Source organism: Bacillus sp. FJAT-29814 (assembly GCF_001510715.1).
Classification (GTDB): domain Bacteria; phylum Bacillota; class Bacilli; order Bacillales; family Cytobacillaceae; genus Neobacillus.
Window position 1 is genome coordinate 112,972 of sequence record NZ_LMTJ01000003.1, and the last position, 57,671, is coordinate 170,642.

53 protein-coding genes and 2 pseudogenes (1 of these 55 running past the window's edge) are annotated in these 57,671 nt (G+C 42.4%); 40 read left to right on the forward strand and 15 right to left on the reverse strand.

Going from position 1 to position 57,671, the window contains the following annotated elements:
- Positions 1-197: 197 nt before the first annotated feature.
- The 3 genes from AR334_RS08385 to AR334_RS08395 are packed head-to-tail and all read left to right on the forward strand — an operon-like array spanning position 198 to position 5,692.
- Positions 198-2,156, forward strand: a complete 1,959-nt coding sequence (locus tag AR334_RS08385) for a putative thiazole-containing bacteriocin maturation protein (protein WP_066308052.1) — start codon at positions 198-200, stop codon at positions 2,154-2,156.
- A complete protein-coding gene (locus AR334_RS08390; protein ID WP_066308054.1) occupies positions 2,153-4,093 on the forward strand; it encodes a TOMM precursor leader peptide-binding protein in 1,941 nt (646 codons plus the stop codon). The genes AR334_RS08385 and AR334_RS08390 overlap by 4 nt, the downstream gene beginning before the upstream one ends.
- A gap of 21 nt (positions 4,094-4,114) precedes the next feature.
- Positions 4,115-5,692 carry a SagB family peptide dehydrogenase gene (locus AR334_RS08395; protein WP_066308057.1) on the forward strand — a complete coding sequence of 526 codons (1,578 nt, stop codon included), beginning with the start codon at positions 4,115-4,117 and terminating at the stop codon, positions 5,690-5,692.
- 89 nt (positions 5,693-5,781) lie between these two features.
- On the opposite strand, the gene AR334_RS08400 is transcribed toward AR334_RS08395, so the two are convergent.
- The gene (locus AR334_RS08400) at positions 5,782-6,069 is read right to left on the reverse strand and encodes a DUF4257 domain-containing protein (protein WP_066308060.1); all 288 of its coding nucleotides are present in this window, start codon (positions 6,067-6,069) and stop codon (positions 5,782-5,784) included.
- A gap of 295 nt (positions 6,070-6,364) precedes the next feature.
- On the opposite strand from AR334_RS08400, the gene AR334_RS30600 reads away from it, so the two are divergent.
- The 5 genes from AR334_RS30600 (at position 6,365) to AR334_RS08425 (ending at position 10,249) form a co-directional block, all read left to right on the forward strand.
- Positions 6,365-7,132, forward strand: a complete 768-nt coding sequence (locus AR334_RS30600) for a L,D-transpeptidase family protein (RefSeq protein WP_066308063.1) — start codon at positions 6,365-6,367, stop codon at positions 7,130-7,132.
- Positions 7,133-7,281: 149 nt separating this feature from the next.
- Complete coding sequence (locus AR334_RS08410) at positions 7,282-8,376, forward strand: AI-2E family transporter (RefSeq protein WP_066308067.1); 1,095 nt, start codon at positions 7,282-7,284, stop codon at positions 8,374-8,376.
- Between the two features lie 90 nt (positions 8,377-8,466).
- Positions 8,467-8,844 (forward strand): RidA family protein, encoded by a 378-nt coding sequence (locus AR334_RS08415; protein ID WP_066308070.1) that lies wholly within the window; start codon positions 8,467-8,469, stop codon positions 8,842-8,844.
- A 42-nt stretch (positions 8,845-8,886) separates the two neighbouring features.
- Positions 8,887-9,321 (forward strand): NUDIX hydrolase, encoded by a 435-nt coding sequence (locus tag AR334_RS08420; RefSeq protein ID WP_066308074.1) that lies wholly within the window; start codon positions 8,887-8,889, stop codon positions 9,319-9,321.
- 13 nt (positions 9,322-9,334) lie between these two features.
- Positions 9,335-10,249, forward strand: a complete 915-nt coding sequence (locus AR334_RS08425) for a VOC family protein (RefSeq protein ID WP_066308075.1) — start codon at positions 9,335-9,337, stop codon at positions 10,247-10,249.
- A 163-nt stretch (positions 10,250-10,412) separates the two neighbouring features.
- On the opposite strand, the pseudogene AR334_RS30750 reads toward AR334_RS08425, so the two are convergent.
- A pseudogene (locus AR334_RS30750) lies at positions 10,413-10,547 on the reverse strand (hypothetical protein); the annotation flags it as partial.
- Positions 10,548-10,715: 168 nt separating this feature from the next.
- Here AR334_RS30750 and AR334_RS08430 point away from each other — a divergent pair.
- Entirely contained in the window at positions 10,716-12,359 is a 1,644-nt protein-coding gene (locus AR334_RS08430; protein WP_066308078.1) for a M1 family metallopeptidase, read from the forward strand.
- 96 nt (positions 12,360-12,455) lie between these two features.
- On the opposite strand, the gene AR334_RS08435 is transcribed toward AR334_RS08430, so the two are convergent.
- Complete coding sequence (locus AR334_RS08435; RefSeq protein ID WP_066308081.1) at positions 12,456-13,202, reverse strand: hypothetical protein; 747 nt, start codon at positions 13,200-13,202, stop codon at positions 12,456-12,458.
- 187 nt (positions 13,203-13,389) lie between these two features.
- Here AR334_RS08435 and AR334_RS08440 point away from each other — a divergent pair, with 187 nt between their 5' ends.
- The gene (locus tag AR334_RS08440) at positions 13,390-14,187 is read left to right on the forward strand and encodes a DUF2935 domain-containing protein (RefSeq protein ID WP_066308084.1); all 798 of its coding nucleotides are present in this window, start codon (positions 13,390-13,392) and stop codon (positions 14,185-14,187) included.
- A 175-nt stretch (positions 14,188-14,362) separates the two neighbouring features.
- On the opposite strand, the gene AR334_RS08445 is transcribed toward AR334_RS08440, so the two are convergent.
- Positions 14,363-15,757 (reverse strand): glycoside hydrolase family 27 protein, encoded by a 1,395-nt coding sequence (locus tag AR334_RS08445; RefSeq protein WP_066308087.1) that lies wholly within the window; start codon positions 15,755-15,757, stop codon positions 14,363-14,365.
- Between the two features lie 162 nt (positions 15,758-15,919).
- Between AR334_RS08445 and AR334_RS08450 the strand changes: the two genes are divergently transcribed.
- From AR334_RS08450 to AR334_RS28800, 5 genes are all read left to right on the forward strand, one after another.
- Positions 15,920-16,636, forward strand: a complete 717-nt coding sequence (locus AR334_RS08450; RefSeq protein ID WP_066308090.1) for a metallophosphoesterase — start codon at positions 15,920-15,922, stop codon at positions 16,634-16,636.
- A 17-nt stretch (positions 16,637-16,653) separates the two neighbouring features.
- On the forward strand, positions 16,654-17,616 hold the full coding sequence (locus AR334_RS08455; protein WP_066308093.1) for a nitronate monooxygenase family protein: 963 nt from the start codon (positions 16,654-16,656) through the stop codon (positions 17,614-17,616).
- Between the two features lie 109 nt (positions 17,617-17,725).
- Positions 17,726-18,091: a hypothetical protein gene (locus tag AR334_RS08460; RefSeq protein ID WP_066308095.1), complete on the forward strand. Its 366-nt coding sequence runs from the start codon at positions 17,726-17,728 to the stop codon at positions 18,089-18,091.
- Positions 18,092-18,137: 46 nt separating this feature from the next.
- Positions 18,138-19,022 (forward strand): ROK family protein, encoded by an 885-nt coding sequence (locus tag AR334_RS08465; RefSeq protein WP_066308098.1) that lies wholly within the window; start codon positions 18,138-18,140, stop codon positions 19,020-19,022.
- A gap of 95 nt (positions 19,023-19,117) precedes the next feature.
- Entirely contained in the window at positions 19,118-19,366 is a 249-nt protein-coding gene (locus tag AR334_RS28800; RefSeq protein ID WP_253701227.1) for a hypothetical protein, read from the forward strand.
- 82 nt (positions 19,367-19,448) lie between these two features.
- Here the strand turns inward: AR334_RS28800 and AR334_RS08470 are convergent.
- Positions 19,449-19,985, reverse strand: a pseudogene (locus AR334_RS08470) (erythromycin esterase family protein); the annotation flags it as partial.
- 233 nt (positions 19,986-20,218) lie between these two features.
- Between AR334_RS08470 and AR334_RS08475 the strand changes: the two are divergent.
- Genes AR334_RS08475 through AR334_RS08490 form a run of 4 tightly spaced genes read left to right on the forward strand, consistent with a single transcriptional unit; the run spans position 20,219 to position 23,932 of the window.
- A complete protein-coding gene (locus AR334_RS08475; protein WP_066308102.1) occupies positions 20,219-20,473 on the forward strand; it encodes a transcriptional regulator SplA domain-containing protein in 255 nt (84 codons plus the stop codon).
- Positions 20,466-21,494, forward strand: coding sequence for a spore photoproduct lyase (gene splB / locus AR334_RS08480; RefSeq protein WP_066308104.1), 1,029 nt, complete (start codon positions 20,466-20,468; stop codon positions 21,492-21,494). Before AR334_RS08475 ends, splB begins: the two co-directional genes overlap by 8 nt.
- Before the next feature lie 12 nt (positions 21,495-21,506).
- On the forward strand, positions 21,507-22,460 hold the full coding sequence (gene uvsE, locus AR334_RS08485; protein ID WP_066308107.1) for a UV DNA damage repair endonuclease UvsE: 954 nt from the start codon (positions 21,507-21,509) through the stop codon (positions 22,458-22,460).
- Between the two features lie 41 nt (positions 22,461-22,501).
- Entirely contained in the window at positions 22,502-23,932 is a 1,431-nt protein-coding gene (locus AR334_RS08490) for a 6-phospho-beta-glucosidase (RefSeq protein ID WP_066308111.1), read from the forward strand.
- Between the two features lie 66 nt (positions 23,933-23,998).
- On the opposite strand, the gene AR334_RS08495 is transcribed toward AR334_RS08490, so the two are convergent.
- Positions 23,999-26,803 carry a M14 family zinc carboxypeptidase gene (locus tag AR334_RS08495; protein WP_082692856.1) on the reverse strand — a complete coding sequence of 935 codons (2,805 nt, stop codon included), beginning with the start codon at positions 26,801-26,803 and terminating at the stop codon, positions 23,999-24,001.
- Between the two features lie 196 nt (positions 26,804-26,999).
- Positions 27,000-27,836 (reverse strand): chemotaxis protein, encoded by an 837-nt coding sequence (locus tag AR334_RS08500; protein ID WP_066308113.1) that lies wholly within the window; start codon positions 27,834-27,836, stop codon positions 27,000-27,002.
- Positions 27,837-28,145: 309 nt separating this feature from the next.
- Between AR334_RS08500 and AR334_RS08505 the strand changes: the two genes are divergently transcribed.
- The 5 genes from AR334_RS08505 to AR334_RS08525 all read left to right on the forward strand — a co-directional run bounded on the left by AR334_RS08505 (position 28,146) and on the right by AR334_RS08525 (position 33,627).
- Entirely contained in the window at positions 28,146-29,192 is a 1,047-nt protein-coding gene (locus tag AR334_RS08505; protein WP_066308114.1) for a tripartite tricarboxylate transporter substrate binding protein, read from the forward strand.
- A 59-nt stretch (positions 29,193-29,251) separates the two neighbouring features.
- On the forward strand, positions 29,252-29,704 hold the full coding sequence (locus AR334_RS08510; protein WP_066308118.1) for a tripartite tricarboxylate transporter TctB family protein: 453 nt from the start codon (positions 29,252-29,254) through the stop codon (positions 29,702-29,704).
- Between the two features lie 27 nt (positions 29,705-29,731).
- Positions 29,732-31,258 (forward strand): tripartite tricarboxylate transporter permease, encoded by a 1,527-nt coding sequence (locus AR334_RS08515; protein ID WP_066308121.1) that lies wholly within the window; start codon positions 29,732-29,734, stop codon positions 31,256-31,258.
- 72 nt (positions 31,259-31,330) lie between these two features.
- Entirely contained in the window at positions 31,331-32,923 is a 1,593-nt protein-coding gene (locus AR334_RS08520) for a sensor histidine kinase (protein ID WP_066308124.1), read from the forward strand.
- Positions 32,920-33,627 carry a response regulator gene (locus tag AR334_RS08525; RefSeq protein WP_066308126.1) on the forward strand — a complete coding sequence of 236 codons (708 nt, stop codon included), beginning with the start codon at positions 32,920-32,922 and terminating at the stop codon, positions 33,625-33,627. The genes AR334_RS08520 and AR334_RS08525 overlap by 4 nt, the downstream gene beginning before the upstream one ends.
- Positions 33,628-33,750: 123 nt before the next feature.
- Here AR334_RS08525 and AR334_RS08530 read toward each other — a convergent pair whose 3' ends face one another.
- Positions 33,751-34,263, reverse strand: a complete 513-nt coding sequence (locus AR334_RS08530; protein ID WP_066309322.1) for a DUF3231 family protein — start codon at positions 34,261-34,263, stop codon at positions 33,751-33,753.
- Positions 34,264-34,482: 219 nt separating this feature from the next.
- Here AR334_RS08530 and AR334_RS08535 point away from each other — a divergent pair, with 219 nt between their 5' ends.
- The 4 genes from AR334_RS08535 to AR334_RS08550 all read left to right on the forward strand — a co-directional run bounded on the left by AR334_RS08535 (position 34,483) and on the right by AR334_RS08550 (position 38,769).
- A complete protein-coding gene (locus AR334_RS08535; protein WP_066308128.1) occupies positions 34,483-35,199 on the forward strand; it encodes a (Fe-S)-binding protein in 717 nt (238 codons plus the stop codon).
- Between the two features lie 35 nt (positions 35,200-35,234).
- Complete coding sequence (locus tag AR334_RS08540) at positions 35,235-36,659, forward strand: LutB/LldF family L-lactate oxidation iron-sulfur protein (RefSeq protein WP_066308137.1); 1,425 nt, start codon at positions 35,235-35,237, stop codon at positions 36,657-36,659.
- Position 36,660: 1 nt separating this feature from the next.
- Positions 36,661-37,380 (forward strand): lactate utilization protein C, encoded by a 720-nt coding sequence (locus AR334_RS08545; RefSeq protein WP_066308140.1) that lies wholly within the window; start codon positions 36,661-36,663, stop codon positions 37,378-37,380.
- 180 nt (positions 37,381-37,560) lie between these two features.
- Entirely contained in the window at positions 37,561-38,769 is a 1,209-nt protein-coding gene (locus AR334_RS08550) for an MFS transporter (RefSeq protein WP_066308146.1), read from the forward strand.
- Positions 38,770-38,960: 191 nt separating this feature from the next.
- Here the strand turns inward: AR334_RS08550 and AR334_RS08555 are convergent, their stop codons facing one another.
- Together AR334_RS08555 and AR334_RS08560 are read right to left on the reverse strand one after the other, a co-directional pair.
- Entirely contained in the window at positions 38,961-39,632 is a 672-nt protein-coding gene (locus tag AR334_RS08555) for a DUF2642 domain-containing protein (RefSeq protein ID WP_253701228.1), read from the reverse strand.
- Between the two features lie 30 nt (positions 39,633-39,662).
- Positions 39,663-41,027, reverse strand: coding sequence for an arsenic transporter (locus AR334_RS08560; RefSeq protein ID WP_066308151.1), 1,365 nt, complete (start codon positions 41,025-41,027; stop codon positions 39,663-39,665).
- Between the two features lie 296 nt (positions 41,028-41,323).
- On the opposite strand from AR334_RS08560, the gene AR334_RS08565 reads away from it, so the two are divergent.
- Positions 41,324-41,800 carry a hypothetical protein gene (locus AR334_RS08565; RefSeq protein WP_066308153.1) on the forward strand — a complete coding sequence of 159 codons (477 nt, stop codon included), beginning with the start codon at positions 41,324-41,326 and terminating at the stop codon, positions 41,798-41,800.
- A gap of 67 nt (positions 41,801-41,867) precedes the next feature.
- On the opposite strand, the gene AR334_RS08570 is transcribed toward AR334_RS08565, so the two are convergent.
- Entirely contained in the window at positions 41,868-42,143 is a 276-nt protein-coding gene (locus tag AR334_RS08570; RefSeq protein ID WP_066308156.1) for a YqhV family protein, read from the reverse strand.
- A 378-nt stretch (positions 42,144-42,521) separates the two neighbouring features.
- Between AR334_RS08570 and AR334_RS08575 the strand changes: the two genes are divergently transcribed.
- The 4 genes from AR334_RS08575 to AR334_RS08590 are packed head-to-tail and all read left to right on the forward strand — an operon-like array spanning position 42,522 to position 46,561.
- Positions 42,522-44,081, forward strand: coding sequence for a spore germination protein (locus AR334_RS08575; RefSeq protein ID WP_066308159.1), 1,560 nt, complete (start codon positions 42,522-42,524; stop codon positions 44,079-44,081).
- The gene (locus AR334_RS08580; RefSeq protein WP_066308165.1) at positions 44,078-45,235 is read left to right on the forward strand and encodes a Ger(x)C family spore germination protein; all 1,158 of its coding nucleotides are present in this window, start codon (positions 44,078-44,080) and stop codon (positions 45,233-45,235) included. Before AR334_RS08575 ends, AR334_RS08580 begins: the two co-directional genes overlap by 4 nt.
- Positions 45,236-45,239: 4 nt before the next feature.
- Positions 45,240-45,464 (forward strand): hypothetical protein, encoded by a 225-nt coding sequence (locus tag AR334_RS29880; protein ID WP_066308168.1) that lies wholly within the window; start codon positions 45,240-45,242, stop codon positions 45,462-45,464.
- Entirely contained in the window at positions 45,461-46,561 is a 1,101-nt protein-coding gene (locus tag AR334_RS08590; RefSeq protein WP_066308171.1) for an endospore germination permease, read from the forward strand. Before AR334_RS29880 ends, AR334_RS08590 begins: the two co-directional genes overlap by 4 nt.
- Positions 46,562-47,475: 914 nt before the next feature.
- Here the strand turns inward: AR334_RS08590 and AR334_RS08595 are convergent.
- The 3 genes from AR334_RS08595 to AR334_RS08605 form a co-directional block, all read right to left on the reverse strand.
- Positions 47,476-48,240 carry a sulfite exporter TauE/SafE family protein gene (locus tag AR334_RS08595; protein WP_066308173.1) on the reverse strand — a complete coding sequence of 255 codons (765 nt, stop codon included), beginning with the start codon at positions 48,238-48,240 and terminating at the stop codon, positions 47,476-47,478.
- 116 nt (positions 48,241-48,356) lie between these two features.
- The gene (locus tag AR334_RS08600; protein WP_066308181.1) at positions 48,357-48,641 is read right to left on the reverse strand and encodes a hypothetical protein; all 285 of its coding nucleotides are present in this window, start codon (positions 48,639-48,641) and stop codon (positions 48,357-48,359) included.
- A gap of 14 nt (positions 48,642-48,655) precedes the next feature.
- Complete coding sequence (locus tag AR334_RS08605; RefSeq protein WP_253701261.1) at positions 48,656-49,909, reverse strand: MFS transporter; 1,254 nt, start codon at positions 49,907-49,909, stop codon at positions 48,656-48,658.
- 161 nt (positions 49,910-50,070) lie between these two features.
- On the opposite strand from AR334_RS08605, the gene AR334_RS08610 reads away from it, so the two are divergent.
- Genes AR334_RS08610 through cysC form a run of 5 tightly spaced genes read left to right on the forward strand, consistent with a single transcriptional unit; the run spans position 50,071 to position 53,856 of the window.
- Positions 50,071-50,838 (forward strand): phosphosulfolactate synthase, encoded by a 768-nt coding sequence (locus AR334_RS08610; protein ID WP_066308186.1) that lies wholly within the window; start codon positions 50,071-50,073, stop codon positions 50,836-50,838.
- The gene (locus AR334_RS08615; protein ID WP_066308188.1) at positions 50,823-51,356 is read left to right on the forward strand and encodes a histidine phosphatase family protein; all 534 of its coding nucleotides are present in this window, start codon (positions 50,823-50,825) and stop codon (positions 51,354-51,356) included. Before AR334_RS08610 ends, AR334_RS08615 begins: the two co-directional genes overlap by 16 nt.
- 2 nt (positions 51,357-51,358) lie before the next feature.
- On the forward strand, positions 51,359-52,069 hold the full coding sequence (locus AR334_RS08620) for a phosphoadenylyl-sulfate reductase (RefSeq protein ID WP_066308191.1): 711 nt from the start codon (positions 51,359-51,361) through the stop codon (positions 52,067-52,069).
- A 31-nt stretch (positions 52,070-52,100) separates the two neighbouring features.
- The gene (gene sat, locus AR334_RS08625; protein WP_066308193.1) at positions 52,101-53,270 is read left to right on the forward strand and encodes a sulfate adenylyltransferase; all 1,170 of its coding nucleotides are present in this window, start codon (positions 52,101-52,103) and stop codon (positions 53,268-53,270) included.
- The gene (cysC, locus tag AR334_RS08630) at positions 53,257-53,856 is read left to right on the forward strand and encodes an adenylyl-sulfate kinase (RefSeq protein WP_066308194.1); all 600 of its coding nucleotides are present in this window, start codon (positions 53,257-53,259) and stop codon (positions 53,854-53,856) included. Before sat ends, cysC begins: the two co-directional genes overlap by 14 nt.
- Before the next feature lie 15 nt (positions 53,857-53,871).
- Here cysC and AR334_RS08635 read toward each other — a convergent pair whose 3' ends face one another.
- Positions 53,872-54,489, reverse strand: coding sequence for a YitT family protein (locus tag AR334_RS08635; RefSeq protein WP_066309325.1), 618 nt, complete (start codon positions 54,487-54,489; stop codon positions 53,872-53,874).
- Between the two features lie 383 nt (positions 54,490-54,872).
- Here AR334_RS08635 and AR334_RS08640 point away from each other — a divergent pair, with 383 nt between their 5' ends.
- Together AR334_RS08640 and htpG are read left to right on the forward strand one after the other, a co-directional pair.
- A complete protein-coding gene (locus tag AR334_RS08640) occupies positions 54,873-56,345 on the forward strand; it encodes a PAS domain S-box protein (RefSeq protein ID WP_066308200.1) in 1,473 nt (490 codons plus the stop codon).
- 161 nt (positions 56,346-56,506) lie between these two features.
- A protein-coding gene (htpG, locus tag AR334_RS08645) for a molecular chaperone HtpG (RefSeq protein WP_066308206.1) crosses the window boundary here: on the forward strand, positions 56,507-57,671 show its 5' portion. 716 nt of this gene lie beyond the right edge of the window; the window shows 1,165 of its 1,881 coding nt (coding positions 1-1,165); it begins with the start codon at positions 56,507-56,509; the stop codon falls past the right edge of the window.

Genomic DNA, 57,671 nt, shown 5'->3' on the forward strand with positions numbered 1-57,671 from the left:
CTGTGCTGGCATCGGTGTTGGTTTTATTTAATTGGTTTGGCTTTTGGGTCCTTACCGAAAATACTTGAAACAAACTGCCCCTGCTCGGACATGTGCCTCAGGGGCACTTCTTTACCATGTTAATCATATTGGACAAAAAATCCTACATAAACTGATAGTGCACAAGTAGTAACGAATAGGAATAAGGAGGAGCTAAAATGACAGAACTTAACTCGTCCTCGTGTCTAAAGGTCAAAAGGGATACCTTTTTTATCCCGGACCAAAAGGGAGGTGTCTATTTTAGAAATAACACGAGTTCATTCCGAATGGAAGGGAAAACCATCTATCAGTGGATTGAAAAATTGCTGCCGATGTTCAATGGGGAACAAACCCTGGGTGCTTTGACTCAAGGGCTAACGCCACCTTACCGTGACAGGGTATACGAAATCGGCGAAACGTTATGTAAAAATGGGTTTGTTCGAGATGTCAGTAAAGATATTCCCCATCAATTAAGTCGTCCAGTTCTTGAAAAATATGCCTCGCAAATTGAATTCATCGAGAATTTTGTCGAATCAGCTGCATACAAATTTCAAGAATACCGCCAGGCTAATGTTTTGACGATTGGCTCTGGACCTTTCGTGATATCTTTGGTTTCTGCTTTACTCGAATCAGGACTACCTAAAATAAATGTCATGATTACAGATGGGGTTCCAACCAATAAGCAGCGGCTCCATGAGTTAGTGCAAAATGTAAGGAAAATCGATTCCGATGTGGAAATGGTGGAAGTGCCCTATCATAAAGGAGCAGGAGTAAATTTTTGGAAAGACGCTGTTCGGAATTATGATTGGATTCTGTATGTTTCTCAGGATGGAAATGTAAATGAATTAAGAAATCTAAATCAAGTTTGTAAAGAAGAAAAAAAGGCATTTCACCCAGCCATCTATCTAGATAAAGTTGGGCTTTCTGGTCCGTTAACTCATCCAGATTCAGAAGGTTGCTTCGAGTCTGCATGGCGCAGAATACATCAATCAACACTTAAAGTCGATGAGAAGCCACAGGTCTTCTCTTCCACTTCAGGAGGACTTTTGGCAAATGTTTCTGTATTCGAATTGTTCAAGAAGGCGACAGGAATTGCAGGTTCCGATCAAAGTAATCAAATATACCTGCTTGATCTTGACACGATGGAAGGAGACTGGCTTTATTTCATTACACATCCATTAGTAACATCGGAAAGTGATAAACCTGAACTGATAGAAGATCTGGAAGCAAGACTTCAACAGGAAATGAACAGGGATGAACAAGAGTGGTGGCTTTTGGAGCATTTTAGTCGATTAACTTCAAAAGAAATCGGTATTTTTCATACCTGGGAGGAACGAAATTTGCCACAGCTTCCTCTTTCCCAGTGCTTGGTTCAGCCTGTTGACCCAGTCTCAGCGGGACCGGCCGAACTGATGCCGGAGGTTGTTTGTTCGGGTATGACACATGAAGAAGCAAAACGAAATGCCGGCCTGAAGGGGATTGAAATGTATGTTTCCAAACTGATAGATTCACATGTATATGGCTTCGAACATCTGACCGATCAGGTAGGTGCGACGCTTCCAAAGGGATTTATTGGCATCGGTGCAGGGGAAACAGTCGCAGAGGCTGTGTGTCGGGGGCTTCAAGCCTATCTGGATGAAGAATTGAAAAATAGAAAAGGGGATCATGCTGTTTTCCGTATGCCAATGGGAGCTATCGAGGATAAAAGTTGCCGATATTATTTAAATGCCCTGACTACCCTTAACGGTTCAACTGGCATTGGTTTAAAAGAGGATGTATTGGGCTTCCCAGTTGTATGGGTAAGGTCAAAAGGCCGTTTGTATACAGGAGCAGGTCTAAATACGACATTGGCATTACGAAATGCATTGCAGCAAGCTATTTTGGATGCTCAAAACAAGATAACTTCCGTAAAGAGACAAGTGGCGGAGCCTGTGTTATATCTGGAAAAAAACGAAACCACATTTGAAATCCCTTCAGGTGAAGAAATGACCCAATCGGAGCTATTACAATCCTCCATTCAGGTGTTGAATAGAAACAATAAACAATTACTCGTTTATGATCTATCGATTGAGCCCTTTTTAAAACAAGGGCTGGCAGGGGTATATGGTGTGCAGATCCGAGAGGGGGGACCCCGATGACTGCATGTATCCTGATTGTCGGTGACGGTATATTAGCAGATTTTGTCTGCGATCAATTGTCCACCAACTATCTCGTAAGGCGTCAAAGCATGTTGGAAGAGATTCCAAATGATGCAAAATTAGCGCTTGTGCTTGACGATGCATGGAATCCATCTAACCATCATAAGGCGGAAGCGCAATTTAGGACTGCTGGTATTCCTTGGCTTCGAGGTTTCGTTTCATTTGGGGAGGGAATCATTGGTCCATTGGTAGGGTACGAGACGACCGGATGCTATCTCTGTGCGGATAAACGACGCTTGTTTGCTGGGTCCGATCGTTTAGAAATGTGGACCCTCCAAGCGAGAATGGGAACTGAAGCCAGTGTCCCGCGTGATGCATGGGCTTCCCGAACGGGGTTATCGCAAATGGCGATGTTGATTAGTAACGGAGTGCAAAAGGTTCTACAGGGAGAACCATCCACGCTAGAAGAAAGGATATCGATTACCAATCTGAGAACGCTAACAACCTCCAGCCACTTTTTCTTACCCGATCCATTATGCCCGATTTGCAGCACAATACCAGAAGATACACCAGAGTTGGCGCACATTTCCTTAGAGTCCAGTCCTAAATTAAAAGATCACGGTTATCGATGCCGTTCGCTGGAAGAATTGAAAACAGTGCTCGCTTCGGACTATCTGGATGAGCGTACTGGTGTCATGAATGGAAAAATGGCGGATTTCAGGCTTCCATTTGCGGATATTTTGGTTAACATGCCGTTGTTTGCCGCTGACGAAGGAGTAGCGGGGCGTACGAATTCTTATGAAATGTCTGAGCTAACTGCCATTTTGGAGGGGCTGGAGCGACACTGCGGCATTGAGCCTCAAGGCAAAAAGACGAAGGTTCGTGATAGTTATCATAATGTAAAGCATTTCGCATTAAATCCAGCTAGTTTAGGTTTACATGATGAGGAGCATTATGCAATGCCTCATTTTCCATTTAAACCATTTCATCCTGATAAATCAATGAATTGGGTGTGGGGCTATTCGTTTTTACAGGAACGTCCGATCCTGGTTCCGGAGTTGCCTGCCTATTACAGTTTGGGCCAAGGGGACGGCTTTGTTTATGAAACCTCCAACGGATGTGCATTGGGAGGCAGCATGGAGGAAGCCATTTTCCATGGCATTATGGAGGTCGTGGAAAGGGATTCCTTCTTGTTAACTTGGTATGCACAGCTGCCGCTTCCTCGTCTCGACCCTCATTCTGCCAACGACAAAGAAGTGGAGCTAATGGTTGATCGATTACGTGAGGTGGCCGGGTATGACGTTTATTTTTATAATTCGACGATGGAAAATGGGATACCCAGCATTTTTGCAGTAGCAAAAAACCGAAGGTCAGAGGGTGTAAATCTTATTTGTGCGGGAGGTGCCAGCCCTGATCCTATTAGAGCTGTAAAAAGCTCGGTATACGAACTGGCGGGAATGATGGTTAGGCATGACAAACTTCTAGAGGAAAACCGGCAAAAATATGAAGAGATGCTAATAAATCCTTATGCTGTCCGTAATATGGAGGACCACGGTCTGCTCTATGGCCTACAGGAAGCAGAAGACCGGTTGAACTTTTTATTGGATGATCATCGTCCATTGCGAACTTTTTCTGAGGAATTTAAACAGCCTTCTGCGAATAACGATTTAAAGGACGATCTTGAGGATGTCCTGCAGAGGTTCCGCCAGCTTGACCTTGAGGTCATAGTAGTGGATCAAACGACACCAATAACAAAACGGAATGGATTATTCTGTGTAAAGGTATTGATCCCTGGTATGCTGCCGATGACATTCGGCCATCATCTGACCCGTATCAAAGGGCTGGATAGAGTCCTCCATGTACCAATGAAGCTTGGATTTGCCAAACAGCCGTTATCGTATGAACAGCTAAATCCATATCCTCACCCATTCCCATAATAAAAAACAGGAGGTGTAAGAGTGAAGCTTGAAACCTTTCTGCATCATCTTCACTTTGATACGGAAAAAGCTGCTCCGCCGGATTGGCAAGTGGATTGGGACGATGCACCACTACCATATAAACTGTACCGCGGCTTACCGGAGATCCCTTTGGCCGGAGATGTACCGTTGAAGCTAGAGCGGCGAGAAGCCCAAGCAGAACCAGGAATAGAGGAGCTCGGGTCTTTCTTATGGTACGTATACGGACTAACACAATATGCGCAAGCCGCTTTCCTAGAGTACGCAGAGGAAAGAACTGCTGTAAGCTATGCTCAGTTATTTCGTAGATTTGTTCCTTCCGGCGGGGCATTGTATCCCAATGAATTATATGTGTATGCAAAGCTGGAGGACGTACCAATCGGAATCTACCATTATGATGTAGGACATCATAGTCTTCGATTGCTCCGAGAAGGAAATTACGATACCTATTTGTCTAGAAGTCTTGGTCATTTTGATGTTTCTGATTGTTTTTGCACGGTTTTTGTCTCAACAGTTTTTTGGAAAAATTTCTATAAATATAATAACTTTTCCTACAGGCTTCAAGGTTTGGATGCCGGTGTGGTCATTGGGCAAGCCTTAGAAGTGGGGGATAGGATGGGATACTCATCACGGGTCTGTTACCAATTTCTTGATCGTTCTATTAATCATTTGCTAGGGCTTTCAGAACAAGACGAAAGCGTATATGCAGTTATACCATTATCTATTTACCCATCTATCCAAACGGATGACAATTTTAATAGTGTTGATCCAGTATCAGCTGCTGAATTGTCCCGGGAAGTGCCATTGCTAAAAACGGAAACCTATAACCGTTCAAAAAGAATCCTTGATTACCCGCTGATTAAAGAGATGAATGAAGCATCGATGTTTGAAACAACTCATTCCTTTGTGAAGCTTAGTAAAGAAGATCGTGCTGAGAAGTCCTTTGGTACGGAGTTCATTATGTTGCCCTATACGGAATCCTTTTCGTATGATCTTGCATCTGTTTGCCGGGAGAGACATTCTCCTGAGCTTGATTTTATGCTAGGGAATGTCAGTCAAAAAAACATATCCACTTTGTTAAAAGAGACATTTTCCTTTTCGTATCGGAATGACCTTAACGAAACACAAGATTCTGAGCTAAGTGTAACATTGAACGGCTTCTTTTATAACGTGGAGGGTGTTTCGAATGGCGCTTACGCCTATGACAAAAGCGCTCATGCACTTCGAAGAATATCAAACGGGGATTTCCGCGAGGTTTTGCAAAATGGTTTAACCATGCCCAATGTAAATTTGTTTCAAGTGCCGCTCTGCCTGCATGTTGTTGGCGACAAGGATCACCTTAAAGAAGAAATGGGATATCGAGGATACCGGATTCAACAGATGGAGGCGGGTATACTGGTGCAACGGCTGCTTTTGACATCGTGTGCTTTGGAAATGGGAGGACACCCGCTATTAGGTTTTGATGTGGAGCAATGTGATGAACTTTACAGATTGAATTCAAAAAAATTAACGAGCCTTATCCAAATCCCTGTAGGTCCATATCGTCCTCGTGCATGGTTAAAAGGAAGTTTAAAAAGCTAGCTGGGATAGACAAGAGTCCCACTGACGGGAAGTGTGAAAAATCAGACACCAAAAGGAGCCTGAGTTTTAGACTCAGGCTCCTTTTGTCTTTACTGCTCATCATTGTTCTGCTTGATAAGTTTATAGCTGGAAAGGGCGACATCACCGGTTAATCCGGCTAGTAGGGATAAGATGATTGTTTCTACATAGGAATGAGGAGCGGTATACAAAACGAGAAGGAGTGCAGCGATTGCACCTAGAAGCATTTCTTCCAGAAAACCAAGGTAAAAAAACTTTTTTGTTCGGCGCGGAATGATCATTTTCCCATGCTTCCGAACATGTCCGGAAATACCAACAGTCCCACCAATCACGACAGAGAAAATAATGTCTACAAACACTTGTTTCTCACTCTCCTTAAGCCTAAATTTTTTGGACCTAAGGTAAAATCTTGGTGTATTAACATTATACTAAACTTAGAAACTCATAATGATGGGGAAATTTGGATAAGCCTAATCGTTCCGCCTTTTTTAGTTAACATTTCAAAAAATTTCCCAATGTTTTTAATCAACAAAAATTACCTACGATACTTGTAAAGTCCACATTTAAATTTTTTTAGGAAAAAGGTAGTGCGAATATTCTCCTGCGACATAAGATGTATGGATTGTCATCGAAAAGTCGTAAGGGGGTAAATACATGCCAAGAAGATGGTTAACTTTTTTCGTGTTAGCTTTTCTGTTAGTGGCTAGTTTCATAGTCAATGTGCCGGCTGGGTCTGCTGCGGCTGCCAGCGGCAAATTAATTATCATTAATAAGGCCAACAACTTGCTTGCCTACTATGACAATGGTCAGTTGATAAAAAAGTTTAAAGTAGGTACCGGCAGGAGCAAATCGTTGACTCCTGAAGGTAAGTTTAAAATTGTTAACAAAATTGTCAATCGACCCTATTACAAAGGGAAAATACCTGGAGGAGACCCACGAAATCCGCTTGGAAATAGGTGGCTAGGCTTGAACGCCCGTGGAACATGGGGGACCACTTATGGGATTCATGGAAACAACAACCCAAGTTCAATTGGCGGGTATGTAAGTAGCGGCTGTGTTCGGATGTATGATGAGGAGGTAGAGTGGCTGTTTGACCAGGTGCCAATTAATACCCCTGTTATTATTACATCCTCGTCGAAATCATTTAATGCCATCGCTGCAGCCAATGGCTTTAATGTAACAGGGGATGATAGTGTCCCAGTTTCCGGTAATACCAAAGGGGAAATCCTAAAGCGAGGAAGCCGCGGTCCTGCGGTTAAGGAACTGCAAAGTAAGCTGACATCTCTTGGTTATGATACCCGGGGGACCGATGGGATTTTTGGGGTAAATACAGAAAACGCACTACGGAAATTTCAAAAGGATCGTAAACTGGCCGTAGACGGGATTTTCGGACCAGCGACGAAAAAAGCATTAGGAATCTAGAAAAGTTGTTTATGACGACCCTTAGCTGTTCATTCACATTGAACAGCTTTTTATATTTGAGTGCCAATCCCTCAACAGAAAATACTGTATATTATCCAATGACTTTGATATACTTTTAGCAAAATATGCTAAGCAAAGAGGTACATACCGTGTTAAAATCGAAAACGCAATTCTGGTTGATTCAAATTTTACTTATTTTAACGATTATTTTCGTCTCATCAAAAATTACATTTTTGTTCAAGCCAATCGGAATCTTTTTCTCAACGATCTTCTTTCCAATCCTGATTACCGGATTCCTCTTTTTCCTGTTAAACCCGTTGGTCAAATTTCTTGAACGCAAAAAACTTCCAAGGATAGCGGCAATACTAGTCATTTATATTGGCTTTGCTGGCCTTCTTGTCTTAGGAATCAGCAGTCTCGTTCCGACTGTTTCAAAACAGGCAGCTGATTTGGCAGAAAATCTACCAGTGTTTGCTCATAAAACGATTGAATTCTTTAATGAAACGGTTAAGTCATCGGAGTTTAAAAACTTTAGGGACGACCAAGCTGAGATTTTCGACAATGTGCAACAACGATTAATGAAGTATGCCAACACACTTCCAACCACTCTGACAAACGGGATCATGGGGATTTTTGGTGTGGTCACCAATCTAGCGATCATTCTTGTCACCGTGCCATTCTTATTGTTCTATATGTTCAAGGATGGGCATAAATTTCCGCAGGCCGTTTCAAAGTTTTTTCCTGCTAGTTACAGAGATGAGGGCATGAAAATCTTGAAGGAAACAGGAGAGACATTATCGTCTTACATCCAGGGCCAGGTGATGGTTGCCCTGGCAGTCGGAACCTTGTCCTTTATCGGCTATTTAATTATTGATTTGCCTTATGCATTAATCTTGGCGCTCATTGTCGCCTTCACCAATATTATCCCTTATGTTGGGCCAATCATTGGCGGTGCACCGGCTGTGATTGTCGGTCTATTTGACTCACCGACGAAAGCTTTGTTGGTTATCGTTGTCATCCTGGTCGCTCAACAAATTGAAGGGAACCTGCTGTCACCGATGATTTTAGGAAAGTCATTGGATATACATGCGGCAACTATCATTATTATCCTGTTAGTGGCAGGCAATCTAGCAGGCGTACTTGGAATGATCCTTGCTGTTCCGACTTATGCTGTTTCTAAAGTAATCGTTTTAAATACAGTCCGATTCTTAAGAGCAAGAAAAGCGGCGAATACCGAAGGCTAAGACCAAGCCGTTCTCTTGTGGAGTACCAGCATAGGAAATAGCTAGTATAAAAACTAATACCTATTTTTATAGCTAAAGGAGGAGTTTTATATGTCTAGAAAGGCTTTTAGTGCATCTGGAGCTGTTGCTGTTGGTCCTTACTCGCATGCAATTGAAGCAGGAGATTTAATATTTTTATCTGGGCAAACCCCAGTAGACTCACGGAGTGGAAAGCTTGTAGATGGTGATATTGTCGAACAGACAAATCAATGTTTTAAGAATCTTTTCAATGTATTGGAAGCAGCAGGTTTAACTCCTGATCATGTTGAAAAAGTGAATGTATTCTTAACTGATATGAATAATTTCACAGCAATGAACGAAGTCTATGCTAAACAATTTTCTGAGCCATATCCTGCTCGTACAACCATAGGTGTGTCATCCCTACCTCTTGGTGCACAGGTCGAAATCGAGATGATAGCTAGAAGATAAAATTCAGATAAAAAGGGCTTATTTATATAATGGGGGAACAATATGTTTATTGTGAATGTTGAGGGGGCCATTCATAAAGATGAAAAATGGTTATTAATTCAACGGAGCTTAAAAGAAGCGCATGCAGGTGGAACACTTTCTTTGGTTGGAGGTAAAGTTGAGTTAGAAGGAAATTCTTCTGATATTCTTGAAAGAACTCTTAAACGAGAGATATTTGAAGAAGTAGGTTTAGAAGTAAATACTCTTCAATATGTTAATAGCTCTTCATTTGTAACTGATAGAGGGGAACATGTGGTTGATATTGTTTTCCTTTGTGAACATCATTCTGGAGAGCCATTTGCCAAAAGTCCGGATGAAGTTGATGCTGTAGTGTGGCTCACTACTGAACAGATTCTAAGCAACCCGCAATTACCTATTTATTTGAAAGATAATATAAAACTTGCCGACTCATTATTAAAACAAACCTTTTCTTGTTAATGGAGGGATCACGATGTCCGATACAAATCAAATAATCGTTCCGCATTTATGGTATGACAAAGAGGCAAACGAAGCCGCCGAGTTTTACACTGCCATATTCCCAGACTCGAAAATTACAAATGTAACAACCATTCACGACACACCCTCGGGTGATTCTGATATCGTCTCTTTTGAGCTCTGGGGGCAGAAGTTCACGGCAATCAGCGGAGGACCTTTTTTCAAGATCAATCCGTCGATCTCGTTCATGGTTAATTTTGACCCATCACGAGAAAAAGCCGCAAGCGAACTGATAGATGAGGTTTGGAACAAATTGTCCGATGGCGGAACAGTGTTGATGCCGCTTGATAAGTATCCGTTCAGTGAAAGGTATGGCTGGATTCAGGACAAGTATGGTTTGTCCTGGCAGCTAATCCTAACCAATCCTGAAGGGGAAGAGCGTCCGGCAATCATTCCATCTCTTTTGTTTGTCGGTGATAAATGCGGTAAAGCGGAAGAGGCGATTGATTTTTACTTGTCGGTATTTAAGAACACCAAGCAGGGACTTCTGGCTCGCTACCCTAAAGGAATGGAACCTGACAAAGAAGGAACAATTATGTTCGCTGATTTTAGCTTAGAAAATCAGTGGTTTACGGCCATGGACAGCGCCCATAAGCATAATTTCGGTTTTAACGAGGCTATCTCTTTCATGGTTTACTGCAATAACCAAGAGGAGATTGATGACTACTGGGGAAAGCTCTCTGCAGTTCCAGAAGCCGAGCAGTGTGGTTGGCTGAAAGATCAGTTTGGTGTGTCCTGGCAGATTGTGCCCCGTGAAATGGATGAGATGATGAGAAAAGGCACACCTGAGCAAATGGAACGGGTAACAAAAGCATTTCTTAAAATGAAGAAATTTGATCTTGCTGAATTACGAAAAGCATACAATGGATAGTTTTCTGGTACACGTTTTAAACTAAGTCCGCTTTTTAAGAACAACCAATACGATACTAGAAGGAGCCTGATTCTAGGATACAGGCTCCTTTCGTTTAACCTAGAAACGAACCAATTTTTTATGACATCACTGACCTCGCCACTTTGCCAAATTTCTTGAATCGCTATCTCTGCCCGGAAAGTTTCTCCCTATCATCTGCGAGTGGCATTTGTTCAACCCATTTATGTTTAATCCTCAGCTTAAACCCGTCTTTCAAAAACTCTGCAAGCTCCATCATTAATCTGGTAAAATGTGCTCCTAAATCATATCGTTAACAAGTTGCAATCGCTTTGATATTTCCGGGACATCCGCTTAAGGAGCCTAATCGCTGTAACTAATATTATAGTAATATAGTAAATATAAACTATTTTGTAAAATAATTGAAATTTAGTATAATGGAGATTGTCAGATTAAAAGGGGGATTTTAATGTTTTTATATTTTGTGATTTTTTCATTAGCAGGTGCGTTGTTTTTTCTTGGATGTACCCTGTTTGCTTCCAAGAAAAATAGCGGGACCACTAGGGTACCCAAGATTGGCTTGGGGTTATTTCTGGTTCTGTTTCTGGGTTCACTGATTTTGCTAGAAGGCGCTGATAAAAATGTAACCGCTTTAAAAGAGGAAAAGGCCATGGCCCAGCCTAAAACAGAGGAAAACAAGCCGGCGGAAAATCAGCCTAAAGAGGAAGAAAAGAGCACAACGCCGGAAAAAACAGATGACCTGGAAGAGCACCGTGTAGAGATCGTAAACGGCCCGGGAAGCATGACAAAAGGTCCAGCTAATCCGAACTATGTCATGGATGTCAGCTATGATTCCGTTAGTCATCTAGTGTCAGGCACCATGAGTGTCGAATTTATCAATAATTTGGATGTCGATCTAAATAACCTATATTTCAATGTGTGGGGAAATGCTAAGGTTTTTTTAGCGGTAGCGAAAAAGGATGCCAATGTGAAAATAGACCAAGTAAAGGTCAATGGCCAGCCTGTCAGCCACACACTGGAGGGAACGGCATTACATATACCTGATGTGCCGATAAAGAAGGGTGAGAAATCGAAGGTTGAAATGAATTTTTCCGTAGAGCTACCAGAAGGCCAGGACCGTTTTGGCTGGAGTAAAACGACGACATCTTTAGGAAACTGGTTTCCAATTTTGGCTGTTTATGATGATGAAGGCTGGAACGTGGACCCTTATTTTCCTTCCGGTGAATCCTTTTATTCCTTAACAGGAAATTTTGATGTTACTTTTACGACTGAGAAAGAGCAGGTCATTGCCACTACTGGTACCGAGGTCGGGGAACCGAAAATCAACGGTGCTTTGGCCACCCATCATTATAAGGCGGAAAACGTCCGCGACTTTGCCATGGAACTGGATCCAAATTATAAAATTAAGCAGGCGAAGGCAGGGAAAGTCAATATTAATGTTTACTACAAAGAGGAACATGCCAAGTTTGTTGATACAATGCTAAATGCCGGCACCAAAAGCATTGCATTATTCAGTGAGAAGTTTGGGCAATATCCATGGCCGGAGCTCGATATTACTGCAATGGAAGGCTGGTTTGGGGGCATGGAATATCCACAGCTGGTGATGATTACGATTGCACCTCAAATGCAAATAGAAGGAGTGGCCTCCACAACTGCGCACGAAATCGGTCACCAATGGTTCTATGGCATCATCGGCAATAATGAATATGATGAACCATGGCTGGATGAGTCCTTTGCCAGCTTTGCAGCCATGTTGCACGATGGATTGGAACAGACGCCGTTTAGGATTGACAATTCAAGATTAGGGGATTGGCACCTTTCTCATTCGATTGAAAAATTTAAGGAGAAGGGAAAGGAAGGCACCATTGCCTACTATAATATGGCATACAGATATGGGGCAAAAACCGTCGATGACCTGCGCAAAGAACTGGGGGATGAACAGTTCTACGCTTCCATGCATGCCTACTTCAACGAAATGAAATTTGGCGTCTCCACTACGGCTGATTTTATCCGAATTATGGAAGAAACCAGCAAACGCGATTTGGGTAAATTCTTTGAAGACCATAAGGTGTTTGTGTCAGACCAACAGTAAACGTGATAAAGGAAAACTGCCGATTTTTACGCCAATCGGCAGTTTTTGCTTGATCGGTTAAAAACCTCTGGATAATCTTTGGCTGATGTCCATTAATTATTGTTGGTAAGAAATATAAACTTTTTGGATCGACTTATCCGTAATTCTGACCTGATCGGCAATTCGTTGTTCCAAACGGGTGGACGCTTCTTTGAAGTCGGTGCCGTTTGTCCAGTTATTCTTGTTTATGTCATTAGTTGTGTTTCCTCTCGTTCCTGTTCGGCCCGCCCTGTTATTGTCGTTGGTGGTGTTTCCAGTGATCCGATCCGTGCCAGCCCCTGTATTATCGTTGACACCCGCATTATTGTTGTAAATGCTTGCGTTGGTCCCCGCACCGGTATTTCCGTTATTGTCATTCATTACCGCATTTGTATTGCCACCGTTGATTCCGATATTATTGTTTATGTCGTTTGCACGATTTCCGGTTCTCGTTCCTGTTATGTCTCCGGTCGTATTATCATCTTGACCTCTGTTCAAACGGACAGTCACCCAGGCAACATTATTATAAATGACAACATGGGCCCGTTCCACTTCTCTTAATCGTTCAACATTTCGAATGGCACGAGTGGTCCTTCCATCTTGATTGGTAACATTTCTCCCAGTAGTGCCTCTGTTTAAATCATTGTTTCTATCGTTATTCACATTATTTGTGTCAGTAACACGATTGTAGTAGTTGTTGTTATTGAGGTTATTCATCCCGCCGAAATCGCCTGTATCATTGCCGGTATTTCGATTATCGGTATTACAGCCAGTTAACCCAATGAGGGTAGAGGTCAATAACAAAGCTGCCCATCTTTTATGCAAATGAATCATCTCCTTAAAAATTGGTCTTACATATATATCGTGGCTCAATTCATTGGAACTATTCCGGTCGGGAGATAACAAATAATGGAGCTTATTTGGGTTAATTTTTATCTTTTGTTACATATGCATGACTGGAAGCGAATAAATATCAAATTAGTGTGGAAATTTTTAAAGGGAGGCAAAAACCATGAATGATGGATTGGAGCGGACAGCAAGGTTAGAACACCGTTTCTGGCTGCAAATATTAGGTGATCATTCGAGGTTTATTTATGAAGGCCTTGCACCGGTTCAACAAGTTGAAATCGAACAGGCTCAGACGTTTATAGGGGTATTTGATACACTGCTGGGACAGGCAAATTCCTCTGATACAGGGCAATTGGCCGCCAAAGCCGAACCGGAGGTGATTCGATTAAGGGAATTTAAATTGGAATTGATCAGAAAACACCTTACCGGTAAAATCAAAATTCATCTTACTCCTACTTTTTTAAACCATATGGTAAATGAATTGGAGGAATATTTAAGGATACTACGGCATTTAAAAGCAGGCCAAGTACCTCCGGTTTATCATGAATTGCATCATCATCAGGTGTGGTTGTTGGATGCTGCGGGCCATTCCGAGGCGATTACCTCTACTTTGGATGGTGTTGAAAAGAAATTAACAGAGAAAAGCAAAACTTTTATGAAGAATTTTCAAGATTTTTATTTGAAAGCGGTAGAATTGGCGGGATACTTAAGAACGAATTTGTCCACATTTCCAGCGCTGAAGAAATTCAATTCCGATACGCAGTTGGAAATAATATTATTTCAAGGTTTTTTACAGGAAATAGAAGAACTCAGGTTAAGCAAAGAAGCATTGGGGACATTCGCCCCGTTAATGGCAGATCATATGTTTCGGGAAGAATGCTATTATCTTGTGAAACTGGCAGAGTCGGCAAATCTTGAGGCTCCTAACTGTGACCCAACTAAACCTAGACTTAAAGAATGAAGGGTGGAAAAACCAGTGTGGCCCATCTAACAGCTTCCTTTCGTAAAATCGCTCTCTAGTTCTGTTAATTAACTTGGGTAACCGATAACTCATTGGCTACCCAAAAGGTTCCATCCATGCGGTTCCGGTCGCTAATAGGCTTGATTGGCTACCCAAACTAATTTCCTATGGAATTTCAGTAGTCAAGACCAATCTGAGTTTGTCTTGGATTTTTAGGACTGACAGCACCACCTGTTGAAGAATTAGCAACTAATGGCCCCGGAACCACACGGATCATCCGGGAATCATGGGTAGACAGGTTTGCTTTATACCCCGACTCCATACTTCCTAATTCGTGATGCTTCCACAGATCTCGTACTGTGGCCGAACCCTTTATTCCTAAATCCGCCCATTTAACAGTTACCATTTGTTTGGAATCACCGGTATTAAAAAGGGCAACATTGTACGTCCCATCCGGCAGGGCTTGATAAAACACCTGTGACGTTGGTGTTTTATATAAGCGTTTCCCGGCAACCCCGCTTTGGTTGACGCCAATAATTTCATCATTGGCCAAGAGACTGATTCCGAAGGTGTCCAGCTTTGTCAGGTCGTTTCCAATCACAAATTGCGATGCCGCAATCGCCCAAAGGGTAACATACGAACGTTTCTCAGTTTTTGTTAAACCGTCTTTAACCCCGTTGGCCACATTGAGTGAATCAAAGTCGTTCCATGCGCCTGGCCCGGCGTGAGGTTGCCAGATAGCCGCATCATCAAATCTTCGTGATACCTTTTTCCAACTGGTCAGAAACGGTGTTCCATAAGCCTCGATATCGTGGTCCGTCCGCCAGCCATTGGACAATCTCTTCCAGGTATCAGCATGCTTTATATCGAGGTTATTGGATAGTTCCACATGAATCGGCCTTCCTGTTTTTTGAAGCGCTTTGGCCCAAGCCTCGACATCTGGGATATCCTCGTTACGGACACCGTCAATTTTCAGGTAATCCACCCCATATGAAGCAAAAAGCCTTGCCCAAGAATCGATGAATGCCTGTGCTCCTGGCTTTGAAAAATCAATCGCATACATATTTTTAAAATTAAAGTTTACCTTCTGACCTTTGCTAAAGTCCGCTATGTCTTTTGCGTGGTATGGCGTTCCTTCAATCGGCGTGTTTTGGTCAACAGCACCTTTCGGAATCCCTAACGTAACATACAGGCCAAACTTTAATTCTTTATTGTGAATATAGTCCCCAAGTGCTTTCATGCCGCTCGGGAATTTCTTCGGATCGACCTTCCATCTGCCATAAGGATCAACAGTGGTGGTCCAATCCAGCATATAATAATCATCAAGATTGACATACTGATAGCCGTGGGACTTAAATTTTTCGGCCAAAACATCGGCCGCCGCTTTGATTTTTCCTTCCGTAGGATTCTTGCGGATGGAACTCCAGCTGCTCCAGCCCATAAACGGACGTTGTCCCAAATTGTTGTAGGATGAGGCTTCGGCCTCTTCTAGTTCTATTGGTAAAATTGGAAAATTGCCACAAAGGATCAAGGAGAACATTAACAAGGATGTGATTATTTTCTTAAGCATAAGCAATTCCCCCAAGGTGATGGTTTTAAGTCTAAGTCTTTTTTTGAAAATAAAAGGAATTCTAACAATTATTGTTGAATATTAAAATGTAGAATACGGATTACCATATCTTATCCAAAAACTATCCGTTACTTACAAGGGAGTGTAAAGGCGAGGTGAAAAATGAGGAGAATCGCAATCTCGGATATTCATGGCTGTGCAGCGGAGCTTGATAAGCTCCTTGAAAAAACAAAGGCACTGGCGAGCGAAGTCATTTTTCTGGGAGATTATGTGGATACCGGATCAAACAGCTTGGACGTGGTCGAGCGGGTGAGTGAATGGTGCAGTCAAGGGGCAATCGCTTTGCTGGGGAACCATGACGATCTATTCCTGCGCTGGCTCGAAGGGAAAGAAATCATTTATTTTTACGGAAAAACCGGGGGAATCGCCACTATTAACAGCTTTCTGGACCGGATCGGGTTAGAACCGGTTGAATACACGCAATTGCTGCATGATGAGAATAAGGAAAATGATATCAGAAAAAAGATTCAAGATCATTTTCAACCTCAGATTTCCTTCTTGCAATCCTGCCCGTTATTTAAACAGGAATCAGATTTTATTTTTGTCCATGCGGGAATCAATCCGAAGAAAGGGCTGGAAAAAACAACTAGGACAGAGTTTCTCCATCTTCGGGACGAATTTATTTATGAATACAATGGCCAAGAGACGGTAGTTTTCGGCCATACACCGACGAGAAGACTTCATAAAAGTAATGAAGTTTATTTCGGGTCGAACCGGGTCATCGGTATTGATGGCGGGTGCGCTTTTGGCGGCCAACTCAATGCGCTGATCATAAACGATGACGAGTTCAGTACAGAAGCAGTATTAAAAACTTTTTAAATAGGGAGAGAGAAAAATTGTCAAACATTCCATCGATTCTTCAAAGTTTACGTATGCCAGTAATCGGCGCGCCGCTTTTTATCATTAGTAATCCGAAATTGGTCATTGCCCAGTGCAAAGCAGGTATTGTCGGTTCCATGCCGGCACTAAATGCACGGCCTGCTTCACTGCTTGACGAATGGCTCGCAGAAATCACGGAGGAACTGGCAGCTTACAATGCCAAAAATCCTACTCGGCCTGCCGCACCGTTTGCGATTAACCAAATTGTTCATAAGTCCAATGACCGGCTCGAACACGACGTAGAAATGTGCATAAAGTATAAGGTTCCCTTAATTATCACGTCGTTAGGGGCACGTGAGGATGTCAATACCGCAATACATAGTTATGGCGGAATCGTGATGCACGATGTCATCAATAATAAGTTTGCTCATAAGGCAATTGAAAAAGGGGCGGATGGCCTGATTGCAGTGGCAACTGGCGCCGGCGGTCATGCTGGTGTAAAAAGCCCGTTTGCCTTAATTCAGGAAATCCGCGAGTGGTTCGACGGGCCATTGGCGCTATCGGGTTCCATCGCCACTGGAGGCGCGGTACTGGCAGCACAAGCCATGGGAGCTGATTTTGCGTATATCGGGTCGCCATTCATTGCGACACACGAAGCTAATGCAGTCGAGGAATATAAGCAAACTATCGTCGAATCAACCTCTGACGATATCGTTTACAGCAATCTGTTTACGGGAGTCCACGGAAACTACTTGGCGCCGTCTATCAGGAAAGCCGGTCTGGATCCAGAAAACCTCCCGGAGAGCGATCCATCCAAAATGAGTTTTTCCGGAGATGCGAAGAAAAAGGCATGGAAGGATATTTGGGGCTGCGGCCAGGGAATAGGTGTCATTAACGAAATCACTGGAGCGGGTGAATTTGTTGACAAGCTCTACGAAGAATATGTAGTTGCAAGAGAAAGACTACAAATGGTTCGATAATCTATTAATGCTAGAGACGAGATTGCCTTCGGGTAGCCTCGTCTTTTTGTATTAGATTTAGGTGGGGAAACATACAATTTTTAGTAGATTGATTTGAGGAGCTGGAATAATGAACTTCGAAAGGCAAAAGGCAATTATGCTTGCTGAGAATATGAACGATTTTATAAAATTTGTCCAGAAACATTATGAAAATAAACAGAGCAGAAAATTTCATCCTGATAGGTTGCTTCAAATTAAACTCCTTGTCGAAGAATACAAGTTTCAAATTATTGCTGATGAACTGCTAAGAATCAATCAGTTTGATTGGGATGAAAAATATACCTATTATTTAGTAGATTGGTTTATCAAAGGACTTACTATCATTGAGGAATACGTCAACAATAACTATGATGATTTATTCCTGTTGACCGCAAGACTCCATACGTTGAAGGGCCTTAGCCTATCATTCACAAACTTTGTTCCAAATCAAAAATAAACCGTGGTAGAATTAATAATCATAGATATTCCACAGGAGGAAGAAGATGTACTTAGTAATCGACATTGGCGGGACTTTTGCCAAATATGCACGAATGGATGAGGCAGGGACTATTTTCGATAAAAATAAGAAACCGGCACCAAGAACCAACTTAGCCGACTTTGAACAAATGCTTTTTTCGATTATTGAAGAGCAGGATTTATCAGTCATTGACGGGATTGCCATCAGCTGTCCAGGAATCATTGATATTGACACAGGCACCATTTATCAGGGAGGTTCTTTTCCTTTCTTGCATGAGGTAAATTTGGTCAAAATCCTTGGGGGAAAATACGGTAAAAGTGTGTCGATTGAAAATGACGGAAAATGCGCGGCCATGGCGGAATTATGGCTGGGGAGTGTGAGAGGGAAAAAGGATGCTGTAGTATTGGTACTTGGAAGCGGTGTTGGCGGGGGCATTATTATGGATGGAAAAGTCCACCGAGGCGTGAACCTGTTCGCTGGGGAAGTTAGTTATGTGATGAATGGGTTTGATCCGATTTCGAAAAAGGCAAGTTTTGTTGGATATGAATGTTCGTCGGTGCGCATGGTTCAGCAAATTGCTAAACTAAAGCAGCTCGGAAATCTCAATGATGGCGAGGCTGTCTTTGAATTTATCAACCAGCAGGACGTGGACGCCATGGCTATATTCGACGAGTATTGCCTTCATTTGGCGGTTCAGATTCTAAATCTGCAGTATATCCTTGACCCCGAACTATTTGCAATTGGAGGAGGCATCAGTTCCCAGCCAATCTTGCTCGACCGGCTGAACTGGGCAATTCAAGAAATAAAAAAGAATAATCCACATCATGCCGCATCTCCGAATCTGGTGCTGTGCGAATACCGAAATGATGCCAATCTTTATGGGGCGCTGTATCACTACTTAAATAGATAAATTCTAAATGTCCCTGAAACAGTAAGGGACATTTTTGAACCAGGACTGGGTTTTATACATAAACTAGGGTATTAATTAGGAAAGGGTGTATGGAGTTGAGACGAGTAAGACGTATACAACCACAGCCGATCATCGGGCAGGCGTGGACCGGCAGACACGTCATCTTGCTGAACTGTACTAAGGATAATCAATTTATCAATTTATATAAAAGCTATCATGCACCTATCGAGCCCGCACGACCTAATTGTGCCGAAACATTATCCCAGCTGCTAAGCATCGGGTATAAAATACATGCCGTAACAGCCATCTCGCCCAATCAAGTACAATATATATTGGTCTTATAAAAATACACAGGGTCTCCGAGACAGTAGAGCTAGATTTTAAGAGCTCATGGTCACGTAGACCCCACATCTAACAAATTCCCCATCAAACAAACACTCTTTCAACCTCCAGCGGCTGCAGCGCATTCGTTGAACTAACAAAAATAAAAGCATCGTACCTCTCAGACATAACCGAAGGAACATAATTTCCATAATGCTCATACTGCGGATTATAAACAACCCCAATCGCCCGGTGCCCAATCCTACGACCAAAGTGCTTCCGATTATCGTCATTAAAAATCAGAAGTTTATCGTGGGGCCCGGCTTTATGCATGACATCCTCCCAACTGCCCTCAACAGCAGGTGGCACCACCATTCTCTCAAAATTCACGCCCCATTCATCTGCCGCAATAACAGTCCCGCGGTGAGTTCCAAATCCTACAATAAAAACACGCTCCTCACCTTGTTGTTCCCTCAACAGTTGACCGACATTTACCAAACCTTCAGCGGCCATATCTGTCGCTCGGGCATCACCGACATGGGTATTGTGCTCCCAAATAATCCCCTTGTCAGCAGCGCCATAATAGTCACTAATCTTATTCATGACCTCAACCATATGGCGGTCACGGATATTCCAAGACTCATAACATATGGGACGTTCTTAATCTCATTCAAAAGTGGCTGTAAATCGTCCATACCTGTTAACAGTATAGCGTTATCTCGAATTGCTTCAATGACATTTTTCTTCATTTGGCATCCCACCATTTGCTTCTTTTAAAAGATATTATTTTCCTTAAATCTTAATTTTAACGAAAGGATGAACGAACTCAGCTTAGGAGAAACTAAGCAAAAAGTATTTAAGGAGTTGACACGACCATGAATCAAGCCTTTCAACCAGGGCAAATTGTCTACGTCATTATTCGAAACCCACATGCTCAGGACGTCGCGAACGTTCAGGAAGCAGCCGTTGTCCAGAACCCCGATTCCCCGGGCGATTTAGCATTATTTGTGTATGAAACCTTCTATCCATTAAATGATGAAGTAGCTGTTTTTTCGAGTGCGAACGAGGCAGAACAAGCTTATCAGGAAGCCTTTGGGCAAGCAGAAATCGAGGATTATTATTATGGTTAAGCCGTTTGTCCCACAGCTTGTTTATGTTGAACCGGCAGCCTTAGATTATCCTTTAGGAAAAGAATTGGTGGATAAATTTACCGATATGGGCATTGAAGTGAGGGAAACGACCTCGCACAACCAAATTCGAAATTTGCCAGGGGATACCGATTTTCAACGGTACCGGATTGCCAAATCGACCCTGGTAGTAGGCATAAGGAAGACCCTGAAATTTGATACGTCCAAACCATCGGCTGAATATGCGATTCCGTTTGTAACGGGTTGCATGGGGCATTGCCATTATTGCTACCTACAGACGACGATGGGGAGCAAGCCCTATATTCGTACATATGTAAACATTGATGATATTTTTGAAGCGGCCGAAAAGTACATGAAGGAGCGTGCCCCAGAACCAACAAGATTTGAAGCTTCCTGTACTTCCGATATCGTGGGGGTGGATCATTTAACCCATACCCTGAAGAAAGCAATTGAGTTTTTTGGACAATCGGAATATGGGAAACTGCGTTTTGTCACGAAATTTGCTCATGTCGATCACCTGCTTGATGCTAAGCATAATGGCCGGACACGCTTTCGGTTCAGTATGAATGATGAATACATCATTAAAACGTTCGAACCAGGCACATCAAGAAGGGATGAAAGAATTGAGGCGGCGGGGAAGGTGGCCCAGGCCGGCTATCCCTTAGGGTTTATCATTGCCCCGATTTATCTGCATGATGGCTGGAAAGAGGGCTATAAGGAAATGTTCGAAAAATTGGAGGCCCAACTGCCCGCAGCCGCCAAAAGAGATTTAACCTTTGAAATGATTCAACATCGCTTCACCAAGCCTGCCAAACGTGTCATCGAAAAAAATTATCCTATGACAAAATTGGAACTGGATGAATCAAAACGGAAATATAAATGGGGAAAGTATGGAATTGGCAAATATGTTTACACAGATTCGGAGCAGGAGGACATAAAGGATACCCTCGGGAGCTATATCCATACCTATTTTCCAGAGGCAAAAATCGAATATTTCACGTAAAGAGGTATCATGATGAAAATACGATTCGGATATGTGGCAACAGCACTGGACCTCTGGGATGCCAGTCCTTCAAAAACATTGACGTTTACTCGATACAGTAAGCTTCCAAAAAATGAGCGAATGGATACGCTGAAATGGGTAACAGCCCAAAATTTAACCCATACGAAAAGAATTCTTTATTATAATATCGCTCATGAAATCGAATTGTATCGGTTTTCGAGCGGGCTCGTTCCATTGGCGACTCACCCAGAAGTGATGTGGGATTTTATCACCCCTTTTAAAAAAGAATGGAAGGAGCTTGGCCAATTGATTCAAAAATTTCAAATTCGGCCAAGCTTCCATCCGAATCAATTTACGCTTTTCACTAGTCCTCGTGATGAGGTGACCGATAATGCTGTTAAGGACATGGAGTATCACTATAAAATGCTCCAGGCCATGAACGGGCTGGAAAAAGGAGTCATCAATATTCATATCGGTGGAGCTTACGGGGATAAAGAAACCTCTTTAATCCGATTCCACGGTAATTTAAAAAAGCTGCCGGACACTATCAAAAAACATATGACGCTTGAAAATGATGACAAAACATATAATGTGGAAGAAACCCTGCTTGTTTGTGAACAGGAAAACGTTCCGATGGTTCTTGATTATCATCATTTTATGGCGAATAAAGGGGAAATTGCACTAGAAGATTTTTTGCCGCGTATTTTTGATACATGGAATCATCCGAAAAATGTACCCAAAGTTCATATCTCCTCACCCAAGTCCGAAAAGGAATATCGGTCTCATTCGGATTTTGTTTCTTTAGAATTTGTCCTGCCATTTTTAAAAATAGCCAAGGAGCTGAACCAGGACTTTGATATCATGATTGAGGCGAAGCAGAAAAATCTGGCGATGCAAAGGCTTGTTGAAGAAGTAGCTTCCATTCGCGGGGTGAAACGGATTACTAGCGCGGCGGTGGAGTGGTAAACTTAAGATGTCCTAGATAATTTTTAGAGGAGGAATTCGAAATGGCTTTTCCGAAAGATTTTTTATGGGGCGGTGCGGTTGCAGCCCATCAGGTCGAAGGTGGCTGGAATAAAGGCGGTAAAGGACCGAGTGTTGCCGATGTGATGACAGCGGGTGCTCATGGTGTACCTAGGGAAATTACCGATGGAATTGTTGAAGGCAAATATTATCCAAATCATATGGCAATCGATTTTTATGGGCGATATAAACAAGATATCACGTTATTTGCGGAAATGGGCTTTAAATGTTTTCGGACAAGCATTAATTGGACTAGGATTTTTCCAAAAGGGGATGAAACGGAACCAAACGAGGAAGGATTGCAATTTTATGATGACATGTTTGATGAATTGATAAAGCATGGCATCGAACCCGTCATTACCTTAAGCCATTTTGAATTGCCGTACCATCTGGCAAAAGAATATGGCGGCTGGCGCAATCGGAAGCTGGTTGATTTCTTCGTCCGCTACTCCACCACGGTCATGGAACGTTATAAAAATAAAGTGAAATATTGGATGACGTTTAATGAAATTAATAACCAAATGAATACTGATAATCCGATCTTTTTGTGGACCAATTCCGGCGTTCGTGTGGAAGAAGGAGAGAATCCGGAAGAGGTAATGTACCAGTCGGCTCACCACCAGCTTGTGGCCAGTGCCATGGTGGTGAAGGCAGGGCATGAGATTAATCCTGATTTTGAAATTGGCTGCATGATTGCCTTTGTTCCGATTTATCCGTATTCCTGCAACCCGAATGACATGATGCTTCAAGTAGAATCCATGCATGCCCGCTGGTTCTTTGCCGATATACACTGCCGGGGGCACTATCCTAATTATGCCCTTAAGGAATGGGAACGAAAGGGCTTCGACATCAAGATGGAGCCAGGAGACGAGAAGATTTTGGCAGAAGGAACAGTGGACTACATAGGGCTTAGCTATTATATGTCTGATGCAGTGAAAAGCGGCGTGAATGAACAAGGCACTGATCATGTGGTTGGCTCAAGAACAAGCGTGAAAAATCCTTACGTAAAAGCTTCCGATTGGGGTTGGCAGATTGACCCGGTTGGATTGCGGTATTCCTTAAATCAATTATACGAACGGTATGAGCTGCCATTATTTATTGTTGAAAATGGCTTTGGAGCCATCGATGTAAAGGAAGCAGACGGCACCGTTCATGATGGTTATCGCATCGACTACCTAGGTGCACATATTAAAGAAATGGAAAAGGCAATTGACCTCGATGGGGTGGATATCATGGGCTATACGCCGTGGGGCTGCATTGACTGCGTTTCATTTACCACCGGAGAAATGAAAAAACGGTATGGGTTTATCTATGTGGACCGCGATAATGAAGGAAACGGCTCGATGCAAAGATCAAAAAAGAAATCGTTCGATTGGTATAAGCGGGTTATTGCTACGAATGGTGAAGAGGTCTAGTTGTAAGTAGAAAAATGGGGCAGTCCCAAGAGTGTTTCTAACTCTTGGGCAGCCCCATTTCAAGGTTTAGTCTCGGTCTCTGCCAATTTCAAAGAAGGATTTACCAGCCTTGTTATTTTCAGCCTTCACTTCTTTACCGTTCACTTTTCCTTTGCCTTTCTTCAGAACCTCTGTCCCTACTGATGCATAGATGCTATTGGCCAATAGGCGGTAGCTGTACTGTGTATGGGCTCTAAAGGCTAGGTCGTTAGCAAACAAGGTGATGGCAGAGTCTTCAAAGTTTTTCGTAATGGCAAGTGTTTGGCCCTTTGCTTTCTCGTGTCCTGGCCACCAGCCAGCAACATAGAAATCATCGGAGTTGCTAAAGGTTGCTAATACCTCGGCATCTTCCGGAACAGAGGTGATCCATGCTCCAAATGTAGTATATAAGAGCTCGTCCTTCTGATAGCCGGAAGTCAATGCGTGATCATTCACGACTGCTTTAAATAGTCCTTCATGGCCATTTGCAGTGGCAGCATAATCAAACCCTGGGAGCACTCCGCTGCTTTTCACTGCACGCATAGCAGAAGAACCAATCCCTACAAATGATTTTCCTGCAATAGCACTTGGAACAAAGCTTCCACTGTCACTAATAATGATGTCAGCTTCAGCGGAGGTGACCAATTCAAATCCAAGTTCTTTTAGCGAGAAATTTAATTGTGACGACCCGGAAACTGCAACTTTCGGCATCTTTAGTAGTTCTCTTTTCACCGGATTAGAAGTCCCCAGCTGCTTTGCCTCGAAATAATAGTTCTTTCCGTACTTTTGAAGATCCGTTGTGTTGACAATAAAGTCACCTTTATTGACACCGGCTTTTGTTTCTGTGGCTTTTTCGACAACTGCCCCATTTTTTAGAAGTTCATTTACTAGTTTAATAGTTTCATTATTCGTATTTGCCAGCACTTGCTTAGGTGTTTTGCCGGTTACTTCACCCACAGGCAATGTAACATTTTTGACTTTAGAGGTGATCCCTTTAAAAATTCCTGGTACACGAACCTCAGCTACATCAAATCCACGAAGCGCAGAGAAGTTTACGACAACCGGGTCATACATCGCTCCCCAGTCGGAAACATTATCCCCTTTGTAAAGCATAGCATTTGCCACACCGCGTTTTGCTTGATTCATCGGAACGACAAATGTACCCTTAGGATACATAGTTCCTTTGACATTGATGTTTTTTGTCGTTTGTTCCACCTTTACACCGTTGCGAAGCAGATAGTCAACCATCTTGTGTGCTTCATAATTATTTTTTTGTTCCTTATCATTTGTCGGAATCACGTAGTAATCCGGGAAGAAATTCTCATTGTTTCCTCTTACGCGGCCAATCGCTTCACCTGCAGAATTGACAAAGTATTGGTCAACTGCACGGTTATCCTCGCCGTTTACGCCTCGCTTGAAGATATCCAGCTGATTTTCAAATAAGGCATCCTTATTTTCTGTGACATATTTGACCGCCCCTAATCCAGCGCCCAACATTGCATTATAACCATTCTGGCCTAATGCGGGAACTTCAACGGTATGGCCCAATGAGCCGTGAAGCATGGCATACATTGGCGTATAGGCAGGGGTCATATCATCCCAGCCATCTTTATAATCTAGTGCTGGAATTTCGTATGAAGGAAAAGTAGAATTACCAATCCCAGCTTGTCCCATTGAATGAGCCTGTTCAATCATAGTAGGGTAAAGCAGGTCATACTCAAAGTTCGGATTATGCGGAGGAGTGGTCGGTTCGATTAAAAATCCGCCTACATAGCCATGCATATCAATGAAAGACAGCGGTGTCCATTTTGCAATAACCTGGGTAACTTGTTGGGTTTCAACCTGTGTTTGATAATGGTTGTCACGATTTAAATCAAAACCATTTGCATTTGCTCTCGTATTGGCAACTCGTCCATCAGGATTGTTCGTAAACATGTACAGGAAGATGACATCATCGAGGACATTATCAACATCCAATGTTACGGTTTGTTCCTTTTCGCCTTTCCCGGTCTTAAAAGTTACTTCCTCTCCAAGGGCAAACTTCTTCAATAAATCCACCTGGGCATCGACACCCTCAACCTCGTCGGGATGGATATTGTTGATCCAAACCGGAACTTGATAGTCGCCCATGGAACCATTTTTTAATTTCTCGATTAAACTCTGAGGATTTTCTAATGCAGCCGGTAGCGTTTCATTTAAATACTTGTCGACAGCGTTTTTGTTTTTTGCCAAGATGACGAAGTGAAGGTCGCGGCCCTGTACGGTTTTACCAAGGCTTTGATACTCCAGATAGCGATTATTGTTTGCTTTTGCTTGCTGGAAAACTTTATCAATTTCCGGTTTTAGTTGATCGTAAAATAAAAATTGATCGTATACATTTAGTTTTACAGAAGTGGCCGCTTTTTCGTTACCGGCAGGATTAAGCAAGGCCAATTCATGATCGCCTATAAACTGTTGGTATTGGGTTCGAATGGTTCGATTTGATAGGTCGTTTCTATTAAATAGAAGCCCGAACTCCAATGTTGCCTTGATGGTAGTGGTTCCATCGACATAGTGCGGTTGTTCTTTTACGGTAATGAAAGGGGCTCCACTATAATTTGTCCCGCTTGTCCATTTTTTCCATTGTGATAGATCCTTACCGCCAAATTGCCATTGCAATTGACTTAAATCCACATTCTCGCCAAAATCGGCTTGTACCTCGACAGTGCGAGTCTCTGTCAGTGAAAAAAGAGATCTACTTACCTTAAGTTCTGTCACTTGGACCTCATCCGCTGCTGAAGCAGGGAAGGAGGTTTGTGCAAAGATGGACAGCATCATTATAAATGCTAGCCAACCTGCAAAATACTTTTTCATACTAACACCCTTTCTATTACTAGTAATATGTACTGCTAGTTTAATATAACAAAATATTCTGATATTTTTTGCCGAAAAACTTCGAAAATCGAAGCATATCGGTCGACAATTTGCGTGGATTCTGCTCTTATTCGGTTATCGGCAGTTTTTCATATAAAAAAATCGGAACGCCATGTTCCGATTTTTTGCAACGATCTCATCGATTATTTACCTGTCTCCAAGTCCGGACGAGACCATCAACAATGCCATCAATGACGTCCTTGTCGGTAAAATAACTGGTGTGGCATAATGGATTCCAGCTCGTTAGTATATTGCCTACATTCACCTGCCTATCTTTCGTAACCGCATGCTGATAGACTTCGTTTATTGTTTTTAATGGGTATCCCAATATATCATCGCTGTCATAAAAGTTAACCCATTCACCCTTAACACCCGAATAGTAATTTTTAAGTTTAGGAGACGGGATATTAAGCGGTCGGTCAAATTTATGATAGCGCAGGCTCCACAATGGAAGGGCTGTTCCCAGTGTATAAAAAAGTGCCAGCGTTTCGCCTTTTTCCAAGGCGGAAGGAGTGCCTTCCATTTGTTTTGATTGCAAATCATAGAAATAATTGCTGGCAAGCACAGAGCCTAAACTATGCGAAATGACACATAAAGGAGCATAACCTCCGGCTTTTTTAGCAAGAATGTTTAAGTTTTCACGGATATTTTCATGGATTCTTTCGTAATTATGCTTCGCAGACTCTACAGGCTGATAGGCAATCACGTCTCCTGCATAATGAATAAAAAATTTGCGGAGTGACTGATAATCAAGCTTTGGTTCATGGACGATTTTTTTATACAAATCTTCCTCTCGTTCTTCTAATAGCTCTGACCAGTGAATCGGCTGAAAAATAAGCTGCGAGGAAGGGTCCTCCACCAAATTTCCGACCTTGCTGGCAAAATTCCTATTTATCAATTCTATCATTTCTGCAGCAAATTCTTTGTTCTGTCTGCCGATACCATGAATAATCGCAATCGCAATTCTTTTCAACTTGTTTCCCACCTTTTTAACATCCTGAAAAGGACTTTTGTAATAGGTATTCACTATGTATATATGGATTTACTGAAAAAAAAGACTGGTAAGATGGTCGTTGTTTTTTTAAAAACGGTTTTTTCGATTCCTAAGAATCAATTCTTTGGATAATGCTTTGGTGATAAGTACGTTAATGCCCGCGTGAACTTTATGAACAAAATAGTGGCAAAGTTTTTAATGTTGTTTAAAACCACAATATTTAAAATTGGTAGATTTTTTGTAAAATCAAGAAAACGTTTACAAAACGTTCACAAAGGGGGAGAAGAAATGTTTTCAATGAAAAAACTTTCAGCTGTTGTATGTGCTGGTGCATTGGCACTAAGCTTAGGGGCATGCAGCAGCAAGGAAACAGGAAGCACTGGCGGCACTAGCAGCGCAGGTAAGAACGAGGAGGGGACAGGCTATCCAACAAAAGCAATCACCGTAGTTGCTCCTTCGGGTGCTGGTGGCGGATGGGACTTAACAGCCCGCTCGTTTACTAAGATTCTAGCTGAAACAAAGCTTGTCAGCCAGCCATTGACGGTTGAAAATAAGCCGGGTGGGGGGGGTGCGGTATTTATGGCGGAATACGCTACCCAGCAAGCGGCAAATAACGAAATGCTGTTTGTCAATTCGCCGCCAATTATTATTAACAATCTGAAAAAAGAAGGAAACAGCCCATACGGCTACAAAAATACAACTCCATTAGCACAGCTGACTAAGGATTTTGGGGCGATTGTCGTAAAGGCAGATTCGCCATTTAAGGATTTGAAATCTGTATTGGAAGAAGTGAAGAAAGACCCAAGTAAACTTACTTTTGCTGGTGGTTCAGCACCAGGTTCAATGGACCACTTAATTTCAATTCTTCCAGCTTATAAATATGGTGTCAATCCAACCAAAATTAAATATGTTTCTTACGATGGCGGCGGGGAAGCCATTACAGCTTTACTTGGCGGGAATGCTGATGTAATTGGTACAGATGCCTCAAGTGTAAAAGAATTCCTGAAGGCTGGAAAGATCCGTGTGTTGGCCGTTACTTCAACTGAACGTCTAGTTGGCGATCTAAAGGATATTCCAACTGCTAAAGAACAAGGAATTGATGCTGAATTTACCATCTGGCGCGGCGTGTTTGGACCTGAAAAAATGTCTGAGGAAGCAAAAACATATTGGAGTAAGTCCATCGATAAGCTAGTACAATCCCAAGAATGGAAAAAAGAAGTCGAAGCACAGGGCTGGGAACTTGAATACAAAAATAGCGAGGATTTCAAAAAGTTCTTAGAAGAGCAAGATAAACAAGTCCAACAATTATTAATGGCATTGGGCATGCAGAAGTAACAAACGCGGGAAGGAGGTTGCTTTCTCCTTCCCTTTATTTTTCTAAGGGGGGATCGTGCATGGACATTAAATTTGATCGTTTAGCAGCGGTATTTTTTTTAGCAGTAGGTGTCCTCTTTATAATTGGTACCAGGCATATTTCAAGCTCTTCTTACGGGAGTGTCGTTGGTCCGGACATCTTTCCTTTTATTTTGGGAATTATTTTAGTGTTGTTAAGCATTCGCTTATTTTGGGAAACATTCCTAGTCAGGGGACAAAAAGGCAAGAAGGAAAAGCTGGAGTATAAGCCATTTTTAATTGTCTTTGCTGCTACATTAATTTATGTTTTGACATTAGAAACAATTGGTTACGTCATTACCACCTTTTTGTTTCTCCTTGTTTGCTTTCAGACAATGGAACGCACAAATGTGGTGAAATCAATCATTATTTCTGCTCTATTCTCGGGTGTTGTTTATTTCGTTTATGTTGATGTGTTAAAAGGTACACTTCCAGGCTGGCCAATTTGGTTTTAAACAAGTCTGATTGTAAGGGGGATTAACATGAGTACGCTTGATTATTTATTAAATGGTTTTGGGACTGCACTTATTTGGTATAATTTGATCTTTGCTTTTGTCGGGGTGTTGATTGGTACGGCTGTTGGGGTTCTTCCGGGAATTGGACCTATGAGCGGTGTTGCCCTGCTTATCCCCGTAACGGCCTCGATAACAGGGGGGCTGCCTCCGGAACAAGCCGCCACCAGCGCGATTATCTTACTCGCTGGCGTCTACTATGGTGCGATGTATGGCGGTTCAACCACTTCGATTCTAATAAATACACCGGGGGAATCCTCATCTGTTGTTACGACATTGGATGGTTATCAGATGGCTAAAAAAGGTAGGGCGGGAAGCGCACTATCTATTGCAGCGATTGGCTCATTTGTCGGCGGAGTTGTAACAATCATTGCCCTAATCATCTTAGCCGAACCTTTATCCAATGTGGCGCTTAAATTTGGCCCTGCGGAATATTTTTCACTCATGCTGTTAGGACTTGGTGCCGTTAGTGGTTTAGCTGGGAAGTCTGTAACAAAGGCTTTGATTATGACCGTATGCGGTTTATTGCTTGGAACAATTGGAATTGACAGTGTTTCCGGTATTGCGCGATTTACTTTTGATGTTCCATGGCTTTATCAGGGATTAGAGTTTTTGACCATAGCTGTTGGTCTGTTTGCACTTGGTGAAGTGTTCAAAACGATTTTGGAAAAAGAAGAGGATGACGGCGAGGTTGCGAGAATCAATAATTTACTACCTTCAAAGGAAGAGTTTAAAGAATCGGCGGGACCAATTGCCCGCGGTTCCCTTCTCGGTTTTTTTGTCGGAATTTTGCCTGGAGCAGGGGCAACACTGGCATCGTTCTTTTCTTATCTTCTGGAAAAAAAGATCTCGAAAAATCCATCAAAATTTGGACAGGGCACGATTGCTGGGGTAGCGGCACCTGAAACAGCAAATAATGCGGCTTCAGGCGGTGCCATGATTCCACTATTAACATTAGGGATACCTGGTTCAGGTACGACGGCTATCCTAATGGGTGCCTTGATGATGTATAATGTCCAACCAGGGCCATTATTATTTGATGAACATCCTCAGGTAGCATGGGGTTTGATTGCTAGTATGTTTATCGGGAACATCATGCTGTTAATTCTTAATCTGCCACTTGTTAAAGTTTTTGCGAAAATTATTCAAACACCAAAACAATTCTTAATTCCGATGATTATTGCTATCTCCATTTTTGGTGTTTACGCGGTTCAGGTTTCGATGTACGACCTTCTGCTATTGCTTGCATGTGGAGTGTTTGGCTACTTTTTAAGCAAAAACGATTATCCGATTGCCCCATTAGTACTTGGACTTATATTAGGGCCGATGGTTGAAAATAATTTAAGACGAGCTCTTACGATTTCTAACGGGGATTACAGTGTATTTTTCACACGTCCACTTTCGTTGGCATTCCTTCTTATCACGCTTCTCTGGTTAATTGTTCCGTTAATATTAAAGCGAAGAGGAAAACGGGTCGTGATCAATGTAGAAGGCTAAAGATTTTAAATCTTTTAAAAACTCCTTTTTATAAGGGGTTTTTTTTACTATTATAGTAGTAGAGGTGACTGCATGCGTTTACATACAAAATTAATGCTTGGAATCTTGGTACTCATCATATTAATAGGATTTGTTTTTGAATTGACTTTTACCAATATTATTGAATCGAACCTTAAACATGAAATTGGCACAAAGGCCCTATCTGTTGCGGAAACTATTTCAAGCATGCCTACGATTCAACATGCCTTTCAGGAAGAGGACCCGGCCGCGATTATACAGCCGATTGCCGAAAAAATTCGCAAACAGGTTGACGCGGAATTTATCGTAGTTGGGAACCTGAACGAAATTCGCTATTCCCATCCTAATCCAAAACGCATCGGCCAAAAGATGGTTGGCGGCGATAACGGAGGGGCTTTTAAAGGGGATGCCGTTATTTCGGAATCTACCGGGACACTCGGTCCTTCATTAAGAGGGAAAGCACCTATATTTGGCAACGATGGCAAGGTTATTGGCGTCGTTTCTGTCGGTTATCTGCAAACCGATATTGAAAAAGAGGTTTCAAGAGTGAAGCAAAAAATCTTTATTGTTACTTTCGTTGTTTTAGTAGGTGGATTGGTTTCTGCGCTATTAATCTCTTTCAATATTAAAAGGGCGATGTTCGGTCTCGAACCGAAGGAGATTGCCTGGATGTATCAAGAGAAGCATGCGATTCTGGAGTCGATTCACGAGGCCATTATTGCGATCGATACGAACGGACGTATGACGGTGGTCAATGATACTGCCCATAAAATTCTTCAGGTGCCAAATGAGATTCTGCTTCGAGGGAAAAGGATTGATGATTTCATTGAAAATACCCAGCTTCTTGAGGTAGTTCGAACAGGTCAAGCCGAGTATGACCGTGAATTTATGATCTTGGATGAGGTGTATTTGGCGAATCGGATTCCGATATTTAATGATAAAAAAGAAGTGATTGGGGCGGTGGTGAGCTTCCGGAATAAATCGGAGCTAACCAATCTTCTGAAGGAATTGTCGCATATCAAATCGTATGCAGAAGGATTGCGTGCGCAAACACATGAATATTCAAATCGCCTCTATACGCTGCTAGGATTGATTCAGCTTGGGTCTTATAAGGAAGCGATCGAATTGATTTCAAAGGAAGTGGACTTTGCTCAGGGATTCATAGAATTTTTAATGAAGGAAATTCCTGATCCGGTGATTGCGGGCTTTATTTTGGGTAAAGTCAGCCTGGCAAGTGAGTTGAAAATTGATTTTACAGTTGATCGAGAGAGCAGCTTCCGGGACATACCTGAAGATATCAGCAGAGATTCGATCATAACCATTATTGGAAATATTGTCAACAATGCCTTTGAGGCTGTCAGGGAAAATGAAAAGGACGAAAAAGTCGTTTCGCTGTTTTTAACGGACCTGGGGAAGGAATTGATTATTGAGGTAGAGGATAACGGCAAAGGAATTGAAACGACTGCGGAAGAGATTTTCAAGGCAGGTTACTCGACGAAAAACCATCAAACCAATGCGGGAATTGGTTTGAGTCTCGTTAAAAAATCGATAGACGCCTTAAAGGGGTCGATTACATTTTCATCAACTCCGGGGGAAAGGACGATATTTACAATCGCAATACCGAAAAGAAGGGGGGATGTTGCATGAAGGTGAAGCGGGATATCGAAGTGTTAATCATTGAAGATGATTTACGGATTGCCGAAATCCAGAAACGTTTTCTTGAACAAATCGAGGGTTTTCAGACGGTCGGAATCGCCGCAAGTTATCACGAGGCAAAGAATTTCATTGAATTATTGCAGCCCGATCTTCTTTTGCTAGACATGTATTTTCCGGATATGAACGGGTTGGATTTGCTGAAGGAAGCCAAACAGCAACCAAAACAAATGGATGTCATCATGATCACAGCGGCCAAGGAGATTCAAAGTGTTCAAGAAGCTATCAGTATTGGGGTTTTTGATTATATTATTAAGCCGGTGGTGTTTGAGCGGTTCAAAAAATCACTGCAAAGATACCAAGAGTTTCACTCAAGATTAGTAGAACTTGAAAAAGAAAATATGTATGTGACACAGCAGCAGGTGGACAAGCTGCTGCGCAAGGAAATCGAAGGAGGCGGCAGCAATAAACCTTATTTGCCAAAGGGAATTGACCCGCTAACCCTTGATAAAGTCATAGAGGTCTTGGAGAAAGTTAGGCCCGGATTAACTGCGGAATTGGTTGCCAAAGAACTTGGCGTAAGCAGGACAACCGCCAGAAGATACCTGGAGCACCTAGTATCTGAGGAAAAGATTGATGCTGATCTATCGTATGGGACGGTTGGCCGTCCGGAAAGGGTCTACATTGTAAGAGTATAATTTTGTAATTTATCACAGATTATTTTATTGAGAAAAAATGAAAAAAGACTGAGGAGACTCGGTCTTTTTTCTTGTGATGTTTGCGGAAAATTTGGTTTGGCGCTGCTTTTTTAACACGATGGCCTAACAGTCGCCGTGTTTGTTAAGGTGCAATGGAGGCGGAATCAGCCAGCCCTTTTCTTTATTCAAACGAAGCACTTTGCCCCCTAAAGCAACTTTTTGAATATGGAATTGGGCATACATCATCGCCACGTCTTCTCTAATCGATTTTCCAATAACTTGGCTGCACGCAACTAGGCCCGCTGCTATATCAGCAGATAGCATTGCGGCAATGGCAGGATCGGGGATTCTTGCCCCAATTGGAATATCCTCAAGGCATGCTTCCGGTGGTTCCGGTGGTGCTGGCGGTAATCCGATTCCATTTTCCTTTAACAGTTCCTCTATTTGCTTCTTTTCTTGCTGGCCCAACTCAATCGCTTCTCTTAATAATTTTTTTAAGTCATCATCCCCGGCATGATTTAACATCGTTTGATAACCAGCAATCAAGGCATTTCCGCCTAAATCTGACACCCAAATATCAAATACCTCGCCATAGTGTAATGGCTCTTCCTTTGGGTTACCGCTTAAAATTCCCATTTTGAACCTCCTAAATGAATATGTAATTTTATTCATCACAAGTGCCTCCTTTCCGAAGCACAAAGATAGTTTATCCATTTTTTAAAAATAAAATTTCTGTAATATGACATTTTTCAAAGTGCTCGTTTTGATAATTTCATTATAATGTTCCGAAAATATAATATAATTAAACAAATAAATGTGATTGCTATTTGTTGCAAAAGGAGATGGAGTAAAAAAATGAGGATAAGTTTATTTGCTACCTGCCTTGTAGACATGTTTCAAAGCCATGTAGGGATAGCAACAGTCGAGCTGCTAGAACGGCTTGGCTGTGAGGTGGATTTTCCGAAGTCGCAAGTTTGCTGCGGCCAGCCTGCCTATAATAGTGGTTATGTGAAAGAATCCAAAGAAGCGATGAAGGTGATGATTGAGACTTTTCAAGATGCGGATTATGTAGTATCACCTTCAGGCTCTTGCGCTTATATGTTTTATGAGTATCCTGATATATTCAAGGGTGATCCGGTTTGGGAGCCAAAAGCCAAGAGGTTGGCAGAAAAAACCTATGAGCTCACCCAATTTATCGTGGATGTATTAAAAATAGAGGATGTCGGAGCCAGCTTTGAAGGGGCTGTAACCTATCATACCTCCTGCCATATGACAAGACTGCTTGGCGTTAAGGATGCACCTATGATTCTATTAAAAAATGTCAAAGGGCTAAAATTCACGGAATTGCCCGGTAAGGAACAATGCTGTGGCTTTGGCGGCACCTTTTCAGTAAAAATGGCACAAATATCCGAGCAGATGGTCGACGAAAAGGTACGTCATGTGGAGGATACGGAAGCGGAATATCTAATCGGTGCCGACGCCGGATGTTTAATGAATATCGGTGGCCGAATCGAAAGACAAGGAAAACCAATTAAGGTTTTGCATATTGCTGAGGTTTTGAATAGTCGTTAATTTTTTTATAAAAGGTGGCTGGGAGGGAAAATACAATGGCCATGAAAATTGGCAACGAGCAATTTAAGAAACGTATCGATAAAGGAATACATAACGACTTTATGCGCGGTGCTGTTTCCAAGGCCCAAGATGGAATGGGGCTGAAAAGACATATCGCCGCCGAGGAACTGGGGAACTGGGAAGACTGGCGTTCGCATGGGGAAGAAATCCGCCAGCATGTGCTTGAGAATTTGGATTATTACTTGGAGCAATTAAGTGAAAATGTTGCCAAACGCGGTGGGCATGTGTTCTTTGCCCAAACGAAGGAGGAAGCAACAGAGTATATTCGTAATATCGCCCGAAAGAAAAACGCAAAGAAGATTGTCAAATCGAAGTCGATGGTTACGGAAGAAATCAGCTTAAATGATGCTTTGGAACAAGAAGGCTGTCAGGTGGTCGAGACAGACCTAGGTGAATATATTCTTCAGGTGGATGATCACGATCCTCCATCGCATATCGTTGCACCTGCGCTTCATAAAAATAAAGAGGAAATCCGTGATGTTTTTGCAAAAAAACTTGGCTATGAAAAATCTTCCAAGCCCGAAGAACTGGCCTGGCACGCCCGGGAAATGCTCCGTCAGGAATACTTGACTGCAGACATCGGCATAACAGGCTGTAACTTCGCAGTTGCCGAAACCGGATCAATTACATTGGTTACGAATGAAGGCAACGCTGATTTGGTCACGGCACTCCCAAAAACACAAATAACAGTAATGGGCATGGAACGGATTGTACCAACCTTCGAGGAAATGGAAGTTCTGGTTTCTCTGTTAACTAGAAGTGCTGTCGGCCAAAAATTAACGAGTTACATTACGGTGCTTACAGGGCCAAAAGAGGAACATGATGTGGACGGTCCAAAAGAGTTCCATCTAGTAATTGTGGACAACGGTCGTTCCGATATTCTTGGCGGCGATTTCCAAACAGTCCTGCAATGCATCCGCTGTGCCGCATGCGTCAATGTTTGCCCGGTTTACCGCCATGTCGGCGGCCATTCATACGGCTCCATCTATTCAGGGCCGATTGGGGCAGTGCTCTCACCATTGCTCGGCGGATATGACGAATACAAAGAACTGCCATACGCATCGACACTGTGCGGGGCCTGTACCGAGGTTTGTCCGGTGAAAATTCCGCTCCATAATTTGCTTCATAAACATCGGGAGGTAATTGTTGAAAAAGAAGGAAAAGCCCCGATTTCGGAGAAACTGGCAATGAAGGCATTTGGCTTGGGAGCGGCATCACCTGTTCTATATAAAATCGGTTCGAAAATCGCGCCAACTGCGATGAATCCATTTACAGTCGGAGACAAAATATCTAAGGGTCCAGGCCCATTAAAGGCATGGACCGAAATTCGCGAGTTTCCGGCACCAAATAAGGAAAGATTTAGAGACTGGTTTAAGAGCCGTGAAAAGGAGGGCGAATGATTTGAGAGGCACAATCCAAAACCGCGAGGCATTTTTAAATAAAATTGCCAGCAAGCTAGGGCGCCAGCGCAATTCAGCCCCTCTTGAACGGCCAAATTGGCAATTTCGCCCGCAAGACAAAGTATTAAAAGATGCCACTCAGGACAATTTGTTAGAGGTATTGAGAGAACAATGCAAAAAAATCCATACCACACTTTATACATCGAATCTAAAGGAATTACCATCTATCCTAAACGAAGTCGTGGCGGGTTATGGCGGAGGTCCAATTGTTACATGGAGGGATGATAGATTCGCTCAATGGGGACTGGAACGCTTGATGAAATATGATTGGTCACAGCATAATATCGATATGTTTGAATGGGACAACACAAAAGGTCAAGAAAACATCACCAATGCCGAAAAGGCGAATGTCGGAATCACCATTAGTGAGGTGACACTTGCCGAATCAGGCACAGTAGTATTGTTCAGCGACGAAAATAAAGGGAGAAGTGTTAGTTTTTTACCTACTACCTTTATTGCTCTTATTCCAAAAAGCTCCTTGGTGCCAAGAATGACGCAGGCCGCACAAAAAATGCGGGAGATCTATCAACAGACTGGCCATGTTGCCTCATGCATCAACTTTATTACAGGACCAAGTAATTCTGCTGATATCGAGCTAAATCTAGTCGTCGGTGTCCATGGGCCGGTAAAGGCGTCTTATATTGTTATTAATGATCTATGATAGTAAAATCAGACTTACTTTAACCATATTGTGGTCTGGTTTATGAAAGGATGGCCAGCCTTTGCTGGCTTTTCTTTTTATATTTCATTACTCGAATATTTCGAGAATGAAAATATAATTAAAATGTGTTAGTATTGAGTTTATCTATTAAGGCAGCGTGACAGTTGGAGATGGAATGATATGGTAGTATGGAAACGGAATTTAATTGTGCTTTGGATTGGCGTCTTTTTCACTTCGGCAAGCTTTTCGATGGTTATTCCGTTTTTGCCGATTTTTCTGCCGCAAATTGGTGTGCATGAGCATATAGAAATGTGGTCTGGTTTATTATTTAGTGCGGCATTTTTTGCCGGGGCGGTCGCTTCTCCATTCTGGGGGAGCATAGCTGATAAGTATGGTAGAAAGCCGATGATCATTCGGGCTGGCATATTTCTATGTTTGATTTATACATTAACCGCCTTTGTCACCAATCCCTATCAATTATTGGCACTGAGAATTGCCCAGGGGCTGCTGACCGGATTTATTCCGGGAGCGATTGCTTTGATTGGGACAAATACCCCAAATGAAAAAGTGGGCTATGCCTTGTCGATGATCTCCACGGCGTCGGCGTCCGGGGGAATTGTTGGCCCGCTGCTCGGAGGAACGATTGCCCACTTGGTAGGAAACCGGCTTGCGTTTGCCAGTGCCGGAGTCATTGTATTCATTTCAACCATTTTAATCATCCTATGGGTAAAAGAGGATAATTTCACGCCGAGCAAGGAGCGCGGTTCGGTTAAAAATGATTTAAAAATTGCCTGGAGAAACCGCCCTTTGATGTTGGTCCTTTTGTTAACAGTAATCACGGCAGGGTCAGTCATGACAATTGAACCAGTCCTTCCTTTATACATTGTCGAATTGGGAGGCACTAAGGAAAAAGCTTCATTGGTGGCTGGGATTGTATTCTCGCTCCCTGGAATTGCCAGTGCACTCTTTGCGCCGTTTTGGGGCAGATGGGCTGACAAAGTCGGTTTTCATCGTGTTTTGGTAATTGGACTGTTAGGCGGCGGGATCGGTACTCTCGCACAGATTGTCTTTGGGAGCATATGGGGCTTCTCTATTATCCGATTCGTCTACGGCGCCTTTTTCTGTGCGGTTTTCCCAGCATTAAACGGATTAGTTGTAAAATCAACGGCTGCCGATTTCCGAGGACGGGCCTTTAGCTTAAATCAAACTGCCAATCAAATCGGCGGAATGTCCGGCCCGATGCTTGGAGGATTCATTGGGGGGCTTTTCCCGGTTCAAATTGTGTTTGCCACAACTGGAATCCTTCTCTTGGCAGCGATGGGCTTGGCTTATTGGAAAACCAATGCTTTTAATGGTGTAATGAAGAGAAAAGTCGCAACAAGCAAATAATTCGTTCTGATTAGAACCTTTTTATTTGGTATTGCATAATTTATCACTAAGAGCTCCATCAGAAAAAACCGTGGTCAGGGAACCACGGCTGAATATTCTTCAGAAGAAGTTAATGAGTAATCCATCCTCGTCGGCAAGCAGGGTGGATTATTCTTTTTGGCAAGGCATTTTCGTCATCACTCTTTTCCTTGTTAAGGTATTTGAATGGTTTTTATATGCTCCAAGTTCCAATAAACCTGTTGTCCCTCGGCTGTAATTAAGGTGATTTTGTTATTACGAACCTGATGGAGCAAGCCGATTTTTTCTGGATTACCACCTCCATCAAGAATCAATAGCTCGTTTTCTAATTTTTTTATTTGCTCATCAAAGGAGCGGGCCAGCGGTGTTGATTTCGGCATCAACGGCAGCTTTTCCTTACTTAAGGAATAAGGTGTTGTCTCCGGTGGATAAGGGATTAGCCATTTGACATGATTCATCGAGATAAACATCGTTTTGTACACGGGTGAGTGAAAAACAAAATAGTCGGTCATAATGCTGGTTAAATAGCCATGAATCGTTTTATTTCCTGTCACATAGATTTGAACAAATAATCCTTTGGCGGCGGTAAGTGCTTTGCGAAACGAGATGGCTTCCGGCTCAATCGGTTTTTCCGAAGGTTGCGTATAAAAATCTTCTTCTTCCGAAACTGATTCTTTTAATCTTTGAACATGTACAAATGGAATATAGTAGAAGGAATTGGACTTACCGTCGAAGAGGACAATGATGTCAAGGCCGCTGTCCACTAGAACGCCCCTGTGGAAATTACCCCCTGAAATTTCAACTTCTATTTTTTTTCCTATTAAATCAACAAAATCAGTAAGCATCTTCATTCTCCTTTTTCCTCAAAATCTTAATTATTGAAGAGCACTGCCAAATAGCCAATAAACCCAATAATATAAAACAACTAAGGTAAACAAAGTGGCAGGCGGTATGACCACGATAGTGATTTTTATATACTCCCACCAAGTAATCATGACTTTCCCTTTTCTAACGATATGCATCCACATCAGCGTAGCAAGGGTTCCCATCGGGAGAAGCAATGATCCCATATCGCTCCCGATGACGTTGGCCAAATAGGCAATTTTCAATTCAAGCAAACTTAGATCCATATTCATTAAAGTGAGGGTTCCAACCATAAGGGCCGGATGATTATTAAAAATATTGGAGAGAACAGTTAGCAGTGTCCCCATCATGACACTCGCATTGAGGAGACTGCCTGAAACCATCGGCTTCATTAAAGTGATCAACCAGTCAGTTAGCCCGATGTTATTGAGACCGTAGATGATGGTGTACATACAGAAAGCGAAAACAATGATATACCACGGCGTTTTTTTTAGCATATCGGAAGGAGGTATTTTTAAATAGGCCCATCTCCAAGCTAAAAGAATAAGCGATCCAATCACGGCCATAAGAGAAACGGGAATGTGCAGGAACGAAGCAACAAATAGGCTGCATCTTACAGCAAATACAAACAATAGAACATTTCGCATAAATCTTGAACGAGCCTTTTCCGAAGGATGTTGAATTCCTATTTGTGGCTTCAGGGGGTGGTAGGAAGAACTTGTTAACCCGGCAACCTTTGTAGGAACGGTTTTCGGTAAGATTCGTCTAAAGCGAAGGAACAAGAACCAGGTCAGCAGTAGTAACCCCAGAGTGGCCGGAACAAACATCATCGCCGTATGCAGCCACAAATCCATATGCACAATTTTGAGGGCAATTAAGTTTACAATGTTGCTTACCCCTATCGGAGCGCTTGAAGCAGTAGCAATTAAGGCCCCTGACAATAAATACGGAATTTTTTGATGGTTTTTCAAGCCCATGTTGTTTAATAGCATGACGAGGATGGGGGTGGTGATTAAGATACTCCCGTCGTTATTAAAGAAGAGTGTCATCAGAAAACATAATAGATTCACGTACCAGAATAAACGGACTCCTGACCCCTTTGCTTTTTCTGCGAGTTTCTCTGCCATCCAGTTAAAGAAACCAAAGCTTTCTAAGACAATCGCCATGACAATGGTGGCCATAATCGTTATGGCAGCGCCACTAATGGTTTCTGTAATAATCCCCAAGTCCGAGAGTGAGACACTTCCAATAAGGACGACAATGACGGCTCCAATTGCGGCTGGGATGGCTTCATTGATATTTCTTGGTCTCCACAATATGAATCCGAGAGTAACCAAAAAGGTAATAATGGTGATCCAAACGGTTAAATGAATCATATAAATCTCCTTTCATCTAGTTGTAAATTCAAGGTGTTTTCCTGTATTGGCATTGCCTCCATATGACATTGATTCCGCTTATGTCCCCCCATTCCATCTATCCCTCTTGTCAGGTTGTACAATATCTATATGAATTTTGGATTAGACAGGCACTAGGTTTGTACCCTTTTTCCCCTAAATTCCACGGGAGTCTAAGAGGCTAGTCCATGGCAAATGACCCGTGGACCTTGAACTGCATGGTTGCCGGGATTATTTTTGTGATAAAATAGGTAGGAAAATAAAATCTGGAGGCTAATATGCTGACTTTTGAAGAAAAACTGGCTATCATTGAATCTTTTCCGGAGCTTGAACGTGTAAATGTATCACTCGGCCGGGTGAATTTTCAATTTAATGAAAGCGTCTATGAAAAGAAAAATGTTGTTTACCATTTACATCCGAATGGAAACGGGTTTGTTTATGCTGGCCGATTACAGGGCTATCAGACAGACGGAAAGGGCATGGCCAACATCCGCGACTATTCAGCTGAGGAATTAAAAAGGTTAATTCGGGAATCCATTCGCAGTTTGTCCGTTGAGGAAAAACCAGTGGAGGAAGTCGCTATTGTTGGGGATAACCAAGAGGAGCGATGGGTGAATAAAGAAAATCAAGTTCTTTTGTTGATTAATGAAGACGATTTTTGGAATATCTATTTCGGCTTAAACCTGGAGGAATCCTTTGCGACATATGAGGAAGCAGAAGTGTTTCTGGTTGAGGAAGGGTTTAGACGGGGTTAATTTTATAAGAGATGTCGTAAACAAAAAAGCAAAAATGCTAGTGCAATTAGCATTTTTGCTTTTTTGTCTACCATCTTACCCCAATTAAAATGCAGCTTACCCCGAGGAAGATCCACAAAATTTTTACGACCGAGATATTTCCCCCGACAAGCCCCAAAACCCCGATTGTCGTTGTCAGAATAAGGATAATCGGTCCTACCAGTGCCAATGAACTATTTACAATGAGAGCTTTTTCAATCGAATTAAATTTAAGCATCAAAAACGCGGCAAATATTTCGATGCTGCCGGAAAGTATTCTTAATAAGGCCATTCCTAATACCACTTTTTCAATGAAAATAAACATATGTACCCCCCGTCCAAGCTTTGTTTTGTGGATAGTCTACCTTCACTATGGAAACTTTTTCAGACCGCTACACATTGCCAATAAGGCGGTGTGAGCAGAGCTAGGCTTATCCTATTCCATTTCTGAAAAAGCATTTTTTTCCACTCAACTTGTCTAAAGTAATTTGTTTATGCGGCGCTCCGCCCCTTTACACTAGTAATGGTTCTGTCACATTATATGATGGCTTCCCCAATCGCAGGACAAGTTTTGCAAAAAGTTTTGAGTATCGAACAAACTCCTTCCAAAAGGCATAATTTTCTATTTGCGGGTTAAAGTAAAAAAAGGTAATGATGGCGGATGATTCCTCAGCAAGAAAAAATAAAACTTGGGGTTTGACGAATGAAAAAATTTAAAAGAACCAGCTTTGCGCCAAAACACAAAGTTGTGGAAAGTGATGAAACGAATAAAGAGATTCAGAAGGATATAGCAGACAATATTGAAATTTTGGAAGACCTGTTCAAAGACTGTTCCGACATCGTCTTCCGGCCGTTCCTGGCTGGAAGGGTCAAGGCTTATTTATTGTTTGTGGATGGCTTTATTGATTCTGCCGCAATTGAGATGCACGGAATACGCCAGCTAATCGAAGACCTAGAAAGCGAGCGGATTACGGCTGACATCATAAAAGAAAGAGTTGTCTCGATTAGTTCTATTGATGAAACACCCAAATTGGATGAGGTTGTCAGCAATGTCCTGAAAGGAAATACGGTTCTGTTAGTTGATGGTGTTACCAAGGCAATTATATTTGATGCAAAAGGCGGGAACCGCAGGGGCGTGTCAGAGCCGACAACCGAATCGCTAATCCGGGGCCCACGGGAAGGATTTACCGAGGCATTGCGTCCTAATACTGCATTGGTCCGCCACAAAATTCGCTCAAACCGGTTAAAAATCTTATCCAAAGATATTGGGGAAGAAACCAAAACAGGAATTGCGATCCTGTATGTCGAGGGGTTGGCACAGCCTGAACTGGTTGATGAAGTGTTATCCCGTCTTGATCGAATCAAAATTGACGGGATTTTGGAGAGCGGTTACATTGAGGAGTTTATCGAGGATAGCCCTTGGAGCACGTTCCCTCAAGTACAAAATACAGAGCGGCCAGATACGGTTGCTGCCAATCTGCTTGAAGGAAGGGTGGCCATTATCGTAGACGGGACGCCATTTGTGCTGATAATTCCGGCGACCTTTTGGCAATTTTTCCAGTCAAACGAGGATTATTACAGTCGTTTTCATATTTACACCTTTTTAAGGCTGCTAAGGGTGTTTTTCCTATTTATTGCCCTCACGTTGCCCGGAATTTACGTGGCGGTAACGACGTTTCACCAGGAAATGATACCTACATCTTTGCTATTTAGTATTGCAGCGAGCAGGGAGGCCATTCCGTTCCCGATGTTTTTTGAGGCTTTAATCATGGAAATTTCATTTGAGGCATTGCGGGAAGCGGGAGTGCGGCTGCCGCAGGTGGTCGGGCAGGCCGTTGGAATATTGGGAGCGCTCGTCATTGGGTCGGCAGCCGTTGAGGCTGGAATCGTATCGGCACCGACCGTTATCATCGTTTCGATTACAGGAATAGCCTCGTTTACCATCCCGCGCTACAACATGTCGATGTCAATCAGGATGCTTCGATTTCCGTTAATGATATTGGGCGGAATGTTTGGATTATTTGGTGTAGTATTAGGCACCCTCGTTGTATTAACCCATCTTTGCAAATTGCGTTCCTTCGGTATTCCTTACTTTTGGCCTGTCGCCCCAATCTCATTTAAGTCATTAAAAGACGTACTTGTAAGAGTGCCATGGTGGGCGATGGATCGGAGACCAAGTCAACTGGTTAAGGAAGATAGAACAAGGCAAGCAGATAACCTCATGCCATCACCTCCAAAAGTTGGAGAGGAAGGGAGTTCATGATGAGAAAAATACGTTTCCTGCTGATCCTTCCCTGTTTCTCCGTTTTGTTAACCGGTTGTTGGGACCGGACAGAAATTAACGATAATGCCTATGTGGTTGCATCCGGTGTCGATAAAGGAGAAAAAAACAAAGTCCGATTTTCTGTTCAAATTCCACTTCCAAGCTCCCTGGGCGGTGCCGGGTCTAGCGGTGGCGGTGGCGGAACGAGTGGGGAAGGACCTACATTAATAACCCAGGGAACAGGAAAAAACATCCGGGAAGCAATGGAAGATATCCAAATTAGATTATCAAGACAGCTGTTTTTTGCCCATCGCAGGGTCATCATTATCGGTGAAGATTTGGCGAAAGATGGAATTGCAGAAGTAGTCCGTGCGGTTTTCATGCAGCCGCAGTCCCGATTGTCAACCTATCTAGCGATATCAAAAGGAGATGCAGTGAAAATGCTAGAGGCACAGCCTAGAATGGAACAATTTTCAGCTGAGGCTATCAGAGAAATGGCCAAGGCCAGTTCAAACAGGACTGTAATGGATGTGCTTCAGGATTTGCAACGGCCAGGAAAAGACCCAATTGTCCCCGTTATCGAAACAACTGGCACCCTTAAACAAGATGATAAGGGCAAGGAGGTTGTCATGAGACAATTTGCAGTACTGAAACAAGATAAACTTTCGTTTTTTACGAACGAAAAGGAAACCCAAGGGGTACTTTGGCTTCTTGGAAAAATGAAAAAGAAATCCTTCACCTTCTCCACGATGGAAAATAAGGAAATTACCCTGCAAATTATTGATAATCATGTCAAAACGGATTTGCGCATGGAAGCTGGAAAGCCGGTGTTTGAATTAAAAATCCGTGCAACCGGAACCATGCTTGAAAATGAACCAAACCTAAGAATAGAGGATCCGAAGACGTATTATATGATTATCCGAAAAATGGAAAAGGAAATAGAAACAAATGTGAATCAAATTTTACGGCATTCCCTTTCTGAAGGGATCGATTTTTATGGTTTTGGCTGGCATTTATATAAAAACCGATACCAAAGCTGGGAGAAGGAATGGAAGAAGGAGTGGGAACGGCTCTTGCCGCAATTGAAGGTTAAGGTTATAGTCGATGCTGATATTCAGAGAAGGATGAACTCAGGAAAGATCGAGAAGGGATGACAAAATGTACCAAAGTATAGTTGTAATTTGGCTGTCACTTTTCATTTATATATTGATTTCATTGAAAGCCAAAATCATCGGAAAAAAAGAGCGAAAATGGATGTATCTATTGGTCGCCGTAGCATTAGGCTTCTCCATCTTGGCCGGACTCAATATTTCACTGCACGGTGTGACCACGTTTATGAATCATACATTTGGCAGACTTTCAAGAATGGTTGTGAATATATGACCCAGAGAATATCCAATCTACAATTAATTTTATTGGTCGCCAATTTTATATTCTCGGCTTTCATCATTAGCCTGCCGCAAATCGTTGTTCATGTTGGTGCCCAGAATTCTTGGCTCGTTCCGATTATTTTGTTTCCTGTCTTCTGGCTGGTTGTCTATGTGCTTCTTGGGAAAAGAAGAAATATCGATCATGTTAAGGATCTGTTTGCGATTGGAAAGAAAAGCAGGGGGATGGAGAAAGTCTTTATTCTCGTCTTCTTTCTCTTTGTGTCGATTGCTTTTTTGGCGGACCTGCGAGCCTTGTTGGATTTTATTGCTTCCGTGCTGTTGCCGAGTACACCGTTGGACATTTTAATGATCCTGACCATTTTCATTATCGTTTACATCAGTATGGCGGGTTTGGAGGTAATATCAAGGATCAATAGCATCCATTTTTTTATTTTAGTGATAACCGTATTATCATTGCCCTTGCTATTATTGAATGAGTGGGAGCCAGGAAATTTAAAACCGCTTCCCAGCATTTCCAATATAATGGATATAATGAAATCCGCCTATTTTACATCTTCATGGCTGGGAGAGATGATTCTATTTTTGATTATCATTGCGAGCGTGAATCCTCTAAAGGAAGCAAGAAAGGCAGTCATTAGTGGGACGGCGCTAGGTTTTCTTCTAGTTTTCATCACCCTATTCATGGAAATCATTGTTTTAGGTACGAATATCGTTATGGAAACCACGTATCCAACGTACATTCTGATCCAACAAATTAATATCACTGATTTTTTGGACAGACTTGATTTAGTATTAGTGTCAGTATGGATCCCTTGCATGGTAACAAAATTAGCCTACATGCTTTATGCGATTAATTATTGCCTTGGTTTTTTCTATAAATCGAATACCAATAAGTTTTTGTTCCCGATTTCTTTCATTTTTGGATTCCTATCGCTGCTGTTATTTAAAAATAGCATGGAGCATACTCATTTTTCTTTCTTTTCATGGGCTTCACTGGGACTTGGGTTGGAAGTGATCCTGATTTTATTGTTTCTCTTTGTCAGGAGAAGTGCTAGTAAACACCATGAGAAGTCGTTAAACTCAATGTGATTAAGGGATTCCTTCATTGCCTGTTACAAAAAAAACACGGTTTTCCACTGTGTCAGATTGGCGAGAAAGGGTCTTTTTCTCGGCGATTTTATTTAAATTGCCCCTGATAATGGCCTGTTGATTTCCGCTCCACAAGAAAGTTTCTGTAGAATAGGCACCGGACGACTAGAAGCTGTAGTCATGAGACGCGGTCCCATGACGCGAAGAGCCGGATTCTTCCCTCGGATGTGTCATGAGAGGCGGTCCCATGGCGCGAAGAGGTGGATTTTTCCCTCGGACGCGTCATGAGAGGCGGTCCCATGACGCGAAGAGCCAGATTTTTTTAGTCAAGATGCGTCATGAGAGGGGGTCCTATGACGCGAAGAGGTGGATTTTTCCCCTCGGACGCGTCATGAGAGGCAGTCCGATGACGCGAAGAGCCGGATTCTTCCCTCGGATGTGTCATGAGAGGCGGTCCCATGGCGCGAAGAGCCGGATTTTTCCCTCGGACGCGTCATGAAAGGTGGTCCCATGACGCGAAGAGCCGGATTGTTCCCTCAAACAAGTCATGAGAGCTGATTTAAGAGTTTTATCCTTTGGGGTTTTGGAGGGATTCTTATATAATAATGTCTCTTTTGATTTGTGCGGAAGGCACGAAGACTCCTGCGGGAGTACGGGGCAGTGGGAGACCCCGTAGGCGCTTGCGCCGAGGAGGCTCCCAGGCACGCCCGCGGAAAGCGAAGTGCCTGGAGCGCGAATTAACAGACATGTCGAATAGTCTATTTTTAAAAAATATTATAACAAATTAACACGGTGAATAATTAAAGAAATTAATTTTAAAAAAGCTGTCGAAAGTTTCTCGACAGCCTGACGCGGTTTCTACAGTGTTTTCTTATTATCGTAAGAACGGGACTAGGTATAATCAGAATTTCGGGCTAAATTAACTTCAATCCGCTAAACAGAATCATTATTGCCATTACGGCTCTTAGAGGTTTGGCCGGCAATTTGGAAGAAAAGGTACTGCCGATTAGGACACCCGGGATAGAGCCCATAAGAAGATTGATCATTAATAAGTAATCAACATTGCCGATACCGGCATGCATTAATCCGGCAGCGGTGACCAATAGAAAGGCATGGGCAATATCGGTTCCGACCAGTTGGGAAGGACTCATCCTATAAAGATACAGCATTGCCAAGGCAAAAAGGGAACCGGAGCCAATTGAGGTTAAGCCCACGATAAAGCCAAGGATTGCCCCAATCATGATCGTAAGCGCCTTTTTTTCATGAAGAGGCTTTAATTGCAGGCGATTCCATTCCAGCCTTTTTTTCATAAAGGTTTTTACGAGGGTGGCAATGGCAACTAGGATGAGAACGTATCCTAATGCATGCTTGATGATCTGCTCCTGGTTATGAAAAAAAGAATCAAATAGATGGAGCATTCCTACGGCGATAAGTGCACTTGGAATACTGCCAATGGCCAGATATTTTACCAGCTTAAGATCAATCGTTTTTTGTCGCCAATGTTGAATCGAGCCGAATAATTTGGTAATTGAGTTATAAAATAGGTCTGTTCCGACAGCAATAGATGGACTGATTCCCAATAAAATCAGGATAGGTGTTAAAAGAGCTGCCCCGCCCACTCCGGTCAACCCGACCATAAAGCCAATCAACAGCCCCATGACAATGATGCCAATACTCATTAGGCACACACTCCAATATCTCTAAACTACATTTCATCAATAAAATATGAAGTAGTTAAATGCCTTGGCAGCCCATTTCACAAAAAAAATAGAGGGCACAAGCCCTCTTTTGAAAATTATTTTTCCTCTTCTTCCTCATTCAGCTTGATTTTTTTACAGCCGACATACAGGCAGGAGAAAACATCGAGACCTGATTTTGCTTTGGCCATACCTTTGATATAGGGGGTGACCAGGTCCTTGAAATCCTCACCTACACCCTCTTCCTCCAAAATCCCATACACAAATAGCTTTTTTTCATCAAATAAAAAGGCAACGTTCCCAACGGCTTTATTAGCGGAATCCACCACATTTAGTACCTGATATTCGGGTGTAATTATTTCAGGTGAAAAATATATTTGCAATCCATTCCACTCCTTTAGCTAAACTGCAATTTTTCAAATAATGTATCGGCTTCTTTTTCTTTAGATGGTTCTTTTTTCGCAACATGAATCAGTACCATACAAAGCAGGGCGCAAAACAAGGTTAACCCGGCGGTCGTTAGGAACATGCCTGGCCGTGACCAATCCATCAATTTACTAAAGATGGGCGGACCGATGGCGACTCCCAAAAAGCGGACAGAACCATACAAAGAAGTTACAAATCCTCTTCTGTCTGTAGGAACAGAGCCTGTGATAAAGCTGTTAATACACGGCAGGACGAGGCCAGTCCCAATACTGCTTACGACAAGCACAGAGAAAAACGGCACCAGTTTTTTAAAGAAAATTAACGATGCAAATGAGGTCGTCATTAGTAGCAATCCCAATATAATCAAGGTTTTCATCAGTTTCATTCTTTTTCCGATTTTACTTCCGGTGATGTAGGAGGTCGTAGTCATAAATAACAGCGGAATGGCCAGGATGGCCCCCTTCAGTACCCCATCAATTCCATGATCTTTTTCGAGAATATCGGAAATGTAAAACAAAATCCCAAATAGGGTGAATAAACAGACAGCACCAGTTAAATAAGCGGCTAATAGCCAGCGCCCTTCCGTTTTAAAGACGGATACCAGCCCTCTAACATATTTTCCAACAGGAGGCGGCTCTTTTTTTGCTTTTTTTTCCTTGATAAAAAAGATGGCTAACAATACCGAAATCAGGCAAAAAATTGGAAATGCAAAGAATGCCGCATACCAGAACAAAAGGGCGAACAATGAACCAATAATCGGGCTGATGACCTTGCCGAATCCATTCGATGCTTCCACCAAGCCCAGAACCTTACTTTGCTCACCGCCTTTAAATAAATCGCCTGTCAATGCCATGGCAATCGGGGCTGTTCCGGCAGCGCCTATTCCCTGGGCAATCCTCCCGGCAAGAATCCATGTGTAGGAATTGTCGAACCAGGCAGCGGCAGCACCAGCTAATAGCCCGCCGCTTCCATAAAGGATCAGCGCCGGAATGATAACTGCCTTCCGTGTAAAACGGTCAGAAAAATAGCCCAGTACCGGGATTGATAGCGCTGCTGCTATGGAAAAGACCGAAATGACCAAGCTTACTTGAAACTGAGAAATACCAAGCTCCGTTTTCATTTTCGGCAGAATCGGTATTAACATCGAGTTACCCAACACTAATATGAGCGGGATGGAACCAATGGCAGTAATGGTCATCCCTTTATGTTTTTGCTTTGGCAACAGAGTGCACCCCTATCGTTAGAATAAGCTATTTTAGTGTGTGAAAGGGGCCTGAAGTTTATTCAAGGCGAATGCCTAATTTCTAATGAATTTGCCTATAATTTACACATTCACCCATTTTTTGAATACTCTATCCTAGAAAAAAAGGAGGAGGAACATTGCCTATGGATTTTTTAACCCTTCCTGTTCGCACTCAAGGAAACCGAACGTATGGCTTGACCTCAATAGCTGATTTTGGAACGCCAATGGGAGAATTAAGGAATATATTGGCAGATTACAGCCACATCATTGATATTGCTAAAATCGGTATTGGCTCTGCATATGTTACCCCAAACTTAAAGAAAAAAGTGGATTTATATAAGGAATATCAGATTAAGCCCTATTGTGGAGGCACCTTATTTGAAAAATGCTACTATCAAAACAAGATTCAAGAATACGTTGCCTATTTAAAAAATCTAGGGATTGAATGGGTCGAGGTTTCAAACGGGACACTCGATATACCGCTGGCGACAAGACTGGAAATGATTACGATGTTAAAAGATGACTTTCATGTCATTGCCGAGGTGGGATCAAAGGATACAGAAAAAGAAATGTCACTTTCACAGTGGCGGCATGAAATGAAGCAGCTGCTTGATGCCGGATGCGAATACGTCATCACCGAAGGAAGAGATTCAGGAACTGCCGGGATTTATGAAAGTTGTGGCTCGGTCAAATCAGACTTAATTCGCGAGCTGGTAAAGGATTTGGACCAAAACAAAATTATTTTTGAGGCACCGACACCAAAGCATCAAATGTATTTTATTCGGGAATTGGGACCAAACGTTAATTTGGGCAATGTCAAGTTAACCGATGTTTTAATGCTGGAAGCCCAGCGCTGCGGCCTGAGAAGTGAAACGTTTTATTTGGAGGACCAGACATGCAAATTACCTTAATCCGCCATTTGCCGACCAATTGGAATAAACAGCGGAAACTTCAAGGGAAGCGGGATATCGAGATTTCTCCGATTACTGATGAGTTTATTCATGGTATCGAAGAGAACCGCTGCTTATTGAATGAGCTCGCTCCATTTGATGCAGTTCTCGCAAGTAGCTTAAAACGGACGCATCAAACCGCTGAAGCATACGGTTCCATCGCTGAAACAGAAGGATTGCTGGATGAATTGGATTTTGGGCAGTTTGAAGGGTATCCAAAGGGTAAATTGGTTGAAGCGTATGGGGAGGAATGGATCGATAATCCATTGGACTTGGTTCTTGGCGAAAGTCTTATTGATTTTGAAGAACGAATCGTCCAATTTTTAAATAAATATCGGTACTATCAAAATATTTTAGTATTTGGTCACGGTTCTTGGATACGGGCGCTGATTTCATACTATGAATGCGGCCATATTAACCGGATGAACAAAATGGTGCTGGAAAATAATTCTTTAGTCACATTGAAATGGGGGGAGTGAGGATGACAGGGGAGCTAACATATGAAAATTGGGATGAACAAAAAGTGGCTGGTATTATCGAAGGACAGAAGGATTATTTCGATGTCCTGAAGTGGACATATCGCGAATATGGCGAAGAGGTTGTTTATGCCTGCAGCTTTGGCGCGGAAGGTATCGTATTAATTGATTTAATATCCAAGGTTAACAAGCAGGCGAAAATTATCTTCCTCGATACCGGACTTCATTTCGTGGAGACATACGAATTAATTGATCAGGTGAAGGACCGCTATCCCACCCTAAAAATTGAGATGATAAAACCAAAGCTTTCGTTAACAGAGCAATTTGAACAATATGGCGGAGAACTATGGAAGGAGAATCCCAATCTCTGCTGCCAATTAAGAAAAGTCGCCCCGCTAAGGGAAGCGTTATCGGGTGTAAAGGCCTGGATATCAGGCCTGAGACGGGAGCAATCGATTACCCGGAGCAAGACCCAGTACATCAATAAAGATGAAAAGTTTCAAAATATCAAGATTTGTCCGCTGATCCATTGGACATGGGACGAAATTATGACGTATATCGATTTAAACAACCTGCCTTATAACCCATTGCATGACAAGGGCTATCCAAGTATTGGCTGCGCGCCATGCACCCTGCCAGTGAAGGATTCGGAAGACCCACGGTCGGGCAGGTGGGCAGGACAATCAAAAACAGAATGCGGACTACATCAACACTAGAGACAAAACTATTTTTGGGGAGGGAAAACCAGTGATTAAAAGCATTCCCCATGGCGGGAAATTAATCAATCGAATCAATCTTACCCATTCTGTGGATTATTCGTTGAATGTTGTGGAACTGGATAATTTGGAATTAAGTGATTTAGAGTTAATCGCCAATGGCGCCTATAGCCCGCTGGAAGGCTTTATGGGAGAGGCGGATTATCTATCGGTCGTTCAGAAAATGAGGCTGACCTCAGGATTGCCATGGTCATTACCGATTACCTTGGCCGTGAGTATCGAGAAGTCGAATGAATTATCGGTTGGTGAAACCGTTCACCTCACTCATAACGGTACGGTTTACGGCTTGATGGAGATTGCCGAAAAGTTTGTCCCCGATAAAAAGACAGAGGCCAAAAATGTTTACAAAACAACGGATTTGGCGCATCCCGGTGTAAAAAAACTGTTTGACCGTCCGGAAATCTATCTTGCCGGTCCGATTACCTTGACTGCCAGACCAGAAAAAGGCCAATTTGAAGAGTATTATTTGGACCCTGTGGAAACGAGAGACAAATTTCGTACTTTGGGATGGGATACAGTTGTCGGGTTCCAAACGCGCAATCCGGTCCACCGTGCCCATGAATATATTCAAAAGTCCGCACTGGAAACGGTAGACGGCTTATTTTTGAATCCGTTGGTCGGCGAGACGAAGGCTGATGATATTCCTGGCGAAATCCGGATGAAAAGCTATCAGGTGTTATTGGAAAATTATTATCCAAAAGACCGGGTGTTCCTATCGGTGTTTCCGGCCGCGATGCGTTATGCCGGCCCTCGAGAAGCGATTTTTCATGCCATTGTCAGAAAAAACTTTGGCTGCACTCATTTCATTGTCGGTAGGGACCATGCTGGTGTAGGGAACTATTACGGGACCTATGATGCGCAAAAAATATTTTCCAACTTCACTGAAGAAGAGCTTGGCATCAAGCCGTTGTTTTTTGAACACAGCTTTTACTGCAAAAAATGCGAGAATATGGCATCTGAAAAGACCTGCCCGCATGACAGGCAATTCCATGTGATTTTATCGGGGACAAAAGTAAGAGGGATGCTGCAAAATGGCGAACATCCGCCGAAGGAATTCAGCCGTCCCGAGGTCGTCGCCATTCTAATACAGGGGATGCAGGAAGTTTATAAATTAGAAGGTGTCGGAAATGGGGAAAAGTAGGCACATTACGTGGCATCATTCAGCCGTTACCAAATCGGACCGCCATCTCGTAAATGGGCATAAAAGCTGTGTACTTTGGTTTACGGGGTTATCAGGATCGGGAAAATCAACCTTGGCAAATGCTGTTGATTTGGCTTTATATCAAGAAAGCTGCAAAAGCTATGTACTCGATGGCGATAATATCCGCCATGGGCTGAACAAGGATTTGGGTTTTGGTGCCCACGATAGAAGGGAAAATATCCGCCGAATTGGGGAAGTGGCAAAACTGTTTGTGGACAGCGGCCAAATCGTATCCTCCGCTTTTATTTCCCCTTTCCGCAGTGACCGGGAAATCGTCCGAAAGCTGTTTGAGCCAGGTGAATTTATTGAAATTTACTTGCATTGTCCAATTGGAGTCTGTGAGGACAGGGATCCAAAGGGATTGTATAAGAAAGCGAGACGAGGGGAAATTCCGGAGTTTACCGGAATATCCTCACCCTATGAGGTTCCTGAATATGCGGAAATCACAATTGAAACGGACAAAACAAAAATTGAGGAATCTGTACAGCAAATTTTAAGCTTTTTAAAATCAAAGAAGATCCTGTAAAAAAGGGTCTTCTTTTTACCTTCTTCGCCAATTCGCGGTTAAAAAAAGCAGTTTTCGAAGCCTTAATTCATAAATGAAATCGATGATATTGGTGGAGAAGAATTGACAAATGACCGCGTAAAGAACGATTTTATAATCAATCACCAGTGCGGTTAGCAAGAAGATCAACAAATTAATCCCCATCATTACTTTTCCCGGACTCCATTTTTTATAGGAGGCAATCATTAATGCGGGGATCACCATACCACCGCTCGATGCTCCTGCGCGAATTAACAGCCCGACGCCAATTCCAAAAAAGATGCTGCCGCCAATCATGTCAAACCACATATGAATGTGTGAATGTGGCACGGATGTCGTTATGATACTGACAACAGTGGATGTGGTGGCCACTGAAAGAATGGTTCGGAATGTCCATGTATAGCCAAAATATTTCAAGGCAAAAAGCAAAAACACAATATTGGCGAGCCACAAGGAAAAACCTAGTGACAACCCGAACCAATGATTCATTAAGATGGCCAAACCCGCTGCCCCGCCGGAAGGAATGGAGTGGGGAAATAAAAACAGGGACATGGACATGCCTTGCAGGGTGGCCCCAAAAAATAAACAGGCATATATTAATAGTGTTCTATTCATCGCCAATTAATAAAACTTCCACGGATTTTTCATATTTCTTCGCCCCCTGGGACTTGCCTTCCTTGTCCATTTTATGAGGAAATAAAAAAGAATATGAAAGTTTGTTTTGCAAAGATATGTATTTACTCCTTTAAAAAATCTGTAAAGTTTTTTCCCAACTTATGAAAATAGGTAAATTACAATCTATATATTGAATCTCCCAGCCATTACCATTAAAATTATTTTAGAAAAACCGCAAAAAACAGTGCGAATCTGCTAAAAATCTGGTAAGTTTGAACTATGTATATCATTGCATCTTGACAAGAGCTGAATTGGAAGTAGAAAGAATGCACTATTTCTAATTTGGCTTTTTTTGAAAGTTTTAGGAAAGGAACTTTAGGATCGTGAAGCAAAGTTCTATACTCACTATAAAAAAGGAAAAACGGTTTTTATTGGAAAATTACGTAAGGGAAAGTTTAAAAAGCTATCATCCCTTGTTTGCGTGTGATTCTGACGCGATTTATGCAATGGACCTTGATGGCTATTTCCTGCCGCTAAATCCAGCATGCAAGGACATTTTCGGCTACGATTCGGAGTCATTTTCCAAGCTGTCCTATATGAAAGTGGTAAAATTAGAGCATTTGGAACGGGCCATCAATATGTTCTACCATTCACTGGAGGGCAAGTTGCAAAACTTTGATTGCCAAATCGTCCATCAAAGCGGTGAACTGATAGATTTAAACATAACTTATTATCCCATTGTTATAAAAGAAGAAATTGTCGGTTTATATGGCATTGCAAAGGATATAACAGAAATCAAGCAGAAGAGAAAAAAGCTCCTCCAAGATATTCAGCACCGGGAAAATATCTATCGGGATATTGTCGAACATTCTCCTGATGCAGTCGTCATTGCCAAAGATGAACGGATTTTATTTGCTAACGATACCGCTGTTCAATTAGTCGGGGCAAAAGATAAGCAGGAATTAATCGGAAGAAGTATGTATGAATTCCTTGATGCTCCCTATATTAAAATTATAAAAAAACGCGCTAAGCAAGTGGAAGCTGGAACGGCTGTTGAGTTTATGGATGTGGAACTTTTCCATAAAAATGGCACTAAAATCGAAGTGGAAGTAAAAGCGATTCCAGCGATTTACCAAAATGAACCAGCCCGCCATATAATTATCCGCGATATAACGGAAAAGAAGCGGACGCAAAAATTATTGCTTCAGTCAGAAAAGCTGTCTGTTGCCGGCCAGCTTGCCGCCGGAATTGCCCATGAAATCAGAAATCCGCTGACGTCCATTAAAGGCTTCATCCAACTGATGGAAGCAGACCATACATTTAATTCGAATTACCTTGGCATTATCAATTCAGAAGTGAACCGAATTGAATTAATTCTTAGTGAATTATTATTGCTTTCCAAGCCGCAGGCGATGAAATTTAAGAAGCGGGAAATGTGCAATATACTCGAGCATGTGAAAGCACTAATTGATACGCAGGCGATACTAAATAATATCGAAATTACCATCCATTACTTAACAGATATCCCTGAGGTATATTGCGACGAAAATCAGCTTAAGCAGATGTTTATCAATTTCCTGAAAAATTCCGTAGAGGCGATGCCAAAAGGCGGAAAAATCGAGATCGAAGTTGAAAAAATAGACGAGGAGCACCTCGAAATTCGATTTATCGACGAAGGATGCGGCATCTCAGAGGAGCATCTTGACAGAATTGGCCAGCCTTTTTTCACGACTAAGGAAAATGGGACGGGCCTCGGACTCATGATTAGTATGCAAATTGTTGAAAATCATCAAGGGACAATTGAGATCTCAAGCAGCCAAACGGGAACAACAATAAGTGTTAAATTGCCTATTTAATGTTTAGAGCGAATGGTGCCGGACCATTTGCTTTTTTATTGACGAAAAAGATATTTTATGATATTAAAATAGTTGTTAGCACTCTAGGTTGATGAGTGCCAATTGATTTATTCACTTCCGGCAATTATGATGAATAGGTAGAAATGGAAGGAGAGAGCGGGATGGAAACAAAACAATTTAAAGCCGAATCGAAACGTTTATTGGACATGATGATCAACTCGATTTACACGCATCGTGAAATTTTCCTGCGGGAGCTTATTTCCAACGCAAGCGATGCCATTGACAAAATTTATTATCGGGCGTTAACGGATGATTCCTTGACCTTTGACAAAGACAATTACTACATAAAGGTGGCTGCCGATAAGGACAATCGAACTTTGAAAATTATTGATACTGGGATTGGGATGACCAAGGAAGAATTGGAAAACAATCTAGGTACAATTGCGAAAAGCGGTTCACTAGCCTTCAAATCGGAGAACGAGTTAAAGGACGGCTATGATATTATCGGCCAGTTTGGTGTCGGTTTCTATTCTGCGTTTATGGTTGCCGATGTGGTCACTGTGATTAGCAAGGCATTAGGCAGCGGCGAAGCATATAAATGGGAATCAAAGGGTGCAGATGGGTATACCATCGAACCATGTGAGAAAGACTCAGTGGGTACCGAGATTATTTTAAAAATCAAGGAAAATACCGAGGATGAAAATTATGATGAGTTTCTTGAGGAATACCGCCTAAAGTCGATTATCAAGAAATACTCCGACTTTATCCGCTACCCGATAAAAATGGATGTCACCAATAGCCGGCCGAAAGAGGGCAGCGAAACGGAGTATGAAGAATACGTCGAAGAACAGACCGTTAACAGTATGGTGCCGATTTGGCGGAAAAATAAAAACGAACTAACGGACGAGGACTATAACAATTTCTATTCAGAAAAGCGCTATGGCTTCGACAAGCCGCTAAAACATATTCATATCAGCGTTGACGGCGCCGTCAGATATAATGCCATCCTTTATATTCCAGAAAATATTCCATTTGACTATTACTCTGCCGAATATGAAAAGGGTTTAGAGTTGTATTCCAGCGGCGTGTTAATCATGAACAAGTGCGCCGACCTGCTTCCAGACTATTTCAGCTTTGTTAAGGGTATGGTCGATTCAGAGGACTTATCGCTTAACATTTCCCGTGAGATGCTGCAGCATGACCGCCAGTTAAAGCTGATCGCCAAGAACATCAACAAGAAAATTAAGAGTGAGCTATTAAGCTTGTTAAAAAATGACCGTGAAAAATACGAGCAGTTTTACGGTGCGTTTGGCCGCCAGTTAAAAT

What these genes read in the sequence shown, in the direction of transcription:
- AR334_RS08385 (WP_066308052.1), top strand. Translation starts at nt 198, where the DNA reads ATGACAGAACTTAACTCGTCCTCGTGTCTAAAGGTCAAAAGGGATACC.
- AR334_RS08390 (WP_066308054.1), top strand. Translation starts at nt 2,153, where the DNA reads ATGACTGCATGTATCCTGATTGTCGGTGACGGTATATTAGCAGATTTT.
- AR334_RS30600 (WP_066308063.1), top strand. Translation starts at nt 6,365, where the DNA reads ATGCCAAGAAGATGGTTAACTTTTTTCGTGTTAGCTTTTCTGTTAGTG.
- AR334_RS08415 (WP_066308070.1), top strand. Translation starts at nt 8,467, where the DNA reads ATGTCTAGAAAGGCTTTTAGTGCATCTGGAGCTGTTGCTGTTGGTCCT.
- AR334_RS08420 (WP_066308074.1), top strand. Translation starts at nt 8,887, where the DNA reads ATGTTTATTGTGAATGTTGAGGGGGCCATTCATAAAGATGAAAAATGG.
- AR334_RS08425 (WP_066308075.1), top strand. Translation starts at nt 9,335, where the DNA reads ATGTCCGATACAAATCAAATAATCGTTCCGCATTTATGGTATGACAAA.
- AR334_RS08430 (WP_066308078.1), top strand. Translation starts at nt 10,716, where the DNA reads ATGTTTTTATATTTTGTGATTTTTTCATTAGCAGGTGCGTTGTTTTTT.
- AR334_RS08440 (WP_066308084.1), top strand. Translation starts at nt 13,390, where the DNA reads ATGAATGATGGATTGGAGCGGACAGCAAGGTTAGAACACCGTTTCTGG.
- AR334_RS08445 (WP_066308087.1), bottom strand. Translation starts at nt 15,757, where the DNA reads ATGCTTAAGAAAATAATCACATCCTTGTTAATGTTCTCCTTGATCCTT.
- AR334_RS08450 (WP_066308090.1), top strand. Translation starts at nt 15,920, where the DNA reads ATGAGGAGAATCGCAATCTCGGATATTCATGGCTGTGCAGCGGAGCTT.
- AR334_RS08460 (WP_066308095.1), top strand. Translation starts at nt 17,726, where the DNA reads ATGAACTTCGAAAGGCAAAAGGCAATTATGCTTGCTGAGAATATGAAC.
- AR334_RS08465 (WP_066308098.1), top strand. Translation starts at nt 18,138, where the DNA reads ATGTACTTAGTAATCGACATTGGCGGGACTTTTGCCAAATATGCACGA.
- AR334_RS08475 (WP_066308102.1), top strand. Translation starts at nt 20,219, where the DNA reads ATGAATCAAGCCTTTCAACCAGGGCAAATTGTCTACGTCATTATTCGA.
- splB (WP_066308104.1), top strand. Translation starts at nt 20,466, where the DNA reads ATGGTTAAGCCGTTTGTCCCACAGCTTGTTTATGTTGAACCGGCAGCC.
- uvsE (WP_066308107.1), top strand. Translation starts at nt 21,507, where the DNA reads ATGAAAATACGATTCGGATATGTGGCAACAGCACTGGACCTCTGGGAT.
- AR334_RS08490 (WP_066308111.1), top strand. Translation starts at nt 22,502, where the DNA reads ATGGCTTTTCCGAAAGATTTTTTATGGGGCGGTGCGGTTGCAGCCCAT.
- AR334_RS08495 (WP_082692856.1), bottom strand. Translation starts at nt 26,803, where the DNA reads ATGAAAAAGTATTTTGCAGGTTGGCTAGCATTTATAATGATGCTGTCC.
- AR334_RS08505 (WP_066308114.1), top strand. Translation starts at nt 28,146, where the DNA reads ATGTTTTCAATGAAAAAACTTTCAGCTGTTGTATGTGCTGGTGCATTG.
- AR334_RS08510 (WP_066308118.1), top strand. Translation starts at nt 29,252, where the DNA reads ATGGACATTAAATTTGATCGTTTAGCAGCGGTATTTTTTTTAGCAGTA.
- AR334_RS08515 (WP_066308121.1), top strand. Translation starts at nt 29,732, where the DNA reads ATGAGTACGCTTGATTATTTATTAAATGGTTTTGGGACTGCACTTATT.
- AR334_RS08520 (WP_066308124.1), top strand. Translation starts at nt 31,331, where the DNA reads ATGCGTTTACATACAAAATTAATGCTTGGAATCTTGGTACTCATCATA.
- AR334_RS08525 (WP_066308126.1), top strand. Translation starts at nt 32,920, where the DNA reads ATGAAGGTGAAGCGGGATATCGAAGTGTTAATCATTGAAGATGATTTA.
- AR334_RS08530 (WP_066309322.1), bottom strand. Translation starts at nt 34,263, where the DNA reads ATGGGAATTTTAAGCGGTAACCCAAAGGAAGAGCCATTACACTATGGC.
- AR334_RS08535 (WP_066308128.1), top strand. Translation starts at nt 34,483, where the DNA reads ATGAGGATAAGTTTATTTGCTACCTGCCTTGTAGACATGTTTCAAAGC.
- AR334_RS08540 (WP_066308137.1), top strand. Translation starts at nt 35,235, where the DNA reads ATGGCCATGAAAATTGGCAACGAGCAATTTAAGAAACGTATCGATAAA.
- AR334_RS08550 (WP_066308146.1), top strand. Translation starts at nt 37,561, where the DNA reads ATGGTAGTATGGAAACGGAATTTAATTGTGCTTTGGATTGGCGTCTTT.
- AR334_RS08555 (WP_253701228.1), bottom strand. Translation starts at nt 39,632, where the DNA reads ATGCTTACTGATTTTGTTGATTTAATAGGAAAAAAAATAGAAGTTGAA.
- AR334_RS08560 (WP_066308151.1), bottom strand. Translation starts at nt 41,027, where the DNA reads ATGATTCATTTAACCGTTTGGATCACCATTATTACCTTTTTGGTTACT.
- AR334_RS08565 (WP_066308153.1), top strand. Translation starts at nt 41,324, where the DNA reads ATGCTGACTTTTGAAGAAAAACTGGCTATCATTGAATCTTTTCCGGAG.
- AR334_RS08570 (WP_066308156.1), bottom strand. Translation starts at nt 42,143, where the DNA reads ATGTTTATTTTCATTGAAAAAGTGGTATTAGGAATGGCCTTATTAAGA.
- AR334_RS08575 (WP_066308159.1), top strand. Translation starts at nt 42,522, where the DNA reads ATGAAAAAATTTAAAAGAACCAGCTTTGCGCCAAAACACAAAGTTGTG.
- AR334_RS08580 (WP_066308165.1), top strand. Translation starts at nt 44,078, where the DNA reads ATGATGAGAAAAATACGTTTCCTGCTGATCCTTCCCTGTTTCTCCGTT.
- AR334_RS29880 (WP_066308168.1), top strand. Translation starts at nt 45,240, where the DNA reads ATGTACCAAAGTATAGTTGTAATTTGGCTGTCACTTTTCATTTATATA.
- AR334_RS08590 (WP_066308171.1), top strand. Translation starts at nt 45,461, where the DNA reads ATGACCCAGAGAATATCCAATCTACAATTAATTTTATTGGTCGCCAAT.
- AR334_RS08595 (WP_066308173.1), bottom strand. Translation starts at nt 48,240, where the DNA reads ATGAGTATTGGCATCATTGTCATGGGGCTGTTGATTGGCTTTATGGTC.
- AR334_RS08610 (WP_066308186.1), top strand. Translation starts at nt 50,071, where the DNA reads ATGGATTTTTTAACCCTTCCTGTTCGCACTCAAGGAAACCGAACGTAT.
- AR334_RS08615 (WP_066308188.1), top strand. Translation starts at nt 50,823, where the DNA reads ATGCAAATTACCTTAATCCGCCATTTGCCGACCAATTGGAATAAACAG.
- AR334_RS08620 (WP_066308191.1), top strand. Translation starts at nt 51,359, where the DNA reads ATGACAGGGGAGCTAACATATGAAAATTGGGATGAACAAAAAGTGGCT.
- cysC (WP_066308194.1), top strand. Translation starts at nt 53,257, where the DNA reads ATGGGGAAAAGTAGGCACATTACGTGGCATCATTCAGCCGTTACCAAA.
- AR334_RS08635 (WP_066309325.1), bottom strand. Translation starts at nt 54,489, where the DNA reads ATGAATAGAACACTATTAATATATGCCTGTTTATTTTTTGGGGCCACC.